Raw genomic sequence first — 46672 nt, forward strand, 5'->3', positions numbered from 1 at the left:
ATTCTTTTCATTGTTCCATCATCTTGTGGCAGATTGATACAGCAGAAATAATCGAATTCCACTCTTCCATGATGAGCAATATCGATGACATTATTTAGCTGTTGGAAATAAGAATTCCCTTCCTGATCCTTCTTTTCTTTAATAAGTTCAATGATTTCTTCTAAAGATACATCCTTAGCTTCTTTAATAAATCCTTTAATGATTCTTCCTAAGATTTCAGGATGTCCTAATATTCTTTTACAGAGTTTATCAATCATAATAATATGATCATTTGATGTGATTTCTAGTACTTTGTCCATATAATTTTTCCTCCTATTATTATATAGACAATTTTTGGATGTTTTTCTTTTTATTTTTTAAAAAAGTAAAAAAATAACAATAAATAATTGTTTTTATTGTTATTTCTTTGGTTTAATAGTTAAAATGTTATTTTCTTGTAATAAAGAGAGTTGATCTATATTTTTAAATAAATATATGCTTTGTTGATTTTCTTTATCTATATCAAGATATTCATCTTGATATAGATGATGATCATTTATTAAATGTTGAATCAAGGCAATTTGTTTTTGATCCAAATGCATTCTTTGTTCCTTATTTTCCTTATTATATTTCAAGTTTTTTTGAAATTGTTTACGATAAACACTTGGTGTAATCCCATATAAGTCTTTAAATGCTTGACTATAAGCCTTTGCAGACATTCCACAAGAAAATGCAATCTCATCAATCGAGTCTTTCCCTGCTAGTAACTTTTCTAATGAATGTCGTATTCTTACCATTGATAAATATTTTACAAAACTAACACCTGTATATTTTTTAAATAAACGTGAAGCATAGGAGATACTAAAAGAAAGATTTTGAGCAACATCTTCTAAATGAATATCTTCTTGGTAATGTTGATCAATGAATAAAATAGCTTTCATATAATTTTCATGATTTTTAGAAGAAAGTGGTAAATTTTCTAAAGAGAATTCTTGATTCTGACTAATCATGTAAATTAATTTTGATATTACTAAATTTAATAAATAGATGTTATCTTTGTTTTCAATAAAATGTAAAAGTAAGATGCCTAATTGTTGTTTTATTTGAAATAATAGAGATTTATTTTGATTTTCTCTACAAATAAGAGATTGAAAACTATGATCTATATCTCCTACCATATAATGAGGTAAATAAGAAAAATCAATATGTAATGTTAAAATAATACTTTCTTTTTCATTCATCTTTAACATATGAATATCATTAGGAGCAATAATAGCTAATTCATGTTCATAAATAACAGTCGACATTTTTTCTGTAATAACTTCATAACTTCCTTTTAAAACATAAGAAATTTCTAAAGAAGATTGTCTTGAAAAAACTTGTCGATCAAATTGATTAATACTTAGACTTAATGGATATTCAAATTTTTGACCAGAAAAGTCATAATAATAATTCATATTTTGCATAGTCTCATCTCTTTTCATTAACATTATTATATCATAAAAAAATGGTTAGCTTTCAATACCAACCATTTCATTTTCATAAAAATTTGCTTTATTTTCATACATTTTAGTATCTGCTTCTTTAATGAGTTTATCAACATCGTTTATATTATAGCACCAAGAAACACCTACAGAACACGAAATACCATTTTGTTCTAAATACTTCTTTGATTGTTCAACTTGTTTTATAAAATTACTTTCTTTAATTCCTATTGAAAGAACAACAAATTCATCTCCACCAAAACGATAAGCTTTTCTAGGAAAACACTCATTGATCAAATAAGCTGTTTTCTTTAAAACAGCATCCCCTTCCAAATGTCCTTGTAAATCATTGATCTTTTTTAATCCATTTAAATCAAAATAAGCAATACCAATATCCTTATTTTGACTTTTTTTAATCTTATCAATTCGTTCTATCAAAGCATTACGATTAAAAATATGTGTCATTGAATCTAAATAACTCATTGCTTTTAATTTTTGTTCCTGTTGTTTTCTATTCATACTCTCAGAAACAAAGAAAACAACCGAAGATAATAAACTACTATTATCATATCTTCTTCGTGGATTATCAACACCCAAAAATCCAGTAATAATTTCATTTTCTATCAAAGGCGCTGCAATAAGACTCGTTATATTTTGTAATTTTAAAAGACGATAGGTTTCAGAATTTTTATCAACCTCATCTTCTAAACTTTTTAAATAAAATGTTCCATCAACCTTAAAACGATCTAACCAATATTGAATAGTTTCTAAAGAAACATTTTGCAAATTATTTATTTCCGGAGTTGCCCCTTCTTCTGTATACTCAAAAAGATTAGATGTCGTATTTTGTTCATAGTCTATTTGAAAAATATAAGCACGATCACCTTGAAAAAACTCAGTAATAAGACATAACAAATCATTAATAGCATCATCGATTTCACTATGATAAGTTAAAGCATGAATACATCTATTTAATGTCGTTGCTGCAAGTAAAGATTCTTTTAATTCTATTTGACTTTTTTCATACTTTTTTGACATTCGATAATAAACAATTGCAAAAATCATCACAAGTAATAAAACAAGCATAAAAATAACAAGTAATGGATACCTTTTTATTGTTTCAACTACCATACTAGCAACCCCTTTCATTAAAAATTTTATTTTAGATTATTATATTCACATGTCAATTAAAAAAATGTCGGTTTTAGACTAAATAATTTTATAGGTTTTCCTACATTTTTATTTTATTCTTTACAGCAACCATCAATATTTATTACAAATATAAGTGTCTGCTGCAAATACATTAGCAGGCACTTGTGTAAAGATTATCATAACGTAAGTATACTTGCCATTATTTTACTTATCCTTACATTCATTTTTTCTTTTTTTGCTCTGGTATTTAAAATAGATTATAGTAAATAATTCCATGTATATCTTTATTTTACTATTTATGGCACCTTATTTTTAAATTAGGTGCGAAACGTCGTTTTTGAGGTGTGAAATGCAAAAAATAAATATCATATTTTTATGATAAAAAAGGGATAAATTTTGTCCACATGGTAATAATCTTTGAAGATTATTACCTTTTTCTTTAAAATGTTAGTTGGTGATTTTATGATTGATGATACTAACTATGCTGACTGCCTTGCTTTATACAATTTTAGTCATGTCGATAAGATCAAAGGCAAGGAATCTTTTTCCTATATCTTTAATGACAATATCAACTATATCCGCTCTCTTTATAATAGAGGTAAGATCAGAAATGTTACCTATGATACCATCCAGAAAACTATTCTTTGTGGTTTCATCTATCTTGGCTATGATCTTTTTGTCTGCCCTCATTGCGGCAACGAATCTATCGTTCCTCACAAATGTCACTCCAAGCTCTGTACTTCTTGTGGCTCTAAAGAGGCTAAATTGCGTGCTGTTCATATTTTCTCTATCGCTCTCGATGCCAAGCACCGTCATATCGTCTTTACCATTCCAAAACATCTAAGAAGTTATTTTATTAAAGAAAGATCCCTTTTGAATCTTCTTTTTATTGGTGCCAGAAACACCCTTGCCTGTGTTTTTAATGATGCAAAGTACAGAAAAATCAAAAAGAAAAAGCTCTTTATTAAAAAAGCAAATGCCCCTACTCTTATAAAAATAACAGAAACAAAATCGTTTTCGGTTCTGTTTTGACTTTACATACTTTTGGCAGAGATTTGAAATGGAATCCCCATATCCACTGCCTTGTTTGTGAAGAAGCTTTGGATACAAAAAAAAATAAAATGAAGAACTTTTATTTCCTGTGAAAAACTCAGAAAGACTTGAATGTATCAAATCCTTGATCTTCTCTCAAAACAAGAACTTGAGAGTTTCAATTATCTCAAACAACGTTTCTATAAAGAACTTGTAAACGGCTTTTATGTCTACGCCAAAAAGAAAGAAAAAGACAATGATGACAATAACGTTGATGATTGCGTCAACTACATTACCAGATACACTTCCAGACCTCCCATGGCTGAAAACTGCATCAAATATGAAGATGACAAAAAGATGATCAGATGGTGGTACAACCGTCATGAGGGTGAAAAATATATCGAAGTATATGAAAGTGTTGAAAACTTTTAAATGGTCAGATACTATGGCTTCTATTCAAACAGGAATAAAAAGTATATGAACTTTATGGTATAAAAAAGAAAAGACGTATCAAAAATTTGAAAGAAAGAAATAAGATTTAAAAAACAAACTTGACCATCTAAAATACCGCACACATGTGATAGAATCATTTCAAAAAAATACTCTTTTATGTTCATGTGGCAATCTTATGAAATGTGAATATACATAGGTACCCCTAATGACAGACTCTACAGTGAAAAATGCATCAATGATTTCAGAAAATACACTTATCAAAATGAAACATACTGCTTGTGGCCATATTGCCAATATTCCTAACTGGATCATTGGTGAATTGGCAGAAGAAGACAGAATATCCAGTAAACATGGTGAAGTTGAAATAGAATGTCCTGTATGCAATGGTCCTAGGAGAAGAATCAAATAACCACTGTATGATTACAGGACAAAAAAATTTATACCAGATCACACAAATATGTCATGGTATTTTGGTATGAATTTTTATATGCTATTTCCCACGCATTCAAATTCTTAATAAACAAAAAAAGAGTCATGAATGACTCTCTTAATTACAATTACTGGCGGTCTGGACGGGACTCGAACCCGCGACCTCCGCCGTGACAGGGCGGCATTCTAACCAGCTGAACTACCAGACCAGTAATCTATTTAAATGGTGGTTCCGGGCGGAATCGAACCACCGACACGAGGATTTTCAGTCCTCTGCTCTACCGACTGAGCTACGGAACCATTAATTGGCGGTCTGGACGGGACTCGAACCCGCGACCTCCGCCGTGACAGGGCGGCATTCTAACCAACTGAACTACCAGACCAAAAGATAAAAATGGCGGAGATTGAGGGATTCGAACCCCCGCAGGACGTTAATCCTCTGCTGGTTTTCAAGACCAGTCCCTTCAGCCAGACTTGGGTAAATCTCCGTAATAAATAAATTGGTGGAGCCAAGCGGGATCGAACCGCTGACCCCCTGCGTGCAAGGCAGGTGCTCTCCCAGCTGAGCTATGGCCCCAATTTTTATAAATGGTCGGGAAGACAGGATTTGAACCTGCGACCCCCTGGTCCCAAACCAGGTGCACTACCAAGCTGTGCTACTTCCCGAAAAAAATGGCGCGCTAGGCAGGAATCGAACCCACAACCTCTTGATCCGTAGTCAAGCACTCTATCCAGTTGAGCTACTAGCGCATTTTCACAAATGGAGGTTCCTACCGGACTCGAACCGATGATGACAGAGTTGCAGTCTGTTGCCTTACCAACTTGGCCAAGGAACCATCCCTTGCTTTTTATTAACTTAAAGCTTGTTCATTATACTAATATATCAGCATAAAGTCAATACACATTTACTGTTTTTATAGCTTTTTATAGCTTTTTATAGCTTTTTATAGCTTTTTATAATTTTTTATAATTATTTTTTGCAATTATCCACAAAATCTTTAAATAGTTTTAAATGATCATCACTTTTTTTATAAATCATTTCTGAATGCCATTGATATCCTATCACATACTTTTTATCTGGTAGATAAACAGCTTCTACTAATCCATCATCAGAATAAGCCATTGGCTTTAATGCTGGAGCAAGTTGACAAATAGCTTGATGATGACAACTATTCACCATTAAAGTTTCTTGATTTAAGATGTCTTTTAAAGGTGTATTTTCAACAATTTTTACTTGGTGACTTGGATGATCATAAGGAGCAGGTTGTCGATGAATACATGTAGGATGAAATTGTTGATCTAAATCTTGATAGAGTGTTCCACCTAAACATGCATTTAATAACTGAATACCTCTACATATTCCTAAAACAGGCTTATCGGCCTCTAAAACATATTTTAATAGCTTTGGTTCCATTTCATCTCTTTTTTGATTTAATTTTCCGCAATATTCTGCTTTTGCTTGATGATAAAGTTCAGGATTTAAATCATCCCCTCCCGCAAAAATAAATCCATCAAAATAATGAGCCGTTTCTTTTAAAGAAACATCATCATTAACTAAAGAAAGCATAACAGGAATACCACCTGCTTCAATAACCCCATCCATATACCCTGGAAGCATCCATAAACTATCTCTTTCTTCATCATATAAAGGAACTATCGCAATTACTGGTTTATTCATAAAAGTACCTCTTTTTCGTCTTTTTTAACATTATAGCATAACTTATGTTTTGTGCTATAATAAAAAACGAGGTGAAAAAAATGATTGATCAAGAACAAGCTGCTAGAACATTGATCAATTTGATTGATGTTGTTCATCAAGAAAATTGGGTCTTATTAAATAAGGAAGATATGGCAAGTAAAACCGAAGAGTATTACATCAACTTCTTTAAAGAACATCATTTAGAAGAAGCAATCGATGAAATTAAAGCTGTGACAGAAAAAAACAAATCTTTTTTTCAAAGATTTGTTAATCATGAAGAAGTTGACGCTAAAGAAATGCGTGATTTTATGGAACCTTATCGTTTTATCAAAAGTAAATATATATTAAAGAAAAGCTCAAAGTCCTAAGACCTTGAGCTTTTATAATTAAAATTTACATTTTTCTAAATGCCAAATATCTTCTACATATTGTTCAATTGTACGATCAGATGAGAAGAATCCACTCTTAGCAATATTTACTAAGCAAATTCTAGCCCATTTAGCACGATCTTGATATAATTCTACAACATGTCTTTGTGCATTAGCATATGATTCGAAATCAGCTAATAAGAAGTATTCATCATTTTTATTCATTAATTCATCATGAATAATTTTAAATTCTTCTGGATTACTTGAGAAAGTACCATTAGTTAATGAATCGATAGCACGACGGATTTTTAAATCATTATTATAATAATCCCATGCACGATATTGATTGTTTGCTTTTAAGTTTTTAACTTCTTCATCTTTTAAACCAAAGATTTCACAATTATCTAATCCTACTAATTCAGAAATTTCTACATTAGCTCCATCTAAAGTACCTAAAGTAATAGCTCCATTCATCATGAATTTCATATTACCAGTACCACTTGCTTCTTTACCAGCTGTAGAGATTTGTTCTGAAACATCAGCTGCAGGCATGATTTTTTCTGCCAAAGTAACACCATAGTTTTCTAAGAAAACAACTTTTAAGTATTTATTTGTTTCAGGATCATTATTAACTACATCTCCAACTGCATTAATTAATTTAATAACTTTTTTAGCGAAGTAATAAGCACTTGCTGCTTTTGCTCCAAAGATGAAAGTATGTGGATAAATACGGAAATCGGGATTAGATTTCATTTCTTGATATAAATAAATAACATGTAAAATATTTAATAATTGTCTTTTATATGCATGTAATCTCTTAACTTGAACATCAAAAATACTATCAACATCTACTTCAATACCATTATGTTTTTTAATATAATCAGCTAAGATTTGTTTTCTTTCTTTTTTAACTGCTAAGAAACGATTTTGTAAAATTGGATCATCAACATGTTCCATTAAGTTTTCTAATTGAGCTGGTTTTTTGATCCATCCTTTACCAATTGTTTCATTAATTAATTCACTTAATTGTGGATTACAATAAGCTAACCAACGACGATGAGTAACCCCATTTGTTTTATTATTAAATTTATTTGGATAAAGTACATTGAAATCATGTAATTCTCTTTCTTTTAAGATATCTGTATGAAGTCTTGCTACCCCATTGACACTAAAGCTTCCAGCAATTGCAAGTCTTGCCATATAAACAGTACCATCTCTTAAAATCATTGTACGATCAACTAAATTTTGATCATGATTACTTACTTCTTTAGCAAAACCTACAAAACGACGATGAATTTCTTCAATGATTTGATATACACGTGGTAATAATGTTTGCATTGTACTAATTGGCCAAGTTTCTAAAGCTTCAGCTAAGATCGTATGGTTTGTATATGCAAATGTTTGTGTACAAATATCCCAGGCATCTTGCCATTCATAACCATGATCATCAATTAATAAACGCATGAATTCAGGAATACATAATACTGGATGTGTATCATTTAATTGAATAACATGTTTTTCATGGAAATTATCTAATGATGGATAATTTCTTAAGTGTGCTTTGATGATTGCTTGGATACCTGCAGAACAGAAGAAATATTCTTGTTTTAAACGTAACATTTTTCCTGCTGGTGTTGAATCATCAGGATATAAGTTTTGACAGATACTTCTTACATCTTCAATATATCTTTGGAAATCATGATTACTTGGGAAATCTTCACTTGGTTCAGCTGACCATAGACGTAAAGTATTTGTATTTACTGTATCATTTCCAATGACTGGTACGTCATAAGGTACTGCATAAATTGTTTCAGCATCTACATGTTTCCATTTACCTTCATTTTCATCCCAAATTACTTTACCGAAGAATTTGACCGGAACTCTATGTTTAGGTTTACGTACTTCCCACATAAATCCAGTTTTCATCCATTGATCAGGTAATTCTACTTGATAACCATTTTCAATTTTTTGTTTAAATAAACCATATTCATAACGAATTGTATTTCCATGTCCTGGATAATCTAATGAAGCAAGTGAATCCATAAAGCATGCAGCTAAACGTCCAAGTCCCCCATTACCTAAACCAGCATCACTTTCTAATTCTTCTAAATCATGAATGTTGATTCCATAATCTTCTAAACCTTCTTTAGCGATTTCATAGATTCCTAGATTCATCATATTATTAACTAATAATCTTCCCATTAAAAATTCCATTGAGAAATAATGCATTTGTTTTTGTTCATTATTTTGAACAACAGCTTTACTTGCTGCCCAGTTAACTGATGCATAATCTCTAACCATTGTTTCAAGAACCATGAATTTTTCAGTAATATGGGCTTCTTCTACAGTACGTCCATAAGATTCAATAATTCTTCTTGAAAATTCAAATTTAAATTCTTCTTTGTTTTTAAACATTTTCCCGTCTCCTCAATATTACTCTTACGTGACCATCATACTTTATTTTTAGTAGATTGTCACTCATAAAAATATTTTTACATTGATAAAATCTTACTTTTTCCAAATAAAATAGAGTATCTAAACTACGGATGCTCTATTTTATGAACAACTTATTTTGTTTTCTTAATTACTCTTTTTGTTTTCTTTGGTGTTTTCTTTGGTGTTCCTTTTTTAGGTTTCACTTCAAAGATACATGCACTAAATGGTGCTAATTTTACTTCAATATAATGATCTTTATTTAACAATTTTGTTTTTTCATTTGGTTTTGTTTTCTTAGAGCGAATTGCTCTTGGATTAACGATATTCTTTCCAGAATATACAGCTTGATCTGTATTTAAAATTTCTTTATAACTTCCTTCAATATTAACTGGTACTTTGTATTTTTCATGCGTATTACCAACAAAATTCATCACTGCGATAATCGCATTTCCTGCTTTATCTTTTCTTTCAATTGCGAAAACACATTGATCATGATCATCAACAACAAGCCATTCAAAGCCTTTTAAATCATAATCCATTTCATATAAAGCTGGATATTTCAAATAAATTTCATTGAGTTTTTGAGCGAAATGATGGAATGCATCATGATCAGGATATTTTAAAATATCCCATCCTAAAGATTTAGATTCATCCCATTCTTTATATTCAGCAAGTTCATTTCCCATAAAGTTCAATTTCTTACCAGGATGTAACATCATATAAACATACAATGCTTTTACTTGTGCCAATTTATCTCCATGTAATCCCCACATTTTATTAATAATCGTCGCTTTACCATGAACAACTTCATCATGCGAAAACTCAAGTAAGAATCTTTCAGAATAGAAATAAGCCATTGAGAATGTAATAAAACGACTATCATATTGACGATAAACAGGATCTTCTTGGAAATATTTCAATGTATCATTCATCCAACCTAAATCCCATTTATAATCAAATCCTAAACCATGTTCACCCACTGGTTTAGTAACACCTGGATAATCTGTTGAATCTTCTGCAATCATCATCACAGTTGGATGGTACCCAGACATATGTCCATTTAAACGTTTCATCCATTCCATAGCACCAATATTTTCACCTAAGTTTTTATTACCTTCATAATAAATAAGATTACTTACAGCATCAAATCTAAAACCATCAATATGATAATATGTTGCAAAGAATTCTACAGAAGATAATAAGAAACTTCTTACTTCATTTTTACCTAAATCAAAATAAACACTATCCCATGGACTATAACGACGATTATAATCATTATAATCATAAACAAATCCACCATCATACATATGTAATCCATGTGAATCTTTAACGAAATGTGCTGGCACAAAGTCCATAATAACACCAATGCCTTCTTGGTGGCAGGCATCAATAAATTTCATTAATTGTTTAGGTTGACCATATCTCGATGTTGCACTATAAAAACCAGTTGCTTGATATCCCCAAGAACCATCAAATGGGAATTCAGTAAGTGGCATAACTTCTAAATGTGTATAGCCCATCTTTTTTACATAGGGAATAATTTCATCTATTAATTCTTCATAAGAATAATATTCACCATCGTCCCCTTCACCTTCACTTTCTCGCTTCATTTTCCATGAACCAAGAGAAGCTTCATATATATTAAGTGGGCAATCATAATTTTTAGTTCTATTTTTTATCCATTTGCTATCATGCCAACGATAACCTTCCATGTTATAAACTTTTGAAGCAGTTCCTGGTCTTAACTCACTAAAATAAGCATATGGATCTGCTTTATCAATAATATCTCCTTGAGGAGTTTCAAATCTAAACTTGTACATGTCAAATTCTTTGACACCTTCAACAAATATTGTATAAATACCACCATTATTATATCTTTCCATATAACAAGGTGTTTCACCCCATTGGTTAAATTCTCCTACAACTTGTGCACTTCTAGCATTCGGCGCATATGTTGTAAAACGTACACCTTTTTTACCTTCATGAGTCTCAAAATGTGCACCAAATATTTTATAAGCTTGTAAACAATTTCCATCATGGAAAGTGTGAATTAAAAAATTATCAAACATATATTTATCTCCCCTTTATGTCATTTATTATAACATATAAATGACCAACATTCACTAAAAAGTTAGCGCTTTCATTTTTATTTGCTAAACTTTTTATCAAATAAAAAAAGAAGCTAACAGCTTTCCGCTATTTCTTCTTTTTTTCTACAATTTCTTTAATATAAAAAGCTAACATATACGGCATTTTTTCTTCAAATGAATCCAATTGACATTCTGTCAGTTCTTTTATCTTATTAAGTCGATAATTGATAGTATTACGATGCATGTATAAGCTTTCAGCCATAGCTTTTTGATTACTATCGAATTTTAAATATTGATAAAGAGTCTCTTCTAATTGAGTATTATGCTTTTGATCATAATCTATCAAAACACCTAACATACTACGATACATTTGTCTTAAAATACCTTGATCTTCAATAATAAATAATAATTGATAAACACCCATATCATCAAAATAAATTTGTGGATAATTAAATTGTTTAGCCATCTTACAAGCTGCAATAGCCCTTTTATAACTTAAAATCATATTTCTAAAATCCACCATCTTTGAGCCAATTCCTAAATGTAATGTATAATGCAAACGTTTTTTAGCTCTTTTATACATTTCATTAATAACTTCTACAAGAGCACTATCTTCTAAGTTATTAAAAATCATAATATAATAACCATCAAACCAGAAAAAACTATAATTTCCTTCAACTTTTTCAAAACATAATTCTAGCTGAAACTTAATACTTCTTCTTTCCATCATGCCTAATTCTTCATCGGTTTCTACAGAAATAGCCATTACTTGAAAATCATTTTCCACATCAAAATCACCTGCTAATTTATTTCTAGACTCTTCAATAATTGCTGGATTAATCAGTGTGTCCATAACAGTTTGATTAATATACTTATCATCTCTTTCTGCACGTAAACAATGATATGAAAAATCTTTGATCATATCAGCAATATGCACTTCCCAAGGAACCACTAACAAAGGAAAACTTAATTCATTACAATAATCAATAATTTCTTGATCGATATCAAAAATATATTTTCCCGTATTGATAACAAGTCCCACACTATGATATTTAACAAGTTGTTCAATGAATTCTTTTAATTTCTTTTGGCTTTGAAATCCTAGACCTGTTGTTACAACTAGTTCTTTACCCCAAAGTTGTTGTAAAATCGTTTTATCTTCGACCATTTGTACCCAGGTCATGGCATTAGAACATCCATCCTCACCTGCAAGTAATGTCATTTTATAATTCTTTTTAAATTCTCTTAAAGCATCATCTATTGTAAATCCCATATCATCACCACCATCTATTTTACACTATTTGTGCACATTGCACAAATACTTACAATCCTTTTTAGGATATTTGTCTCTACTCAATTCGTCATATTTCGCTATAATAAATGTGTAATAAAAAATGAAATGTAAATAAAAGAGATATCCCATAATATTTATATCTCTCATATATTTTACGATTTTCAGTAATAGTTTCCCAATATATTAATTTTTTATTACTCGATTCCCTATATATAAATAAAGAAGATCATTCCCCTAAATGATCTTTTTTATTTGTTTATGATTATTATCCTAAAAATACATTAGTTATGTTTCTAATGTGTTTTTTTATTAAAAAATACTCTAAAAGCCTTATAAACTGTACATTTTCAACAAACTCATTTTGACATTAGCGTCATTTATTTAAAAAAAGTAAGCGCTTTCTATGGATTTTATAACATTTTTTTTGTATCATTATATGTAGGGAATCCAAAGGAGGTATATTATGGATACATTGAATATCGAAAAATATGGTTTTAATCATACAGGAAACATTTTTAGAAACAATCCGCCTGGTGCGCTTGTAGAAAAAGCTTTACTTCATAAAGAAGGAAGACTTTCACGTGCTGGTGCTTTATGTATAGAAACTGGAGAAAGAACTGGTCGTTCTCCAGATGATAAATATATTGTTGATACACCTGCTGTTCATGATTTAATTGCTTGGGGAAATGTTAATCGTCCTGTTTCAGCAGAAGTTTTTGACCAAGTTTATGATCAAATGATTCAATATTTAAATGATAAAGATTTATATATTTTTGATGGCTTTGCAGGAGCTAATCGTAAATATCAATATGGTTTTAGAGTTATCAATGAAAAAGCAAGTCAAAATTTATTTATTAGAAACTTACTTATTCGACCTAAAAAGGAACAATTAAAAGATTTTAAAGAAGACTTTTTGATTTTAGTTGCTCCTGGATGTAAAGTAGATTATAAAAAATTAGGATTAAATAGTGAAGCCGCTATTATGATCAATTTTGAAAAACAAATTATTTTAATTGCGGGCACAGGGTATTCTGGAGAAATCAAAAAATCTGTCTTCTGTGTTATGAACTATTTACTTCCACAAAAGAAGATTTTTACAATGCATTGTTCTGCCAATATGGGAATCGACGGTGATACAGCTTTATTCTTTGGATTATCAGGAACTGGAAAAACAACACTTTCAGCCGATCCAAACAGACGATTAATTGGTGATGATGAACATGGTTGGTCTAGAAATACAATCTTCAACTTTGAAGGTGGATGCTACGCTAAATGTATCAACCTTTCAAAAGAACATGAACCTGAAATTTGGAATGCCATCCGTTTTGGTGCTGTAACAGAAAATGTTAAATTATTTGAAGATACACGTATTATTAATTTTGATGATGGTTCTATCACAGAAAATACACGTGTTGGTTATCCAATTGATTATATTCCAAATACTGTTTCATCAGGAGTTGGACCTATTCCACGTACTATTTTCTTTTTAGCAGCAGATGCTTTTGGAGTTTTACCACCTATTTCTAAACTTGACCGTAACGCTGCTATCTATCACTTTGTTTCAGGTTATACAAGCAAACTTGCTGGAACTGAAAATGGTGTTACTGAACCAGAAGCAACATTTTCAACATGTTTTGGAGAACCATTTTTCCCATTAGATACAGCTTTATATGCTCAACAATTTGGACGTCGTGTAGAAAAATCAGGAGCTAATGTTTTCTTGATCAACACTGGATGGACTGGTGGCTCTTATGGTAAAGGGCATCGTATTCCATTAAAATATACACGTGCAATGATCAATGCTGCTTTAAATGGTGACTTAGATTTTGTGGAATATGTCAAAGAACCATTCTTTAATCTAAAAATTCCAAGAAGTTGTCCAGGTGTTCCAGCAGAAATGTTGAACCCTAAAAATACTTGGTCAAACAAACGCGAATATGATAAAACAGCTAAAAAACTTACAAAAATGTTCCAAGAAAATTTTAAAAAATATGATTTACCTAGTACTGTTGTTAAAGCCGGACCTGGTACTCATAAATAAAAATAGCGGATATCTCATGAGATATCCGTTTTTGTATCATTTAATCATTTCTTTAATTATTTGTAAATCTTTGTTTTCTATTAATGCTTTAAAAATCTCATTATACTGTGACAATGTTAAATTTTCTAACATTAAAATATCTTCTTGAGGATATTTACTTTTAAAAAGCATCAATGTATTTTCTTTAGCTTTCAAAAGTTCTCCTTCTTTTAAGCCTTCTTCTTTCCCTTCTTGTCGTATTCTTACTTTCTCTTGATGATGTTGTATCTTGACAAGCTGTCTTTTACTCGCTGCTAATACAAGTTCTTCATCTTCATTGAACTGATCCATCTTTTCTTTCATCATGATAACCACCTCACTGTTTAATGCCATTATATCATCTGTTATCCCATGATATAAAGTATAAATAGCTAATTCTATCTTGCTTAGATTCTTAAGCCCTTTTTCTCTTACAACAGCATCAATAAATGGAAGATAGACATTATGATGGGTAAGCAGATTATACTTTCTGACATGGTTTAGTTGATTACGTGGCATGTAGGTATCGATCAAGAGAAGATTGTCTCTGTCAATATCATTGACAAAGAGAATGGTATAGACTTCATGGACATTTTCACTGTATAAGAGATCTCCTCGATTGACTTGATGATCTATCATTCTTGCTCCATAGATTTGAAAACGATAATGAACTTCTTTAGTAAGAGCACTGTTTTGCATTTCAATGTCGATTAATTTTCCTTCATCAGTTTTCACTCAGACATCTAAAACCATATCTTTATCACTTAGATGTTCAGGATTGACTTCACTATTTAAGACAAAAAGTTCCTGACATTTAATACCAGTGATTCCTTCAATAATGACTTTAAGTAAATAATAACAGCGAGAATCATTGAGATCACTCAACATAAATTTAAAGACAAGATCATTTTTAAAATCGGTAATTCTTTTAGATTTGATTTTTGTTTCCATAGTTTCTCCCTCCATTATTTATATAGACAACAAAAATCATTTTTTCTTTTAAAAAATAAAAAAACGAAATAATTTTCTTATTTCGTTAACATCTTTTTAGCTGCTTGATACATTTTTTCATAATTTACAGTTTCACAAGTTCTACAATATCCTATTTGTAAATCCATATTTTCAGAAATATCAGATAATTTCTTTTGTGAAAACATTCTTAGAAGTTCTTCTTTTCTTACATATGCAAGTTCCTTAGACATCATATGATTAACAAAACATACAAATTCATCTTGATCAACACGCCCTAATATATCTATATTTTTAAAATTCATCGAAATGAAATCACTCATTTCTTTTACTAATTCATCTCCTCGATGACTTCCTTCTTGTTTGTACACTTCTTCTAAACCATTTAGCTTAAATACAAACAAAATTTTTTGACCTGTTTTATTTTCATCTAATTTTTCATCAATAAGCCATTTAGCAGTATCAAATTTATATATCTTTGTTAAATCATCAATTTGTTGATTATTCATTAAAGATTCTCGTAATTTCTTTAATTCTTTCAATCTTAAATAATTACTTGCTGCATTTTTTACTCTTTGTAAAACTACTTCTTCATAAATAGGCTTTTGAATATAATCATAGATACCATAATCAAAAGCTTGTATTAAATCTTTAGGATTATCACTTGCTGTTAAAGCAACAATAGGAACTTGTGACAATCTTTTATTCTTTTTTATTTGTCTAATCAAATCCATTGTCCCTGGCATAATTAAATCAATTAACATAACATCAAATTGATAATCTTCATCTTCAATTATTTTTTTAGCGTCAGCTATATTTTTTGATAATGTGATTTGAAAGTCATTTTCTAATAATTTTTGTAATAAAATCATATAAATCGTAGCATCTTCTACTAAGAATAATTTCATAAACATCACATTCCTCTCGCCTTTATTATATATCAAAAATATACTTTTTATAAAATAATTTTAATTAGTTTACATATAATAAAACGGTGGTAACTATGAAAAAAAGAAAAATACTTCTTATTGTATTTATTATTCTATCTATTGGTTTATTAATGGTCTATAGTTCTTCACATATTTGGGCGCAATATAAAGAAAATGACAGCTTCTATTATTTTAAAAGACAAGCTATTTTTGTAATAGTCGGTCTTCTTTTACTTTTTTTCTTTTCTAAAATAGATTATCACCTCTATCAAAAACATAGTCTTAAAATTATTATTCTTGCTACAATTCTTTTAGTTCTAGTACTCATTCCTGGAGTAGGTATTGTCAGAGGTGGTTCAAGAAGTTGGTTTAATTTGGGACTTTTTGCCTTACAGCCTTCTGAAATCTATAAAATAGCGCTTATTATTTATGTCAGTGACTATATCAGCCATCATTATCACCAAATGAAAAAACTACGTTATTGTTTAAAACCACTTATTGTTATGGGAATCGGCTTTTTTCTTATTATGTTACAACCTGATTTTGGAAGTGGCTTTGTCATGTGTTGCAGTATTCTTTTAATGATTATTATTACCCCTTTCCCGTTTCGATATATTGTTTTTTTAGGACTATCTGGAATTTTAATGATTATTTTAATGATTATTTCTGCCCCTTATCGAATGAAAAGAATTTTTGCTTTTTTAGATCCTTTTCAAGATCCATTAGGATCAGGATTTCAAATGATTCAATCACTCTATGCTATTGGTCCTGGAGGAATTTTAGGAAGTGGTTTTGATCAAAGCATCCAAAAACATTTTTATTTACCAGAACCACAAACAGACTTTATTTTTGCTATTTATTTAGAAGAATTTGGTTTTATAGGAGGGATTTTATTAATTCTTTTATATGCTTACTTATTTATTACTTGTTTCAATTATGCAAAAAAAGTAGACGATCTCTTTGGAAGTTTTTTAATGATCGGTATGACTTCCATGATTGGAATACAAACTATCATTAACTTAGGAGTCGTTGTTGGATTATTTCCTGTTACAGGTGTAACTTTACCTTTAATGTCTTATGGAGGGACTTCTTTACTTGTTACTTTGATTGAAATCGGTATTATGTATAATATTATCAAATCTATTTAAATATGGTATGATTTGAAAGAATGGATGTGATAATATGACAATTAAACTTTATGACAAAGATGCTTATCAGACAATTTTTGAAGCTCAAGTCATAACATGTACAAAAAGAGAAAATGATTATGATATTGTATTAGACCAAACTTTATTTTTTCCTGAAGAAGGTGGTCAAACTTGTGATCATGGTACTTTAAATGATGTTGAAGTCATTGATGTACAAATCATCAATCAAGAAATTCATCATTATACCAACGCTCCTCTTTCAGGAAGTGTTAAAGGAAAGATTGATTTCAATTATCGTTATAATAATATGCAAAATCATAGTGGTGAACATGTTTTATCAGGACTTGTAAAAAGTATGTTTGGTTTTGATAATAGTGGTTTTCATTTAAGTGACCATGAAATTACAACGGATTATAATGGCTTTTTAAATGAACAACAGTTACAGATATTAGAAGCTAAGGCCAATGAAGTGATTTTAAATAACAAAGTCATTCATAGTTTCTATCCAGAGGATGCTGATCTTTATGATTATCGAAGCAAAAAAGAAATCAATGAAGCAATTCGTTTGGTAGAAATCGAAGGTGTAGATTGTTGCGCTTGTTGTGCCCCTCATGTACGTTCAACAAGTGAAATTGGCATGATTAAAATATTAAAAGCTATGAAACATAAAAATGGAATTCGTCTCTATTTTGTATGTGGCCATCGTGCTTTTGTAGATTATCAAGCTAAGCACATACAAGCAATAAATATTTCTCAAAAGCTTTCATTACCACCTGATGACCTTGTAAAAGGTATTGATCAACTTTTAAACGAAAACAATCAATTAAAACAAGAACTTTCAAACTTAAAAAAACAAATAATTGATCAACAAGTACAATCATTGCCTCAGCAAGATCATTATTTAATTTTTACTAATGATCTAGATCGTTCTTTACAACAATATTATTTAAATCAATTATTTCCATTGTGTTCTAATTATGTAGCTATTTTTGTAGGAAAAGATGAAAATTATCGTTTTATGATTGCAAGTAACAATGACTCTAGAGAGCTTTTAAATAAGTTAAAAAGTCACTTTGAAATCAAAGGCGGCGGTAAAGCAAATATGGTTCAAGGACAAATCAAAGGAAATCAAAAAACAATACAAGATATTTTAGAGAATAACTAAGGTTATTCTTTTTTGTTGTAACCGCTTTCTTATATAAAGAAATCATTGTATAATATAAATAGTTATATAAGAAAGGGGAATGTCTATGAATTTATATCACTCAAATAATATTGGAAATGTAGCTGTTTTAGGACATCTTGGTTCAGGAAAAACAAGCGTTATTGAAGCCATGGCAAAACGTGCAGGAATTTCTCAACAAATAGGAACTATTAGTCAAGGAACAACTATTTCTGACTATGACGTTGAAGAAATTAAACGTCAATCTTCAATTAATTTATCACTTATTCCCTTAGAATGGGATCATTGTAAAATTAATTTATTAGATACTCCTGGTAATTTTGATTATGTAGGAGAAGTAGAAGCTGCTTTACACGTTGCAGAATCAGCTGTCATTGTTGTTCCTTCTTATAGGGATATCAGTATTGGTACAAAGCAAGCCATGTTTAGAGCAAAAGATAAAGCTAAAATTATTTATATTAATGGCTTAGATAATCCAGATGCCAATTATAAAGAAAAATTAAATCAATTAAAAAAAGCCTATGGTAAAGGAATTGCACCAATTCAAGTTCCTATCATGGATCATGATAAAATGATAGGTTATATTAACGTAGCTAAAATGGAAGGTCGTATTTTTAAAGGAGAACATACAGAACCTTTCCCTATTCCTGAAGATATGATGGATGAAGTTATGCCTGTCAAAGAAATGATTGATGAAGCTGTCGCTAATACAAATGATGATTTATTAGAAAAATTTCTAAATGAAGAACCTTTTACTAAAGAAGAAATTTCTTGGGCTTTACGTCAAGGAGTTATGAATCAAACATTGATTCCTGTTTTATGTGGAACAAGTAATATTGGTATTCAAATTTTATTAAATTCAATGGTTGCTTTCTTCCCTGCTGCAGGTGATACATGTAATTCTATCATTGTAGAAAATATTGATACACATGAAGAAGATATCATCGGTTTTAACGAAAGTCTACCACCTTCTTTATTCATTTTTAAAACAATTGTTGATCCTTTTGTAGGAAGAGAATCACTTTTTAAAGTTTGTACAGGTCATATTCAAACAGGAATGTCTTTATTAAATGTCAATAAAAATGAAGTTGAAAAAGTGAATAAACTTTACATAAAAAGAGGAAAAGAACTTATTGAAGTTGATGAATTATGTGCTGGTGATATTGGATGTATGACAAAGCTTTCTCATTCTTCAACAAATGATACTTTATGTACATTAGATTATCGTATGAAATACCAATCTATTCATTTTTCTAAACCATATTATGGTAAAGCTATTCAACCTATTGGTAAAGCAAATGAAGAAAAGATTGCTAGTGGTATTACAAGATTATTAGAAGAAGACCAAACTCTAAAATTTGAAAATAATCATGAAACAAAACAACAATGTATTTATGGTATTGGAGATATTCATTTAGAAAGTGTTGTTGCTAAATTAAAATCTAAATTTAAAATTGATGTTAAATTAAGTGATATGAAAGTTTCTTATCGTGAAACAATTCGTAAAAGTTATACTCAACGTACAAAGTTTAAAAAACAATCAGGTGGTCATGGTCAATATGGTGAAGTAGAAATTCTTTTTGAACCAACAAAAGATTATAGTCAATCTTATATATTTAAAGAAAAAGTATTTGGTGGGGCTGTCCCAAAAGCTTATTTCCCTGCTGTTGAAAAAGGATTGATTGAAAGTGTTAAAGAAGGAGTTATTGGTCATTATCCTGTTTTAGGTATACAAGCTACTTTATTAGATGGTTCTTATCATAGTGTAGATTCAAGTGAACAAGCTTTTAAAACAGCAACTATGATGTGTTTTAAAGAAGCGATGAAACATCTTGATCCATGTTTATTAGAACCTTATGTCATTTTAAATATTTATATTGATGAAGAATATTTAGGTGATTTGATGTCACATGTTAATAAAAAACGTGGTAAAGTCCTTGAAACTGATAGTTTAGACGATGGTTTAATCAAACTTGTTTGTCGTATTCCTCAAGTAGAAATATTAGAATTTGCGATTGATTTACGTTCTATTACTCAAGGTCAAGGGTTATATGATTATCATTTTGATGGTTATGAAATTGTTAATGATGATTTAGTAGAAAGATTATTGAAAAAATAAAACTTGATAAAGGTATTTAAGAAGTCCTGAGGGACTTCTTTTTTTGGACTATTTGTCCATTGAAAGGAGGAAAATAGAAAGATAAAATAATAAAAAAGAAGTCTATCCAGTAGGAAGTTTTGTGTTCTATACGGGAGATGAAGAATGGAACTTGCCAGAAACATTGAAAAGTATACCATCAGAGATGGAACCTTATATCAATGATTGGAGACTACCTGTTATCGACCTTAAAACAATGGATGCAAGAAAGCTTATGAATCGAAGATTAAGAGATGTCGTAGAAATTAATCAAAGTATGTTTGCAGGAAGTTATGAAGGATTAAGAGAAAATCGTAAAATTGAAACAGAAAGCTTCGTGATGGCAGCTACATTTACACGTACAAATATTAGAAGAGAAGATTTACCAGAAGGAGATGAAATCAATATGTGTAAGGCAATGGATCAATTATTTCAAAAATTTGAAAATCAAGGAATTGAAAAAGGAAAACTCAATACTTTAAAAGAACAACTTAAAGTGAAACTAGGAACTTTATCAAGTCCTTTAGAAAAACAACTCACAAATACATCGCTAGAAAAATTAAATGTTCTTACATTAAATATCTTTAACATCAATAGTGAAGAAGATGTTTTAAAAATTATTCATTAAAAAAGAGAGTATGCTTTGTACTCTCTTATTTTTCATTTACATATTGTTTGAAAATTCTTCCTCTTTCTTCATAACCCTTGAATTCATCAAATGAACTTGTTGATGGAGAAAGTAAGATGATATCTCCTGGTTCACTTATTTCAAATGCTTTATTAACAGCATCTTTTAAAGTTTTTTCATAATAAGCATCTTGATGATGCATATCTTCTTTAAAACGTTTACCTGCTGCTCCAAAAGTCACGAGCTTTTTAATACATGAATTATAAGTAGACATTTCTTGTAAGTCTAATCCTTTATCAAAACCACCCATTAATAGAATAACTGGTTGTTTAAAAGCTTTTAAAGCAATAATACTTGCATCTGTATTTGTTGCTTTAGAATCATTATAAACTCTAACACCATTATATTCTCTAACGAATTCAATACGATGTTCAACCCCTTTAAAATGACTCACAACATCTTTAATCACTCGAGGACTTACTCCAGCAACTAAACAAATAGTAGTCGCAATCATAATATTTTGGACATTATGATCTCCTACAATCTTAATATCCTTTAAATCAATAATATGTTCCCCTCTAAAATAAATCGCTTGATCAATAATGCTACAATCAGCTGGTTTATTTAAAGATTGTGTTAAAACACAACAATAAACATGATATCTTTGTAAATATTCTTGTAAAGTTTCATCATCAATATTATTAACAAAAACTTCATCATCACTTTCACAATTTTCATAAATACGCATCTTAGAAGCATAATATTCATCTAATGAAGCCATATAATCTAAATGATCTGGTGTTAAATTAATAACAGTTGAAATTTCTGGTCTAAATTTATCAATATCTAGTAATTGGAAATTAGACATTTCAATAACAATATAATGATTTTCTTCTTCTAATAAATTATTTTCTAAAACAACATCACATAAAGGTTTACCAATATTACCCGCAAAATGAACATGTTCATATTGTGCTTTTAATATTTCATAAATCAAAGTAACAGTTGTTGTTTTACCATTTGTACCTGTAACAGCAATATAATGTTGTTTCTTAGCTACTTGATATGCTAACTCAATTTCTGTATAAACAGGAATACCTCTTTCTTTTAATCTTAAAATAAAAGGTTTATGATAATTAATTCCTGGATTTTTAACAACAAAATCAAAGTCTCTTTCAAAAAGCTCATCAGGATGTCCCCCTGCTACAATTTCAATTCCTGCATCTAAATATGCTTGATATCCTTCAATCTTTTCTAATTCTTTTCCTTCATTGATTGTAATTGTTGCATTTAACTTTTGTAATAACTTAACTGCTGCCTTACCACTTCTAGCAAGACCAATCACTAAAACCTTTTTCCCTGTTAACATTTTACATAACTCCTATCACAATAGCGATAATACCACAAATAAATCCAATAAACCAAAATGAAATCGTTACTTGTTGTTCAGACCAACCTAACATTTCAAAATGATGATGAATTGGTGCCATTTTAAAGACACGTTTTCCTCTTGTTTTAAAAGAAACAACTTGAATAATTACTGATAAAGTTTCCATTAAGAAGACACCACCAACAACAATTAACAATAATTCTTGTTTTGTTAGGATTGCTAAAATAGCTAAAAATCCACCAAGTCCAAGAGAACCTACATCTCCCATAAAAATACGTGCAGGATGATAGTTAAAATACATAAATCCAAGTAATGCTCCAACCATTGCTGTAGCATAACTTGCAATCGTATAATCTTTAATCATAATAGCATAGATGATAAATGGTGCAATTGCAACCATTGAAAGACCTGTCGCAAGACCATCCAAACCATCAGATAAATTAACACCATTACTTTCACCGGTAAACATAATAAATACTAAAACAGCATAGAACCAACCAAAATCAATATTTACTTTCACAATTGGAATAGTCACTTCTGTTGTAAAACCAGGTACAAAATTTTCTAGATACAAATAACATCCTACTGCCAAAATAGCTTGCATCAAGAATTTTTGCCATGCTTTCAATCCTTCATTTTGATGTTTTAAAATAATTAAAGCATCATCAATAAATCCAATTAAACTATAACCTACTAAAACAATTGTAATTAAAATCAAATTAGGATTTGTTATATTTTTATAATTTACAACAAACGCTGCAATCACTGCCGCTAAAACAAAAACAACACCACCCATTGTAGGTGTTCCACCTTTTTTCTTATGTGATTCTAATCCCTCTTCTCTTTCTACTTGTCCAAATTTCATTTTATGTAGAAATGGGATGACTTTAGGCATTGCAAGTAAAACTAATAAAAGTCCAATACCAAATGCCAACATTAACTTTATAAAGTTTTCCATAAACTTCATTCCCCTTCACTCTTTATTTCTTTTACACTATACCACACTTTTTTATCTCCTTCAAATTTCTAAAAAAAACGTTCTCTTTTTTTGAAAATTATCGTTTTTCTTATAAAAACACGTTAGAATTCACTTATTTTTATTTTTATTAATAAGGGGAAAATTATAAGAGAAAACAACACAAGTATGGAAAATCTTTACAAATTAGATGGTAAAGTTCCAATTTTAAAAGCAATTCTTTTTGGATTGAAGCATATCTTAGCAATGTTTGTTGCTAACCTTTCACCAATTACTTTAATTGGTCTTGCATCTAGTTTAAAACAAACAGAAATTGCATTTTTATTACAAAATGCAATGTTTATTGCAGGAATTGTAACTTTAATTCAATTATATCCTATTTGGAAAATCGGTTCACGTTTACCTATTGTTATGAGTGTCAACTTTAATTTTGTAGCTATCTTAACCTATGTAGGTGCTACTTATGGTTATGCAAGTGCCATGGATGCAGTTTTAATAGGTGGACTAATTGAAGGGTGTTTAGGACTACTTGCACGTTATTGAAAAAAAATTATTACACCAATCGTTGCTGCATCTGTTGTTACGTCCATTGATTTTTCACTTTTTTCTGTTGGAACACGTTCTTTTGGTGGAGGTTACAGTGAAAGTTTTGGCTCTGCTAAAAATTTACTTTTAGGGATTATCACTTTAGCAGCTTGTTTATTATTTAATATTTTTGCAAAATCATATAGCCAACAATTATCTGTTTTATTTTGTTTAATTGTTGGCAATATTCTTGCTATTTTTATGGGAAAAGTAGATTTATCTGTTATTTTTAATGGTGGATTGATTGCTTTATCTCATCTACTTCCTTTTAAAATGAAGTTTGATCTTGGCGCGATTATCGCTGTCGTCGTTATTTTCTTAGTTTCAGCTACTGAAACGATTGGTGATACCTCAGCCCTTGTAAACTCAGGATTAAATCGTGAAGTTACAGAAGAAGAAATTTCTGATTCTTTAGCTTGTGATGGGTTTTGTAGTTCTATTTCATCATTATTTGGTTGTCCACCGATTACTTCTTTTAGTCAAAATGTTGGTTTAATCAATATAACAAAAGTCGTCAATCGTTTTACGATTGCTACAGGAGCTATTTGTATGATCTTAGTTGGTTTACTTCCACCTATTGGTAATTTCTTTTCATCATTGCCTGAATCTGTTTTAGGTGGTGGTACAATTATGATGTTTGGTACTATTCTTACAAGTGGAATTGAAATGATTGCTAAAGCTGGATTTAATCAAAGAAATGTAACAATTGTTGCTTTATCATTAGCTGTTGGAATTGGATTTACTTCAGGAACAGAAGCTGATATTTGGCATATTTTTCCAAAAATCATTCAAGATGTTTTTGCTGGAAATTGCGTTGCTGTTGTTTTTGTTGTTTCAATTATTCTAAGTCTTGTTTTACCTAAAGATATGAATATTAAAAAGATAAAATAAAAATACGCTTTTGCGTATTTTTATTATTGAATCGTTCCAATTTCAAGTGATTTGATTTTTTCAACAATCATATCCATTGCTGTACCTTCATCTTCACCTTCTACAACAATTTCAATTTTTGCCTTATGAGGAATTCCAAGAGACAAAACACCCATTAAAGACTTCATATTTACTGATTTTTCATTATAATTGAGCGTCACATGACTTTTATAAAGTTTGACCGCATCCACTAATTCAGTAGCTGGAGAAGCATAAAGACCTACAGGATTTGTAATTTCAATATTCACTTTTTTTGCCATAATAATCTCCCCTTTTCTATATATTTATTATAGCACGTTTTTACTGATTTGATTTACCTTTTTTCAATAATAACAACATATGGCGAATTGTTTTTATTCATCATCTCAAACTTTGCTACATTATATAGTTTATGATCTAAAGAACGAAAATATGCATCCAAATTTGTACTTTCTTTCCCTTGATCATGTCCAATATAAACAACCACATGCAAACATCCACCTTTGACTAAATGTTCCAAAGCTTTTTCTATTGTTTTTAAGGTTGTTTCATACTGTGTTACACATTCATGATTGCCACCTGGTAAATAACCTAGATTAAAAATTCCAACCTCAAAATCTTGAACATCTTCATCAAAGTATTCATGACTTTTTAAAAATAAAGTAATATTCTTTTTTCTCTTTACTAATTCTTTTGTATTATTTAACGCTAATGATTGAATATCATAACTATAAACATGATGACAATAATCACTTAAAAACAGTGTATCATGACCATTTCCCATCGTAAAATCAATCCCGTTTTGATATTTATGTTTTTTTATCCTTTGATGTACAAACTCAATCATAGATTCCATTTTCTTCACCTCTTATTTTTTACCATAAAATTCTTTTGGACAATCCACCTTAAATTCATATTTCTTTTTAGTAACAGGATGAATAAAACCAAATGCATGTGCATGTAATCCAAGCCTTCTCAGTGGATTCGTTGTTGCTCCATATTTCTTATCGCCAACAATTGGATGATGAATATTTGATAATTGAACTCTGATTTGATTTTTTCTACCTGTATCTAATTGTATTTCTAAAAGGGTTTGGTTTTTTATTTCTTTAATAGCTTTATAATGCGTAATCGCAAGTTTCCCTTTTTCTTTACTTGTAACATAAACTTGTTGACTTCTACTTTCTGCCAAATAGTTTTTTAATGTTCCATTTTTTAAGCCTTTACCTTCTACTAAAGCCATATAGCCTCTTAAATAAACAATTTTATTCCAATCTTTTTGTAATAAATCTCTTATTTTTTCATTTTTACAAAACATTAAAACACCAGATGTTTCTCGATCTAAACGATGAACAATAAATACTTTTTGTTTTCTGTCTTGTTTTTTTAAATATTCACTTACATAATGATAAGCTGTTTTTTCTTTTTCTTTACCATCTGACATGCTTAATAAACCAGAAGGTTTATTGATTACAACAAATTCTTGATCTTCATATAAAATCTCTAATGAAGATGTATTTTCTTTTTTGATTTCTACTTGGTCATTTTCATGTAATAAATAATCAAACTGACTAATTTGTTGGTTATTTACATAAACTTGTTTATATTTTAATAAGTTTTTAGCATTTTTGCGATTATAAGATAATAACAGATAATCCATTAATAACATTTCTTTTTTTACTTTCATTTTTTTCTCCTAAAAAAATGCAAAGAAATCTTTGCATTTTACATTCTTACAATATTTTGTGAATTCAATAAAACAAGTATTGATTCTAAAATATAAATTAAACAAGCTACCCACCAAGAAATAAATGAAATAACTGCTAATAATACAACAAGCAAGCTAATCACAATCCCAATAAAAGTATTTCCAATATTAATACTCTTTTGTTTTCTAGCTATTTTTAATAAATCAATAATTGTATCAAAATTAGAATCCGTCAACATAATATCACTATTACGTTGTACTTTTTCATTATGCACACCACCACGAGAAATGGCAACAGAAGCCTTTTGAAGTAAAGCAATATCTTTATCACAATCTCCAATATAAGCAACAGGTCCAGCAACAAGTGTTTTATCCATAACTTTTAATTTTTGTTCAACACTATAATTGTTATAAATTGTATATTCATCATTTTCTAAATCAACCGGTCCGTCATTAAAAATAATCAATGATTTATGTAATCCTTTGATTTTTTCAAAAAGATCCATTTCTTCTTCTGTTGTTTCAATACCATCAAAACGATCATAGATAATTGTTGTACATGTATTTAAATCATCCAACCCGCTATTTTCTTTAATCGCAATTTTTTTAGAGAATGCTTTAGCTATTCCCGCAAGTAAAGTAAAGGATGCTCCTTGAACATAGGCAAAACTTCCAGAAACAGTCAACATAATAATTCCTAAATACATATATTTTAAATTATCTGTTAAATTTATTAATGGTAAAACAACACAGCATACTAAACCAACAATAATTAAAGCTTTAGAATAAACATCAGAAACTTTAAAAATAATTTTTTCTGTATGTGATGAAGACATTGGTGCATTCATCGCAATATCTAAAACTTTAGACATTGCTGAATCTTCATATAAAGCTGTTGTTTTTACATGTAAATATCCTTCTGTAACAACAGTTCCACTATAAACTTCATTTCCAATTTTAGATTTAATACATACATCACTACCATCAATGGCATAAACATCCAATTTAGCATTTCCCTTAATAATTTTACCACCTAAAGGAATGGTTTCACCCTCATTGATAACGATAACATCTCCAATATCAAAGTTACCTAAAGGAATCATTTCTTCTTTTCCTTTACGTAACCTTCTTCCTAAGTTTTGATGCGCTACTAAATCATCGATCTTTTCCATAGACCATTGTGTTACTTGCATAATCAATTGTTTACCAGCTTGATACATGATAGAAACGACCAACGCTTCAATAAATGCTCCATAGATCCATCCCATAAAACAAGCTAATAAAAAGATATTATTTTCTGATAAATAATTTTTTAACTGTAAATCTCTTTTAGCTTCAACAAGTACTTTTTCATTACAAATAAGTAAAGCTATCATCCATCCTACATAAGTTAAAAATGAAGTATCTCCAAAAGTAACCAATCCAAGTGCAATACCTACACATAATAAAGCAATTCTTGCATACTTTTGTACATATTTTTCATTAAATAAATCTTGTGATTTAAAAGGCTTTTTCCATTGTTCTACTTGTATTTCAGGATTAACATTTTCAACAATACGTGAAATACGAGGTAATGCTTTTGCTGAAGTTGTTAATGTTAAAAGTTTGTTTTGAAAATCTAATTGAACATTTTCATAAACACTATATTTAGAAAGAATGTTTTGTATTTCGTGTGCATCTTTTTCACTTTCCAAATTCGTAAACATGAAGATTTTTTCTACTTTTGCTTGATTAGAAACATACTCTCTTTTCTTTCGATTGACCATTTCTTGAAGTACATAATCCATCTTTGATTCATCTAAATAGTTTTGTATATTATCTGGTCGTGCACAATTAAACGAAATAGAATCCTTATTTATTTTAATATGTGACACTTCTTGCATACTATTTAACTTTAAAGATAAAGCATTAATATCATCATTACTTACATGATCAATATAATATACACGTTCCATATTCTTTACTCCTTTTTATGCAACTTATTTTATCATACTTCTTATAAAATTCAAAATTCCTACTTTCCTTCATTCGTCTTTTTATGTTTGATAATCAAAAAATTTTGATGGAATTCTTTTTCTGTACAAGATAAAGTGAACTCATCACCATATACTTTATAATAAAGTTGTTCATTTATTTCTCCTTTAATAACACAATCATAGATTGCTCCTTTTTCAAATAAAGTATTTTCTTCTTTTCCAATAATGATGTTCATTGACTTTATACATCTACATAAACATCTTTTCCCTGAATTTGCGATGATAATCACCTCATTTCTTTATTATTGTACATCAGCTTTCTATTTATGACAAACTTCCTTTGAATATGATATAATAAATGATGAATAAGCAAAGGGGGCATTTTATGAAAATAAAAAAATTATTTATTTTTTTTATTTCTACAATTACATGTCTTTTTTGTATTACCGGCTGTTCAAACAATGATTCAAAAAAGGAATCAAAAAAATTACGTGATTCATCTCCACAATTATATTTACCTTCTACCGACTATCAAGTTACTTATCAAGAAAATAACGTAAGTGTTGATGCATCACATACATCTTCAGGATATATTATGGTTAATTATAGTGGACATAATGAAAAAGTTAAAATACAAGTAACCTCTCCTGATCAAAATAATTATACATATCCTGTTACGTATTTAAATCAATTTGTTACATATCCTTTACCAAGAGGAAATGGTACTTATAAAATAACTGTTTTAGAATCCGTTGATCCGACTAAAAATCTCTATGCAACTTGTTTTACACAACAAATAGATGTCTCTTTAGAAAACGAGTATCTACCATTTCTTTATTCTAATTATTATATTTCATTTAATAAAGATTCTCTTTGTGTCAAAAAAGCACGACAACTCGCTAAAAAATGCTACTCATCTTTAGATGTTGTTTCAAATGTTTATAATTACATTATCAAAAATATAAAATATAATAAAGAAAAAGCAAATAATGTACAGTATGGTTATGTTCCTGATCCTGATCAAACATTAAATGATAAAACAGGTATTTGTTTCGACTATGCCTCTTTAACTTGTGCGATGCTTAGGTCTCAAGGAATTCCTACAAAACTCGAAGTAGGTTATGTTGGTGAAGTTTATCATGCCTGGATCAGTTGTTATGTAGACGAAACTGGTTGGATAGACAATATTATTGAATTTGATGGCAAAGACTGGTCTTTATTAGACCCAACTTTAGGAGCGAATAATAAAAGTAAAGATGTAAAAAAATATATCGGTGATGGCAGTAAATATATAGTAAAATATACATATTAGAGGGGATGATATTTATGAATAAAAAGAATGAAGTACTTACAAATTTAGAATTATCTAGCTTTTGTAAACAAATGTCTATGATTTTAAAAGCTGGTATTTCACCAATAGAAGGTATTTCTATGATGATAGAAGATAGTCAAAATAAAAATGAAAAACAGCTTTTAGAAAAAATCTATGAAGATTTAACAATGACATCTTCACTTGCTATATCTTTAAAGAAAACATCTGTTTTTCCTAATTATATGATCCAGATGCTAGAAATCGGTGAAGAAACAGGAAGAAATGATGAAGTTATGGATGCATTGTCTCATCATTATCAAAGAGAAGAAATGATTTTACAAAGTATAAAGAATGCTATTACTTATCCAATGATCATGATTTTGATGATGGTTGTCATTATTGTTATTTTAATGACAAAAGTAATGCCTATTTTTAATCAAGTTTTTCAACAATTAGGTCATGAGATGACTGGATTATCTAAAGGAGTTCTTTTACTTGGAAATACTTTATCTAAGTATGCTGCTGTTTTTATTATTATTTTATTAATTGTAATTGGTTTTATCTTTTATTTATTACACAATAAAAATGGAAAAGAAAAATTTAAAACTATTTTCTATCATTTTAAAGGTATAAAAAATTTATTTCATAAAATATATGCTTGTCGTTTAGCTGGAGGAATGTCTCTTTCTTTAAAAAGTGGGCTCCCTTTTGATCGTTGTATCGAATTATCTAAAGAACTTGTTTATGACAAACATTTTCAAAAAGAAATCAATGATTGCCAAAATCTTTTAGATAAAGGATCGAGTCTAGCAAAATCTTTTCATGATAGTCATATTTTTACTGGTGTTCAATCTAGAATGTTGAATATTGCTGAAAAAGCCGGTCAAGTAGATTCTATTATGGATGATATTGCTGATCAATTAGAAGATGAAATTGATGAAAAAATAAGCTCGTATATTAATATTTTAGAACCAACACTTGTTATTATCCTTTCTATTATTGTTGGAGTTATCTTATTATCTGTCATGTTGCCACTTTTAGGAATTATGTCAAATATATAGGGAGGTACTTTTTATGAGATTCACAAATCAAAAAAGAAATCATCCTTTTAAAAATATTGTTATTTCTGTCATTATTTTTTTAAGTGTTGCTGGTCTATTTAATTATGGTGTTCAATCCATGTCTAAACAATCTATAGATGAACAACAAACCAATTTAGAAACAGCAATTGAAAGATGCGTTAGTCAGTATTATGTTCTTGTTGGTCACTATCCAGAAAGTTTAAATATTTTAGAAAAAGAATACGGTTTAACTTATAATAAGAAAATCTTTTTTGTAGATTATCAAGTGCTCGGTGAAAATATTGCTCCTGATATCGTTGTCATCAGGAAGGAGGGTGCATATGAATAAAAATAAACATGTAATTGATATGATTTTTCCAATTGCTTTATTCTTTGTTTTTATCAGTAGTTGTTTTATTGTTTTAATTCTTTCTTTTCATACGTATAGAAAGACCGTTCAATTAGAACAAAGTAATTATCAAACACGCACTGCTCTATCCTATATTACTCAAAAAATACATCAAAATGATTTGATAGACAGTGTTTCATTACAACAAATTGATCAAAAAGATGTTTTGGTATTAAAGTCATCTTATAGTCAAGGCAAATATACAACTTATCTTTATGAAGATAAGGGGTATTTAAAAGAGTTATTTATTTCTAATCAACTTGAATTTGATAAAGATGATGGTAAAAAAATAATTCCTGTATCACATTTAAAAATGCAACAAATCAATCCTTATTTATACCATTTTTCATGTATTGTAGATCATAAAGAAATTAATACAAATGTTGCAATCCAATCAAAATAAAGGAGGTCTAAAATGAAAAATATTAATAGACAAACACATATTTTTATTTTCGAATTAGTAATTGCCATTGCTTTTTTTGCTTTAGCATCAAGTATATGTGTTCAATTTTTCGTTAAAGCCCATTCTTTATCTAAAGAAACAAATGATATCAATATTTCTATGAATTTAGCAACAGGCTATGTAGAAGAATTTTTAAATGATCCTACAATTTATCAAGTTAATCAAGAATATATTCATTATTATGATGAAAACTGGAAAAATTGTCATAAAAAGAATTCAACTTATTTTATTAAAATTTATTGTAGTGATAAAGACTCAATAGAAACAATTCATGTAAGAGTCTATCATTACCACAAAAAGATTTATTCTATTACAAGTGATCAATATATAAAGGAGGATAACCATGAATCATAAAAAATCTTTTCCAATTATTAATATGGGAACTTCTTTATTACTTGTTGTTTTTATTGTTATTTGTTTAATTGTTTTTGCAACACTTTCTCTGTCTAGTTCTCTAAGAGATCAAAAATATACAGATAAAGCTGTTTTAAAAACTGAAAATTATTATTTAGCTTATTCTCATGCACAAAAACAATTAAAAGAAATTGATCAAGCAATCATTAGCCATAAAGATTTATCTTCTCTTAAAAATATAGAAATTTCTTTAAAAGATAATAATACTTACATTTCATTTAAAGAAAACATTGATCAATATCAAGATTTAGATGTTGAAATTCAATTAACTCAAAATCAAGACAGATATAAAATTATTAAATGGCAAGCAGTAACTTCCAAAGAATGGAAAAATGAAAGTACACTTCCTCTTTTAGGAAGTGAATAGGAGAGTATTATGAATATTGTAAATTTATTAAAAAAAGCTGTCGAAGCACATGCTTCAGATATATTTATTGTCGCTGGTTTGCCTATCTCTTATCGTGCAAATGGTTCTATTCATCATGAAAATGAAGAAAAACTTATGCCACCTCAAACAAAAAAATATCTAGAAGAAATATATGAACTTGCTGGCAATAGAGATATTAATATTCTAGAAGAAAAAGGTGATGATGATTTTTCCTTTGCATTACCAGGAATTTCACGTTTTCGTGTAAGTTCCTATAAGCAAAGAGGTGCCTTATCTGCTGTTGTAAGAATCATCACTTTCGATTTACCACAACCTGAACTTATAGGTATTCCTCAACAAATTATTGATTTTTCTAAATTGTCTAAAGGTCTTGTGTTAATTACTGGACCTGCAGGAAGTGGTAAATCAACAACACTTGCTTGTATTATTAATGAAATTAACAAAACACAAGAAAAACATATTATTACACTAGAAGATCCTATTGAATTTTTACATAGACATCAAAAAAGCATTGTAAGTCAAAGAGAAGTAAAAGTTGATACTAAAAGCTATGTAGTCGCATTACGTGCTTCACTACGACAAAGTCCTGACGTTATTTTACTAGGAGAAATGCGAGATTATGAAACAATAGATGTAACTATGACAGCAGCAGAAACCGGTCATCTTGTTTTTTCTACCTTACATACAATTGGTGCAGCTAACACAATAGATCGTATTATTGATGTTTTTCCAGCAAGCCAACAAAGACAAATTGCTGTACAACTCTCAATGGTATTACAGGCCATTGTTACTCAACAACTCGTTCCTGATATTAATGGAGAACTGATTCCTGTCTTTGAAATTATGACAGTCACACCTGCAATTCGTAATATGATTAGAGATCATAAAATACCTCAAATTGATGGTATCCTTTATGCATCTAATAAACCTGATATGATTTCAACTGATATGAGTTTACTCAATCTCTATAAAGAAGGAAAAATCACAAAAGAAACTGCATTGAACTACGCTACAAATGAAGAAATGTTAAAAAAGAAATTGTAAAATTAGAGCCTATTTTCTAAGATGAAAATGGGCTTTTATTAACAAATAATTTTTAAAACATCTTCTTCACTATTGATGTTAAAGATATTTAATGTAAGAACATTTAATTTTTCTAGCGATATATTTGTGAGTTATTTTTCTAAAGGTCTTGATAAAGTTCCTAATTTTACTTTAAGTTGTTCTTTGTTAAACCGCAAACTCTATACATAATAAAATAAAATACAACCGCAAATTAAAATAATAAACAGGTGGAAAGTGTGTGCCCTGCAACGGCAAAACATTCCTCGTCTCTTAATAACTGTTTACAGGTTGTATCACTTGCATTTCTTATTTGCCTCATTTTTTTACCTCCTTACATGAGTGTTTTATAGTTAGCCATCATCGCTTTTTATCTCTTTTTTTAATATTGATGTAAGGAGCTTTCTTAATTTAATTGTATCATAGGTTTAAAGATAATTCGTCTCAAATTTGTCTCAAACTTTATTCACAAATATTTCTTTTTTATTATTTTATCTTTCTATTTTCCTCCTTTCAATGGACAAATAGTCCAAAAAAAGAAGTCCCTTAGGACTTCTTAAGACTATTTTTTAAATTCTACTTTGTGTAACAAACTTCCTAAAATTTCTAATAATAGAATAAATGCTATTAAACAAAATAAAGCAATTTTACCACTAGCTGTTGTCAAAGATTGTGCAATACCACCAATGATAGGAATTGATAAAACGACTTTACCCATATAATTATTATAATTTACAGAGTTCATATCTTTTGTTTGATTTGCATCTCCTTTTGTAATAAATTCACCAGAAAGTTTTTTATTCGTAACAACTCTATGTGTCACTATAGAAGAGGCATCTTTAGCACCATAAAATGCAATAACATCTTTTTTTTGAATTGTTTCAGGTTCTTGATACTTTACATAAACAAGACTACCTACAGGAATTGCAGGTTCCATACTACCACTAATGACAGTATAAATATTATATCCAAATGCTTTAGGAACAGTTAATGGTATACACCCTAATATTAAAACAATTAATAAAATAGTACCCAGCAAGCTACATACTGTAGCTACTGGGTTCTTTTTCTTTTGTGACATTAAACTCTTTTCTTTCTAATTGTCATAAATGCTACAATAATTCCTACAATTGCTGCAAGCGAGATTGCTATACCTGCATAAATTGGTGTTGAACTATTTTTTTCATTATTAACTGAAATATTAGATTTTGGTGTATCTTCATCATCTAAATCAACTAAACCTTGTGGAACATCTTCATCTTCAGCTGTTGTCGTATCCCCATCATTATTTTGTGTTCCGCCTGTTGCATTTCCTGTTCCATTATTACCTTGATTTGCATTTGTTGAAGGTGTTGTTGAAATAACTGTTGTAACAATATTTGTATTTTCTATTATTTCACCCGTTTCACCTGGTTTATAAGTAAATGTGAAGACATTTTCTTTCTCATTTTCAACAAGTGTTTTTGTAAGAGCATAGGCTTGAGGTATATAACTATCAATATATTTATAAGCTACAACCGGTTTATCTCCTACATTTCCATATAAAACGGTATCTTCAGATAATTGCTTACCATTTTCATCTACATAACGTATCGTATAAGCAACCTGATTACCTTTTACTCCATAAACAACAACATAATCTAAATCACCATTAACTACAAAAGTTGCAGGATCCAAATTATCAACACTATCATGCCCACTCAAACGAATACCTTTAACATAATATTTACTATCTTGAGGTAATTCTATTTGTGATAGATCTAAAGAAACCATTTGTCCTTTAGAAACATTTATACTCATTTCATTTTGACTATTAATTGTTCCTCGATTACCAGTATATAAAGTAACTTTATATCCATATGCACAGACTTGTGTATAAGCAAGAGAAAGGAAAACTGTCAAAGACATCATCATGATAAATAATTTTTTTAAACGCTTCATCATTTATTCTCCTTTCTTTTCATATTTTGATTTTTTCTTAAAGAAAATTGCAAGGATAATGAGTAACAAACCACTTACTAAACCTAACGCACAATACCATAAAATATTTGTACTATCTCCCGTTTTAACAGTAGAATAAACATTTTTATGTTCTATTTTATTAACAGTTACTGCTGGATTAGAGACGTTTTCTACAGCGAAATTCATTTCCAATTGTGCCATTGTCGCTTGATAACTATTCCCTTGTGTTTCTCCATCAACACTTAGTGTAAGTGTGACATACCCAACATCATTTTTAGCCAATCTTCCTAAATAGAAATAATCATCAAGACCTTTAATTTCTTTTAACCCTTGTGATCTATCTCCTCCAACAGTAGAACTGTCATAAATTAAAGTTTCATTATTTTGACTATCTACATAAGCTAGACGATATTCATAAGCACCATTAGTTGCCTTTGATCCATCTTCCAATGTTTTAATAATTTCATTTGTCATATACCAATCAGTATATTGACTATTTTTATTTTCGATTTTAACTTTTAAAGTCGTTGAATCTCCAGGCTGAATATTACTTAATTCATCATTCATTTGATCTTTACCAAAATTAGTTGTCATTTGGCTACCATCAAATGAAACCTTCCAATGATCTTTTCCTACTAATTCTTTAGCTTGAACTGTTGAAAAAGTACCAACCATCATCATAAGTGCCATAGCAAGGCACAAAATTCTTTTTTTCATCATCTGTACCCTCCTATCCTAAACTCAATTTAGTTTCATCGTCATTAACATTCACATCAATTCCCCAAGCACTCTTAATAGCATCTTTCGCATTATGAGTTTGTACTGCATCAACTTCTGCATCTAATGTAAATGTATATCCATTATAAGTATACTGATATTTAATTGTTTTTTTATCCTCTACTTTCGTATACATTGTTGACAATTGATTACTAATACGAATAGTTTTCATAAAATCCGGTGTTGTTTTCTTACTTTCAACTACCTTTGTATAATATAAAACAACACGTTCATCTGTTGATTGAGCCTCATTAATGACCCATCCATCTTGATTAAATCCTAATTCAATCAATGCTGGTGATAAATCAACATTTTTCCCTTCTTTATCTTGCCAACTCTTTGTTAAAACAACTCTTACAAAAGTATCAATATTACCACTGTTTTCTACAGCTAACTTTTCATCATAAGTTTTTCCTAAAGCAAACTTTTCATCATCTTTTAATAAATTTTGAAGAAGTTTACCTTCACCATTAGTTGTTGCATCTCCTTGATCATCATACGTCTTTGAACTAACAACCTTTCCATTTTCCTTTAAAGAAACTCCAATTGTAGACATATCCATAGAAGCCGAATATTGATCACTATAATATGTGAGTGCTGCACGTGCACTTCCTACACCACTTCCAAGTAATAAAACAGCAGCTATACCAAGAAGGATTGTAGGTTTCATAAAAATTGATTTCACTTTTTTCATTACCATAACCTCCTACTCTGTTTCATAAACTTGTTGCCAATTAGCAATTAAGTTTCCTTGATCATCATAAACAACCGGTGTAAATTCTTGAATAACAACGATATTATAATCTTTATCCTTATTATCATCATTTACTTCAGGTAGTGTATATTTAATATTTAATTCACTTGTTTTATCTTTAGAAGAAAGCACTTTATTATAATAAATATACCCATCACCACTTTCTTGCCAATCTTCACCTAAATTATATCTAATTTTAAGGTTATCCGCTGCAAAAACTTTAACTCTCACAAAACAATCATAATCACCAACATTAGTAATCACAACATGTTTTCCATCTTTATCAACATCTTCCTTAATCTTCGTATCTGTAAAACCTAAATCCATTTTATATCCACCAGTTGCATTCGTATGAGTCGTAAAATATCCCAAAGCCTTACCAATACCTAAAGTAGAAATCATCACAAGAGCAACAATAGATAATACTAATTTTTTGTTAAATTTTCTCATATCTCTATCCTCCTACTCTTGAACTGTCTTATTTTCTTTACTTTGTTTAACTGTATAATCTTGATCTTCTTTTGAATATTTATAATTATTAACAATTCCATAACCACCATGAATTTCACTAGAAGCCTTATTTTCAAAAGTTGCACTAGCAATTCCTTGACTATCTTCATCTGCCACTAATGATTCCAAAACTTTTTTAGAATCACCAACAATTTCATAACCAGCTCCTGTATAAACTTCCGTAACAGTTACTTTTGAACCTGCTGGAATATCAGCAATTCTAATTGTTTTCTCTTTTACTTCATCAAAATTTAAAGTAATAAATCTTGTTTCTTTTTGATTTTCAATTGTTTCAATATCAACTTGATAAACAAATGTTGCATTTGTTGTTAAAGTTGTATTTTGACTTGTTAATTTTTTAGTAATTTGAATAGAACTCATTCTTAATTCTCGATCAGCTTTAATACCAATAGCTTTCGAACCAACTAAATCATAATACCATGTATCATCCTTTTTAGTTGTATAATAATAATTATTTGGAAGAGAAACTAAATAAGGTGTAAACTTATAAGAATAATATTGACTATTCATATCATTAACAACAACTAAATAAAGTCCTGTTTGTAAATTTGTTAGCTTAACATATCCGCCTTTTAAAGTTGCTGTATAAGCTGGAGTAGCATCTTTAATAACTTTAGAAGCTTCACTTGCTCTTTGTTTCCAAGTCTTCGCTGATTGAGTTGCATCATATTTAACAGTTGACCAATCAATGTCTTTAAATACATCTAAACCTGTATAATTGCCACCTTGGCTAATAGAAGCAACCTTATAAAGATCCACCTGAACATCATTTTTCGATAAATCCTTAGCATAACTATGAGAGCTAATTGAAATTTCTAAACTACATTTTTTATTAACATCTACAGGTAATGCTGCTTCAACATTTGGTAAAACAACAACCGTAAACATCATTATCAACCCTATAAAGATAGCCGATAACTTACAAAATTTCTTTTTCATCCTCATATCCTCCTTATTTCTTTTTATTAAAAACATATCTCATTATAATAATAACAAGTATCGTAATTGATAAACCTAAAACTAAAATCAACATATAATAGTTTTTAATAGACTCTAACATTCTATCTCCAACAGATTGTTTAACATCTTCTTCACCATTATATTCAACACGATGTCCTCTTACAATTAAACGATGACTATTCACTCCATAAGGTGTACAAGTAAATAATGAAACATAATCTTGACCCTCAGTAATAGACAAAGCATTTTGTAAAGTTTGATGATCATCTTTATCAACCATTGGTAAAATTTGATCTACTTCATAAGCTAAAACCTTATCTAAAATATGCAAATAAAATTTATCACCTGTTTGTAGTTGATCAATATCAGTAAACAATTCTGCACTAGGAAGACCTCTATGCGCTGCTAAAACACAATGTGTACTTTCACCTCCAATAGGAAGTTTAGACCCATTAATATGACCAACACCCGTTTGTAAAACATCATCACTTGTCCCATGATAAATAGCTAATTTAATATTGATTTCAGGAATAGAAATATATCCCATGATTCCATCATTATTCATATTTAAAACTCGATTATATTCACTATTTTCACTATCCTTGGACTTTTCACCAAACACATCAGCAAAAACATTATTCCCACTTATTGTTTCATTAAATGCTTGTGCATTTTGCCATTCTTGACTAAAGTCTTCATCAGACATATCATCAACTATTTTTTCATAATTACTAATCAATTTATTTTGTCGATAAGTATTCCATTGATTAGAAACAGTAGGATAAATCATAATACCCAACCCAACTAAGAATAACAATCCAACCAAAATACTCGGTAATCTCTTTTTCATATAACTACTCCTTAGATCTCATCTTTTTATCCTTTTTATATAAAATAAAGATAAAACCACCAGTAACAGCTAAACCAACAATAACCCATAACAAATAATTCGTATGAAGACTTGTAAAACCATTTTTCTTTTCCTTATTTACAACAGATTTGTTATAAGAAACACGATGACCTGTTACAATCAAACGTTGAGTATTCACACCATAAGGTGTACATGTAAGCAACGAAACTAAATCTTTTCCCTCTTGCACAGCCAAAGCTGATGTATCATCAGGTTCAGTTTCAACAATACTATCAACTTCATAACATAACGTTTTATTCAAAACATGGACCAAAAAGTGGTCTCCCTTTTTAACTTGATCCAAATCAGTAAATAATGTTGCACTTGGCAACCCCCTATGTGCAGAGATAACTGCATGCGTATCTTTACCCCCTATAGGTAAAGAACTTCCTTCCAAATGTCCAGCAGCCTTACTTAATACTTCTTCACTCGTTGTATGATAAATAGGTAACTTCACATCTATTTTAGGAATTTCAACAATACCCATTATTCCATCACCAGCAAGATTTAAAGCTGAAGTATATGACTTATCTTCTGACTTTTGATTTTCTGCTTTAATAAATGAATCCGGCAAAATATGTGGTGCTAAAGCATCATTATATGCCTTTGCTTTTTTCATTTCTGCATCATAATCTATTGAATCACTCTTTTGACTTACTATCTTTTCATAGTTACTGATTAAACAATCATGTCTATAACTATTCCACTTATTGGCAACAAATGGATATACCAATAAGGACAAACCAGCAACGAATATCAAGATTATAACTATATTGCTTAACTTCTTTTTCATCTGGACTCTCCTTATTCTTATATCATTTTAAGAATCAGAGGCTAAAAGCCTCTGATAATTATTTTATTTTTCATGTTTCTTTTTATTCATAAAGAATAATGCAGCAGCTACAACCATAATTGCACATCCACCTACTGTAAAGATTGTAGTACCAATACCACCAGTTTCAGGTAGTGCACCTACTTCTGTATCTCTCATATCTGTATCAGCAGTAAATTCTGCAGTTGCTTTATCACCACTAATTGTTAAAGTCGCGCTTGAATTAGTTTCATTAATAGAATATCCATCAGGAGCAGTAACTTCTTTAAATTGATATTCACCTTTATCTAAACCTTTAACTACTAATTGACCATTTGCACCAGTTACAACTTCAGTTACGACACCAGTTTGATCTTTAGCTAATACATAAGTGTTATTACCTTTATCAACAAATTTAAGAACATTTCCATCTTTATCTAATACATTGAATCCTGCACCAGCTAATAATTTTTTATCACTTTCTTTTTCATAATCATTTGTTTTTGTTAAAGTAATTGCACCTTCATATAAATCTACAGAATCACTTGAATAATTTTCTGAACCTGTACGACTTACATTAGCCGTATTTCTTACTTTATCATTTTCAGAAGTTACCAATACATTATAAGTAATTGTAACATCTTTTCCAGCATTACTGTTTGTATCATCAATTAAAGATGATAAATCTAATTCAAATGAATTAGTTGCATCATCAAATGTAGGAGCAATATTTATTTCATTATCCCCTAATTTAACAACAACTGTATTTTTTTTGTATTCTGCACCTGTTAATGCATCAGTTACTTTAAATAACTTATTTTTTTTAGTTGGATCAATTGAAGGAACTTTTACATTAATTGTATAAGTCACTGTTTGACCATTGTGTACAGCACCATCTGCATCATTAACTGTTTTAGTTAATTTAGTTTCCGATCTTTTTACATTTAATTCAGCATTTTTTAATGTTGCTGGATTATTAGCATATTCAAAATTAATTGGAGCAGCCATAACATTATAAGTATATTTATTTGAGTTATCTACAACTTTAACAACATATAACCCTGCACCATCTACTTCTGTTTTTCTTTCACCGTTATTTGTAAATCCAGTAAATCCACTTAAGTTACCTAATCTAGCTAACGCTTTAGAATGAGCAGCACTATTAGCTAATGAAGCTAAAATAGCTTGATCAACAGCTTGATCATCAGTTTTTTCATCAGTTTTATTATACTCATCTCTAAAAATTTGAGCGACTGTTTCATCAACAAAAGCCCATCCTGTTTTTGTAGTTTTATCTTGTTTAACAACTTTTAAATAAGATAATGTTACATTTTCATCTGCAGCAATGTTTTTTACTGTAATTGTTGGATTAGCAGCAGCTACTGGTACCATCATTGCTAGTGCCATCAATAATGAAACCATCATTGCTGAAACTTTTTTAAATAATTTCATATTCAATCTCCCTTTCTTTTTTATTTATATATAAGAGCTATGAATAAATAGTCTCCTATTTATTCATATACTCATTATACCTTTTTCTATATATAGCAACTGCTGCTACCATCATAAGCAACATACCACCTGCCATATACCAATAAATTCCTGTTCCACCTGTTTCAGGTAAAGTATATTTCACATGTATTCTATAAATACCATATTCAGATTTATTCTTTTTACAATTTTCAAAATCAGTAACACATTCTTTGTCATTACCATTTTTACCATCGTTAATAGCATATCCTATATTAGATTCACTATTACCAACCTTATTTCCATTGGTATTTGTGTTACTTTCATCAGTAGCACTACCACCATCATATCCTACTTTTAAGAAGAAATCCGTTCTACCATCTGGTTTAACTTTAGAAATCTTATCTTTCGTAGTTTCTGATGTACATTGATCATCAGTATACCATTGTATAGTTAAATCGCCTTTTGTAATTTTTTCAAATTCTTTCGTTGATTCAATGTACTTATATACAACATTACCTTTACTATTAACAACATTTTCTATATCAAAGACTTTACTATTTCCAATATTAGTATCATCAACTGGAACTGTCTCACCACTATTGATCCAAATATCATCATTACTGGTTGCAATATCAACTTTTACATTCACTTTAGGTTGAGGTAAAACAGCTTCACCAAAACCTGTCGTTATTTTTGAATCTGGACTTACGTTAGTTGGAACGTTATTACCACCTATATATTTGTCACGTGCTTTAACAGTTATTGTTGTGTTCCATTCACCAGTATTAACATTTGGAATCGTTTGGTCAGTCCATCTAATTGCTTGGGTATTATTAACTTCATCATAATACGCCATACCAACTTTGCCATTAGTTCCTGTAATTTCTATTTCACCTTGCTTAAGTTCATCATCTGTTATAACATTTCCATCATTACCTACTAGTTGGAAACGTGGATCAATTACATCAACAATATTAGCATTTTTAATATCAATATTTTGTGATATTGTTTGTTGAATTTTAGCAAAGATTACCTTTAATTCATCAACATTTGCTGCTGTAAAAGCACAATTTGTTGATGCAATATTTTCAGATAACCAATTAGATGTTTCATCATTCAACTTTAATCCAACTGTATATACCGTTATACCCGATTCTCTTAATTGTCTTGCTATTTCTTTGGAATCATTTTTATCCGTGTCTTCAGAAGGTGCCCCATCTGTAAATAAAATAACATATTGAGGAACATCTGTACGTTTAGAATTAGCTAAATTAGTTTGTGCTATACTTAAGCCTTTTTGAGGAGACGTACCACCAGCTGCATAGATACTTGCAATTGTTTGTTTTAAGCTATTTTTATTATCTCTTGCATTTACTAGATTGCTTAAATTATTTCCATAAGCATTGAATGTTGCAACACCAATTCTACTATTTTCTGAGGATTCTGCTGTTGCTGAAATAAATGCTGAAGATGCTTCTTTTAATCCAGTTAATCCACTATCCAATGTATAAATTGTTGTGTTGTTATCCCTTTTATTTCCATAATAACCTGAAATCTTATCTGGTACATTTACCCAACTACTTCCGTTATAATATTTCCATGTATCATTTATATAAATCATTGGATATTTAGCGTTTTTATAAGTATATGAATTACCATTAGTATGCTTATATGAAACATTTGTTAATGTATTATCATAATAATACACCTTATTAACATCTAAACTATTTTTTACATCACAGTATTTTCCAACAGCTCTAAATCCTCCCTTATCTGTAGGATTGTTACTATTCCCATTGTAAAGCATACTACCTGAAATATCTAAAACCATCATAATATCAGCTACTGCTTCTTTTTGAACTACGCTTGAACTTGTAGATAAAGATTTAGCAGTAATGTTAATATCATATGTTCTTTCATCCCAATCTTTTACTTTTGCAGTCTTGTCATATTGTAAAGAGTTTTCAATAATTTCTTGAACCTTTTTATTTTCAATTTTATATTTACCATTTGTTTGTGCTACTTCTTGTTCTTGATCATCTTTAACCAAGTAGAGCTTTGCTACTGCATTATTATTGCTATCAACTGTAACTCTTACTTTCCATGTATCATCAGAAACTAAATAACCATCTGGAGCACTTACTTCTGTTAAGGTATAGGTACCTTCTTTTAAACCACTAAAAGTAATATTTCCATCACTAGTTGATTTAACTCTACTTGCTTCTTTTGTTGAATCATTTTCTAACTTAAATACTGCATCACTTAATCCATTTCCGTTTTCATCAACCTTTTGAAGATTCAAATCAGCTTTTGGCTTTTCTATAACATCAACAACTTTTGCATTTGGAAGAGTAAATTCCATTTGACAATTAGATTCTGCAGCGCCACGTTCCATATAAAGAATTGTTAATTTATGCGTTTGATTTTTTTGCTCTTCTGTTAAACTTCCAGGAGTTAAGCCTAATTTACTCCACAAATCAACACTATCTGTAGCTGCATCATGAATTCCACCTAAATCAATAATGACATTGGTATTATCTAAAACCACCCACATATCATCATCACCGGTAAATTTATAAGTCAAATCACCGACATAATCACCTATTGTGAATTCAACATCATATCTCATTCCAAAAAAGTAATTTGGTGTTCCTTCTGTAGAATAATCATTAAGTGGGAAGAAATTTGAACCACTTGTTGTCACTTCTTTATTATTTTGTGCTGTATCAATAACTGAAGTTAATTTATAAGTATCACCTGTTTTATGAAATTTCAAATTCATACTATCTATATAACGTCTAAGATAAGTTTCTTTTCCATTGATTGTTACTGTTTCATTACTCTTAACAAAGAATCCTGGTTCAGTATAATTAAATTTTACATTTCCATCACTATCTATACCATTCAACAATCCTTTAATTACTTTGCTGCTTCCTGTATAAGCATTAACATCATAGTCATCTTTCATCAATTCATAAGAATATGTTTCATAATTGTTTCCTGTACCTAAATCACTTCTACTTTGATATTCAATATTTTGCCATCCATTCCAATAAACACCTTTCCATGAATTTCTAGATGTACCAGATGTCAATCTTTGATTAGTATTATCTCCTAACATATTAAAAGAATAATATTTTCCATTTGATTCACCAGCTCTTACTGTGTAATCATAGAAAGAAGTATCTCCTAATACATCTGTTTCTTTGGCAGTGTAATTCACTACAACCGTTGCACTTCCAGTTCCTGTCAATTCAATATAATTTTTATTTGATACGGCATTTCCATCAACAGTTACACTACTTACATCCCAATTTATTGCTTTAGCGTAATCGTTGATTTTTGATCCATAAGATAGAGTTTTCACATCATCTGAATAGATTTTTTTGCTTCCATTATAATGTTGAATTGTAACTGTAATATCTTTTTTTTCGCTACTTTTATTTTCTATTACATAACTAGAAGCGGTTGATTGGGTTGTTGCACTTCCGTTTGTACCACTTCTTTCATTAGCAGAGGCAATAATCGCACTACTAATAACTACCGCTATTGCTAGAACAAATAAACCAATTCTTCTCATACGTTTCAGCATAATTTTTACCTCCCATTTTAATATATATATTCACCATTTTATTAAATATTCCTATAAGACGGTAAAAAGCCGCCTATTCTTTTTGGTATATTAAATTATCCGGTGCTTAGAGGTTCACTCTAAATTATTAGGCGGAGTACCCTCTAAATTCTCGCGGGGATGTGAATCATCCCCTTTTTTGATACAATTTTACTGTCTGRTCCTGATTAAATTATTATTATGAACAACGAATTATTAAAACTATTTGATATCAAGGATGATGTTGTTGAAACATTTACTGTAGATCATAAAGAATCTAATTATGAAATCGATATTAGATTCAAGCCATCTAGATTTTCATGTCCTACATGTGGCAGCACTCATTTCATTAGTAAAGGCAATAAGAAAAGATCTCTTGTATCTGTACCTGTTAATGATAAACCTGTAAAGATGATTACTTATGTTAAAAGGTATAAATGCATTGACTGTAATGCTTCTTTTTCTGATRTAAATCCTATTGCTTATGGTGATTGGTCTTTTACTAGAACAGCTATCTTTTCTATTCTAAACAGGTTAAAACCTTATAATGCTACTTATGCTTCCATTGCTAGAATGTTTGGTGTTTCTTCTACCAGAATCATGGAAATATTTGATACTTTTGTCAGAATTAAAAGACATAGCCTTCCTAGAGTTCTATTGATTGATGAATTTTATTTCTCTAGAAACTCCAAATATAAATATCCTGCTATCCTTATGAACTTTGAAAACAATTTGATTATTGATATCGTTGAATCCAGAACT

At 29.5% G+C, this 46672-nt stretch carries 44 protein-coding genes, 8 tRNA genes and 2 pseudogenes; 19 read left to right on the forward strand and 35 right to left on the reverse strand.

Going from position 1 to position 46672, the window contains the following annotated elements; genetic code table 11:
- From C7U54_RS11730 to C7U54_RS11740, 3 genes are all read right to left on the reverse strand, one after another.
- A partial coding sequence (locus C7U54_RS11730) for a hypothetical protein (RefSeq protein WP_146137620.1) occupies positions 1 to 299 on the reverse strand: 299 nt, incomplete at its 3' end.
- A gap of 99 nt (positions 300 to 398) precedes the next feature.
- Complete coding sequence (locus C7U54_RS11735; protein WP_032089537.1) at positions 399 to 1445, reverse strand: helix-turn-helix transcriptional regulator; 1047 nt, start codon at positions 1443 to 1445, stop codon at positions 399 to 401.
- A gap of 45 nt (positions 1446 to 1490) precedes the next feature.
- Positions 1491 to 2594: a sensor domain-containing diguanylate cyclase gene (locus C7U54_RS11740; protein ID WP_158560224.1), complete on the reverse strand. Its 1104-nt coding sequence runs from the start codon at positions 2592 to 2594 to the stop codon at positions 1491 to 1493.
- Between the two features lie 483 nt (positions 2595 to 3077).
- On the opposite strand from C7U54_RS11740, the gene C7U54_RS14735 reads away from it, so the two are divergent.
- From C7U54_RS14735 to C7U54_RS11765, 4 genes are all read left to right on the forward strand, one after another.
- The gene (locus C7U54_RS14735; protein ID WP_158560225.1) at positions 3078 to 3647 is read left to right on the forward strand and encodes a transposase zinc-binding domain-containing protein; all 570 of its coding nucleotides are present in this window, start codon (positions 3078 to 3080) and stop codon (positions 3645 to 3647) included.
- 23 nt (positions 3648 to 3670) lie between these two features.
- On the forward strand, positions 3671 to 3760 hold the full coding sequence (locus C7U54_RS15630; RefSeq protein WP_396129927.1) for a hypothetical protein: 90 nt from the start codon (positions 3671 to 3673) through the stop codon (positions 3758 to 3760).
- A gap of 19 nt (positions 3761 to 3779) precedes the next feature.
- Positions 3780 to 4079 (forward strand): transposase, encoded by a 300-nt coding sequence (locus C7U54_RS11760; protein WP_107030427.1) that lies wholly within the window; start codon positions 3780 to 3782, stop codon positions 4077 to 4079.
- A gap of 226 nt (positions 4080 to 4305) precedes the next feature.
- On the forward strand, positions 4306 to 4509 hold the full coding sequence (locus tag C7U54_RS11765; protein ID WP_107030428.1) for a hypothetical protein: 204 nt from the start codon (positions 4306 to 4308) through the stop codon (positions 4507 to 4509).
- Positions 4510 to 4661: 152 nt separating this feature from the next.
- On the opposite strand, the gene C7U54_RS11770 is transcribed toward C7U54_RS11765, so the two are convergent.
- The 9 genes from C7U54_RS11770 to C7U54_RS11810 all read right to left on the reverse strand — a co-directional run bounded on the left by C7U54_RS11770 (position 4662) and on the right by C7U54_RS11810 (position 6207).
- Positions 4662 to 4738: transfer RNA gene (locus C7U54_RS11770), tRNA-Asp, on the reverse strand.
- A 15-nt stretch (positions 4739 to 4753) separates the two neighbouring features.
- Positions 4754 to 4829: transfer RNA gene (locus C7U54_RS11775), tRNA-Phe, on the reverse strand.
- Positions 4830 to 4835: 6 nt separating this feature from the next.
- A tRNA-Asp gene (locus tag C7U54_RS11780) sits at positions 4836 to 4912 on the reverse strand.
- A gap of 12 nt (positions 4913 to 4924) precedes the next feature.
- Positions 4925 to 5017: transfer RNA gene (locus C7U54_RS11785), tRNA-Ser, on the reverse strand.
- 13 nt (positions 5018 to 5030) lie between these two features.
- Positions 5031 to 5106: transfer RNA gene (locus C7U54_RS11790), tRNA-Ala, on the reverse strand.
- A 12-nt stretch (positions 5107 to 5118) separates the two neighbouring features.
- A tRNA-Pro gene (locus C7U54_RS11795) sits at positions 5119 to 5195 on the reverse strand.
- 7 nt (positions 5196 to 5202) lie between these two features.
- Positions 5203 to 5279, reverse strand: a tRNA-Arg gene (locus C7U54_RS11800).
- A gap of 11 nt (positions 5280 to 5290) precedes the next feature.
- Positions 5291 to 5365, reverse strand: a tRNA-Cys gene (locus tag C7U54_RS11805).
- A gap of 134 nt (positions 5366 to 5499) precedes the next feature.
- The gene (locus C7U54_RS11810; RefSeq protein ID WP_107030429.1) at positions 5500 to 6207 is read right to left on the reverse strand and encodes a gamma-glutamyl-gamma-aminobutyrate hydrolase family protein; all 708 of its coding nucleotides are present in this window, start codon (positions 6205 to 6207) and stop codon (positions 5500 to 5502) included.
- A gap of 80 nt (positions 6208 to 6287) precedes the next feature.
- Here C7U54_RS11810 and C7U54_RS11815 point away from each other — a divergent pair, with 80 nt between their 5' ends.
- Positions 6288 to 6596, forward strand: a complete 309-nt coding sequence (locus C7U54_RS11815) for a hypothetical protein (protein ID WP_022001056.1) — start codon at positions 6288 to 6290, stop codon at positions 6594 to 6596.
- Between the two features lie 18 nt (positions 6597 to 6614).
- On the opposite strand, the gene C7U54_RS11820 is transcribed toward C7U54_RS11815, so the two are convergent.
- The 3 genes from C7U54_RS11820 to C7U54_RS11830 all read right to left on the reverse strand — a co-directional run bounded on the left by C7U54_RS11820 (position 6615) and on the right by C7U54_RS11830 (position 12395).
- Entirely contained in the window at positions 6615 to 9011 is a 2397-nt protein-coding gene (locus tag C7U54_RS11820; protein ID WP_107030430.1) for a glycogen/starch/alpha-glucan phosphorylase, read from the reverse strand.
- A 152-nt stretch (positions 9012 to 9163) separates the two neighbouring features.
- Positions 9164 to 11101 (reverse strand): 1,4-alpha-glucan branching protein GlgB, encoded by a 1938-nt coding sequence (glgB, locus tag C7U54_RS11825; RefSeq protein WP_107030431.1) that lies wholly within the window; start codon positions 11099 to 11101, stop codon positions 9164 to 9166.
- 127 nt (positions 11102 to 11228) lie between these two features.
- Complete coding sequence (locus C7U54_RS11830) at positions 11229 to 12395, reverse strand: PucR family transcriptional regulator (RefSeq protein ID WP_107030432.1); 1167 nt, start codon at positions 12393 to 12395, stop codon at positions 11229 to 11231.
- A 484-nt stretch (positions 12396 to 12879) separates the two neighbouring features.
- On the opposite strand from C7U54_RS11830, the gene pckA reads away from it, so the two are divergent.
- Positions 12880 to 14457 carry a phosphoenolpyruvate carboxykinase (ATP) gene (pckA, locus tag C7U54_RS11835; protein WP_107030433.1) on the forward strand — a complete coding sequence of 526 codons (1578 nt, stop codon included), beginning with the start codon at positions 12880 to 12882 and terminating at the stop codon, positions 14455 to 14457.
- Positions 14458 to 14493: 36 nt separating this feature from the next.
- Here the strand turns inward: pckA and C7U54_RS11840 are convergent, their stop codons facing one another.
- From C7U54_RS11840 to C7U54_RS11850, 3 genes are all read right to left on the reverse strand, one after another.
- Positions 14494 to 15210: a hypothetical protein gene (locus C7U54_RS11840; protein WP_107030434.1), complete on the reverse strand. Its 717-nt coding sequence runs from the start codon at positions 15208 to 15210 to the stop codon at positions 14494 to 14496.
- Positions 15211 to 15426: a hypothetical protein gene (locus C7U54_RS11845; protein ID WP_107030435.1), complete on the reverse strand. Its 216-nt coding sequence runs from the start codon at positions 15424 to 15426 to the stop codon at positions 15211 to 15213. It abuts the gene before it with no gap.
- Positions 15427 to 15503: 77 nt separating this feature from the next.
- Positions 15504 to 16358 (reverse strand): response regulator, encoded by an 855-nt coding sequence (locus C7U54_RS11850; RefSeq protein WP_107030436.1) that lies wholly within the window; start codon positions 16356 to 16358, stop codon positions 15504 to 15506.
- Positions 16359 to 16447: 89 nt separating this feature from the next.
- Here C7U54_RS11850 and ftsW point away from each other — a divergent pair, with 89 nt between their 5' ends.
- From ftsW to C7U54_RS11870, 4 genes are all read left to right on the forward strand, one after another.
- Positions 16448 to 17521: a putative lipid II flippase FtsW gene (gene ftsW, locus C7U54_RS11855; RefSeq protein WP_022001680.1), complete on the forward strand. Its 1074-nt coding sequence runs from the start codon at positions 16448 to 16450 to the stop codon at positions 17519 to 17521.
- 34 nt (positions 17522 to 17555) lie between these two features.
- Complete coding sequence (locus C7U54_RS11860) at positions 17556 to 18686, forward strand: alanyl-tRNA editing protein (protein ID WP_107030437.1); 1131 nt, start codon at positions 17556 to 17558, stop codon at positions 18684 to 18686.
- A gap of 85 nt (positions 18687 to 18771) precedes the next feature.
- Positions 18772 to 20823, forward strand: coding sequence for an elongation factor G (locus C7U54_RS11865; protein ID WP_107030438.1), 2052 nt, complete (start codon positions 18772 to 18774; stop codon positions 20821 to 20823).
- A 121-nt stretch (positions 20824 to 20944) separates the two neighbouring features.
- Positions 20945 to 21469: a DUF4351 domain-containing protein gene (locus C7U54_RS11870; protein WP_107030439.1), complete on the forward strand. Its 525-nt coding sequence runs from the start codon at positions 20945 to 20947 to the stop codon at positions 21467 to 21469.
- A 25-nt stretch (positions 21470 to 21494) separates the two neighbouring features.
- Here C7U54_RS11870 and murD read toward each other — a convergent pair whose 3' ends face one another.
- Both murD and mraY read right to left on the reverse strand, forming a co-directional pair.
- Positions 21495 to 22838 carry a UDP-N-acetylmuramoyl-L-alanine--D-glutamate ligase gene (gene murD / locus C7U54_RS11875; RefSeq protein WP_107030440.1) on the reverse strand — a complete coding sequence of 448 codons (1344 nt, stop codon included), beginning with the start codon at positions 22836 to 22838 and terminating at the stop codon, positions 21495 to 21497.
- Between the two features lies 1 nt (position 22839).
- Positions 22840 to 23817 carry a phospho-N-acetylmuramoyl-pentapeptide-transferase gene (gene mraY, locus C7U54_RS11880; RefSeq protein ID WP_032089521.1) on the reverse strand — a complete coding sequence of 326 codons (978 nt, stop codon included), beginning with the start codon at positions 23815 to 23817 and terminating at the stop codon, positions 22840 to 22842.
- Positions 23818 to 24003: 186 nt separating this feature from the next.
- Here mraY and C7U54_RS11885 point away from each other — a divergent pair.
- Positions 24004 to 25311 (forward strand): annotated as a pseudogene (locus C7U54_RS11885) (uracil-xanthine permease family protein).
- Between the two features lie 23 nt (positions 25312 to 25334).
- Here C7U54_RS11885 and C7U54_RS11890 read toward each other — a convergent pair.
- The 5 genes from C7U54_RS11890 to C7U54_RS11910 are packed head-to-tail and all read right to left on the reverse strand — an operon-like array spanning position 25335 to position 29249.
- Positions 25335 to 25610 carry an HPr family phosphocarrier protein gene (locus tag C7U54_RS11890; protein ID WP_022001414.1) on the reverse strand — a complete coding sequence of 92 codons (276 nt, stop codon included), beginning with the start codon at positions 25608 to 25610 and terminating at the stop codon, positions 25335 to 25337.
- A 53-nt stretch (positions 25611 to 25663) separates the two neighbouring features.
- On the reverse strand, positions 25664 to 26185 hold the full coding sequence (locus tag C7U54_RS11895) for a tRNA (mnm(5)s(2)U34)-methyltransferase (protein ID WP_022001415.1): 522 nt from the start codon (positions 26183 to 26185) through the stop codon (positions 25664 to 25666).
- A gap of 12 nt (positions 26186 to 26197) precedes the next feature.
- Entirely contained in the window at positions 26198 to 27016 is an 819-nt protein-coding gene (locus tag C7U54_RS11900) for an RluA family pseudouridine synthase (protein WP_022001416.1), read from the reverse strand.
- 38 nt (positions 27017 to 27054) lie between these two features.
- Complete coding sequence (locus C7U54_RS11905; protein ID WP_022001417.1) at positions 27055 to 28992, reverse strand: P-type ATPase; 1938 nt, start codon at positions 28990 to 28992, stop codon at positions 27055 to 27057.
- Positions 28993 to 29051: 59 nt separating this feature from the next.
- Positions 29052 to 29249, reverse strand: coding sequence for a hypothetical protein (locus C7U54_RS11910; protein ID WP_022001418.1), 198 nt, complete (start codon positions 29247 to 29249; stop codon positions 29052 to 29054).
- Positions 29250 to 29398: 149 nt separating this feature from the next.
- Here C7U54_RS11910 and C7U54_RS11915 point away from each other — a divergent pair, with 149 nt between their 5' ends.
- Genes C7U54_RS11915 through C7U54_RS11945 form a run of 7 tightly spaced genes read left to right on the forward strand, consistent with a single transcriptional unit; the run spans position 29399 to position 34104 of the window.
- The gene (locus C7U54_RS11915; protein ID WP_107030441.1) at positions 29399 to 30325 is read left to right on the forward strand and encodes a transglutaminase-like domain-containing protein; all 927 of its coding nucleotides are present in this window, start codon (positions 29399 to 29401) and stop codon (positions 30323 to 30325) included.
- 14 nt (positions 30326 to 30339) lie between these two features.
- Entirely contained in the window at positions 30340 to 31386 is a 1047-nt protein-coding gene (locus C7U54_RS11920; protein WP_206603620.1) for a type II secretion system F family protein, read from the forward strand.
- Positions 31387 to 31399: 13 nt separating this feature from the next.
- On the forward strand, positions 31400 to 31735 hold the full coding sequence (locus C7U54_RS11925; RefSeq protein ID WP_107030443.1) for a type II secretion system protein: 336 nt from the start codon (positions 31400 to 31402) through the stop codon (positions 31733 to 31735).
- Positions 31728 to 32198 (forward strand): DUF4860 domain-containing protein, encoded by a 471-nt coding sequence (locus C7U54_RS11930; RefSeq protein WP_107030444.1) that lies wholly within the window; start codon positions 31728 to 31730, stop codon positions 32196 to 32198. Before C7U54_RS11925 ends, C7U54_RS11930 begins: the two co-directional genes overlap by 8 nt.
- A 12-nt stretch (positions 32199 to 32210) precedes the next feature.
- A complete protein-coding gene (locus C7U54_RS11935; RefSeq protein WP_107030445.1) occupies positions 32211 to 32612 on the forward strand; it encodes a hypothetical protein in 402 nt (133 codons plus the stop codon).
- The gene (locus tag C7U54_RS11940; RefSeq protein ID WP_107030446.1) at positions 32602 to 33039 is read left to right on the forward strand and encodes a hypothetical protein; all 438 of its coding nucleotides are present in this window, start codon (positions 32602 to 32604) and stop codon (positions 33037 to 33039) included. The genes C7U54_RS11935 and C7U54_RS11940 overlap by 11 nt, the downstream gene beginning before the upstream one ends.
- 9 nt (positions 33040 to 33048) lie before the next feature.
- Positions 33049 to 34104 (forward strand): type IV pilus twitching motility protein PilT, encoded by a 1056-nt coding sequence (locus C7U54_RS11945; protein ID WP_107030447.1) that lies wholly within the window; start codon positions 33049 to 33051, stop codon positions 34102 to 34104.
- Between the two features lie 580 nt (positions 34105 to 34684).
- Here C7U54_RS11945 and C7U54_RS11950 read toward each other — a convergent pair.
- From C7U54_RS11950 to C7U54_RS11995, 10 genes are all read right to left on the reverse strand, one after another.
- Complete coding sequence (locus tag C7U54_RS11950) at positions 34685 to 35203, reverse strand: signal peptidase I (RefSeq protein WP_107030448.1); 519 nt, start codon at positions 35201 to 35203, stop codon at positions 34685 to 34687.
- Positions 35203 to 36066 (reverse strand): MucBP domain-containing protein, encoded by an 864-nt coding sequence (locus C7U54_RS11955; protein WP_206603621.1) that lies wholly within the window; start codon positions 36064 to 36066, stop codon positions 35203 to 35205. Before C7U54_RS11955 ends, C7U54_RS11950 begins: the two co-directional genes overlap by 1 nt.
- On the reverse strand, positions 36067 to 36801 hold the full coding sequence (locus C7U54_RS11960) for a hypothetical protein (RefSeq protein ID WP_107030457.1): 735 nt from the start codon (positions 36799 to 36801) through the stop codon (positions 36067 to 36069).
- A gap of 13 nt (positions 36802 to 36814) precedes the next feature.
- Entirely contained in the window at positions 36815 to 37555 is a 741-nt protein-coding gene (locus C7U54_RS11965; RefSeq protein ID WP_107030449.1) for a hypothetical protein, read from the reverse strand.
- Between the two features lie 12 nt (positions 37556 to 37567).
- On the reverse strand, positions 37568 to 38065 hold the full coding sequence (locus C7U54_RS11970; RefSeq protein ID WP_107030450.1) for a hypothetical protein: 498 nt from the start codon (positions 38063 to 38065) through the stop codon (positions 37568 to 37570).
- 12 nt (positions 38066 to 38077) lie between these two features.
- The gene (locus C7U54_RS11975; RefSeq protein WP_107030451.1) at positions 38078 to 39085 is read right to left on the reverse strand and encodes a DUF5979 domain-containing protein; all 1008 of its coding nucleotides are present in this window, start codon (positions 39083 to 39085) and stop codon (positions 38078 to 38080) included.
- A gap of 13 nt (positions 39086 to 39098) precedes the next feature.
- Positions 39099 to 39956 (reverse strand): class C sortase, encoded by an 858-nt coding sequence (locus C7U54_RS11980; protein ID WP_107030452.1) that lies wholly within the window; start codon positions 39954 to 39956, stop codon positions 39099 to 39101.
- A 4-nt stretch (positions 39957 to 39960) separates the two neighbouring features.
- Positions 39961 to 40809, reverse strand: a complete 849-nt coding sequence (locus tag C7U54_RS11985; protein ID WP_107030453.1) for a class C sortase — start codon at positions 40807 to 40809, stop codon at positions 39961 to 39963.
- 63 nt (positions 40810 to 40872) lie between these two features.
- Positions 40873 to 42279 (reverse strand): SpaA isopeptide-forming pilin-related protein, encoded by a 1407-nt coding sequence (locus tag C7U54_RS11990; protein WP_107030454.1) that lies wholly within the window; start codon positions 42277 to 42279, stop codon positions 40873 to 40875.
- Between the two features lie 55 nt (positions 42280 to 42334).
- Complete coding sequence (locus C7U54_RS11995; RefSeq protein WP_107030455.1) at positions 42335 to 45892, reverse strand: SpaA isopeptide-forming pilin-related protein; 3558 nt, start codon at positions 45890 to 45892, stop codon at positions 42335 to 42337.
- Positions 45893 to 46111: 219 nt separating this feature from the next.
- Here C7U54_RS11995 and C7U54_RS12000 point away from each other — a divergent pair.
- Positions 46112 to 46672, forward strand: a pseudogene (locus tag C7U54_RS12000) (transposase family protein); the annotation flags it as partial.

The sequence above is a fragment of the Faecalibacillus intestinalis genome, assembly GCF_003024685.1.
Lineage (GTDB): Bacteria > Bacillota_I > Bacilli_A > Erysipelotrichales > Coprobacillaceae > Faecalibacillus > Faecalibacillus intestinalis.

What these genes read in the sequence shown, in the direction of transcription:
- C7U54_RS11735 (WP_032089537.1), bottom strand. Translation starts at nt 1,445, where the DNA reads ATGCAAAATATGAATTATTATTATGACTTTTCTGGTCAAAAATTTGAA.
- C7U54_RS11900 (WP_022001416.1), bottom strand. Translation starts at nt 27,016, where the DNA reads ATGAAAGTAAAAAAAGAAATGTTATTAATGGATTATCTGTTATTATCT.
- C7U54_RS11940 (WP_107030446.1), top strand. Translation starts at nt 32,602, where the DNA reads ATGAATCATAAAAAATCTTTTCCAATTATTAATATGGGAACTTCTTTA.
- C7U54_RS11995 (WP_107030455.1), bottom strand. Translation starts at nt 45,892, where the DNA reads ATGCTGAAACGTATGAGAAGAATTGGTTTATTTGTTCTAGCAATAGCG.
- ftsW (WP_022001680.1), top strand. Translation starts at nt 16,448, where the DNA reads ATGAAAAAAAGAAAAATACTTCTTATTGTATTTATTATTCTATCTATT.
- murD (WP_107030440.1), bottom strand. Translation starts at nt 22,838, where the DNA reads ATGTTAACAGGGAAAAAGGTTTTAGTGATTGGTCTTGCTAGAAGTGGT.
- C7U54_RS11760 (WP_107030427.1), top strand. Translation starts at nt 3,780, where the DNA reads ATGTATCAAATCCTTGATCTTCTCTCAAAACAAGAACTTGAGAGTTTC.
- C7U54_RS11970 (WP_107030450.1), bottom strand. Translation starts at nt 38,065, where the DNA reads ATGAGAAAATTTAACAAAAAATTAGTATTATCTATTGTTGCTCTTGTG.
- pckA (WP_107030433.1), top strand. Translation starts at nt 12,880, where the DNA reads ATGGATACATTGAATATCGAAAAATATGGTTTTAATCATACAGGAAAC.
- C7U54_RS11985 (WP_107030453.1), bottom strand. Translation starts at nt 40,809, where the DNA reads ATGAAAAAGAAGTTAAGCAATATAGTTATAATCTTGATATTCGTTGCT.
- C7U54_RS11810 (WP_107030429.1), bottom strand. Translation starts at nt 6,207, where the DNA reads ATGAATAAACCAGTAATTGCGATAGTTCCTTTATATGATGAAGAAAGA.
- C7U54_RS14735 (WP_158560225.1), top strand. Translation starts at nt 3,078, where the DNA reads ATGATTGATGATACTAACTATGCTGACTGCCTTGCTTTATACAATTTT.
- C7U54_RS11895 (WP_022001415.1), bottom strand. Translation starts at nt 26,185, where the DNA reads ATGGAATCTATGATTGAGTTTGTACATCAAAGGATAAAAAAACATAAA.
- glgB (WP_107030431.1), bottom strand. Translation starts at nt 11,101, where the DNA reads ATGTTTGATAATTTTTTAATTCACACTTTCCATGATGGAAATTGTTTA.
- C7U54_RS11830 (WP_107030432.1), bottom strand. Translation starts at nt 12,395, where the DNA reads ATGGGATTTACAATAGATGATGCTTTAAGAGAATTTAAAAAGAATTAT.
- C7U54_RS11975 (WP_107030451.1), bottom strand. Translation starts at nt 39,085, where the DNA reads ATGAAAAAGAAATTTTGTAAGTTATCGGCTATCTTTATAGGGTTGATA.
- C7U54_RS11915 (WP_107030441.1), top strand. Translation starts at nt 29,399, where the DNA reads ATGAAAATAAAAAAATTATTTATTTTTTTTATTTCTACAATTACATGT.
- C7U54_RS11845 (WP_107030435.1), bottom strand. Translation starts at nt 15,426, where the DNA reads ATGGAAACAAAAATCAAATCTAAAAGAATTACCGATTTTAAAAATGAT.
- C7U54_RS11765 (WP_107030428.1), top strand. Translation starts at nt 4,306, where the DNA reads ATGACAGACTCTACAGTGAAAAATGCATCAATGATTTCAGAAAATACA.
- C7U54_RS11925 (WP_107030443.1), top strand. Translation starts at nt 31,400, where the DNA reads ATGAGATTCACAAATCAAAAAAGAAATCATCCTTTTAAAAATATTGTT.
- C7U54_RS11965 (WP_107030449.1), bottom strand. Translation starts at nt 37,555, where the DNA reads ATGAAAAAAGTGAAATCAATTTTTATGAAACCTACAATCCTTCTTGGT.
- C7U54_RS11945 (WP_107030447.1), top strand. Translation starts at nt 33,049, where the DNA reads ATGAATATTGTAAATTTATTAAAAAAAGCTGTCGAAGCACATGCTTCA.
- C7U54_RS11920 (WP_206603620.1), top strand. Translation starts at nt 30,340, where the DNA reads ATGAATAAAAAGAATGAAGTACTTACAAATTTAGAATTATCTAGCTTT.
- C7U54_RS11930 (WP_107030444.1), top strand. Translation starts at nt 31,728, where the DNA reads ATGAATAAAAATAAACATGTAATTGATATGATTTTTCCAATTGCTTTA.
- C7U54_RS11865 (WP_107030438.1), top strand. Translation starts at nt 18,772, where the DNA reads ATGAATTTATATCACTCAAATAATATTGGAAATGTAGCTGTTTTAGGA.
- mraY (WP_032089521.1), bottom strand. Translation starts at nt 23,817, where the DNA reads ATGGAAAACTTTATAAAGTTAATGTTGGCATTTGGTATTGGACTTTTA.
- C7U54_RS11990 (WP_107030454.1), bottom strand. Translation starts at nt 42,279, where the DNA reads ATGAAATTATTTAAAAAAGTTTCAGCAATGATGGTTTCATTATTGATG.
- C7U54_RS11910 (WP_022001418.1), bottom strand. Translation starts at nt 29,249, where the DNA reads ATGAACATCATTATTGGAAAAGAAGAAAATACTTTATTTGAAAAAGGA.
- C7U54_RS11820 (WP_107030430.1), bottom strand. Translation starts at nt 9,011, where the DNA reads ATGTTTAAAAACAAAGAAGAATTTAAATTTGAATTTTCAAGAAGAATT.
- C7U54_RS11980 (WP_107030452.1), bottom strand. Translation starts at nt 39,956, where the DNA reads ATGAAAAAGAGATTACCGAGTATTTTGGTTGGATTGTTATTCTTAGTT.
- C7U54_RS11935 (WP_107030445.1), top strand. Translation starts at nt 32,211, where the DNA reads ATGAAAAATATTAATAGACAAACACATATTTTTATTTTCGAATTAGTA.
- C7U54_RS11955 (WP_206603621.1), bottom strand. Translation starts at nt 36,066, where the DNA reads ATGATGAAGCGTTTAAAAAAATTATTTATCATGATGATGTCTTTGACA.
- C7U54_RS11860 (WP_107030437.1), top strand. Translation starts at nt 17,556, where the DNA reads ATGACAATTAAACTTTATGACAAAGATGCTTATCAGACAATTTTTGAA.
- C7U54_RS11740 (WP_158560224.1), bottom strand. Translation starts at nt 2,594, where the DNA reads ATGGTAGTTGAAACAATAAAAAGGTATCCATTACTTGTTATTTTTATG.
- C7U54_RS11960 (WP_107030457.1), bottom strand. Translation starts at nt 36,801, where the DNA reads ATGAAAAAAAGAATTTTGTGCCTTGCTATGGCACTTATGATGATGGTT.
- C7U54_RS11950 (WP_107030448.1), bottom strand. Translation starts at nt 35,203, where the DNA reads ATGTCACAAAAGAAAAAGAACCCAGTAGCTACAGTATGTAGCTTGCTG.
- C7U54_RS11905 (WP_022001417.1), bottom strand. Translation starts at nt 28,992, where the DNA reads ATGGAACGTGTATATTATATTGATCATGTAAGTAATGATGATATTAAT.
- C7U54_RS11850 (WP_107030436.1), bottom strand. Translation starts at nt 16,358, where the DNA reads ATGTTTATGAAATTATTCTTAGTAGAAGATGCTACGATTTATATGATT.
- C7U54_RS11815 (WP_022001056.1), top strand. Translation starts at nt 6,288, where the DNA reads ATGATTGATCAAGAACAAGCTGCTAGAACATTGATCAATTTGATTGAT.
- C7U54_RS11890 (WP_022001414.1), bottom strand. Translation starts at nt 25,610, where the DNA reads ATGGCAAAAAAAGTGAATATTGAAATTACAAATCCTGTAGGTCTTTAT.